This window comes from Pedobacter sp. MC2016-24, from assembly GCF_015223055.1.
Lineage (GTDB): Bacteria > Bacteroidota > Bacteroidia > Sphingobacteriales > Sphingobacteriaceae > Pedobacter.
In genome coordinates this window covers 1-57671 of the sequence record NZ_JADFBX010000010.1, presented here as the reverse complement: position 1 = coordinate 57671, position 57671 = coordinate 1, and the positions used below count along the sequence as shown (strand labels likewise).

32 protein-coding genes and 1 riboswitch (1 of these 33 running past the window's edge) are annotated in these 57671 nt (G+C 41.3%); of the genes, 4 read left to right on the top strand and 28 right to left on the bottom strand.

All coding sequences use genetic code 11. From position 1 onward, the window contains the following. The 17 genes from IM797_RS20140 to IM797_RS20060 all read right to left on the bottom strand — a co-directional run. Window positions 1–1332, bottom strand: partial view of a TonB-dependent receptor gene (locus tag IM797_RS20140; RefSeq protein ID WP_194128982.1) — the start only. 1845 nt of this gene lie to the left of the window's left edge; only the first 1332 of its 3177 coding nucleotides appear in the window; its start codon is at window positions 1330–1332; its stop codon lies off the left edge, out of view. 478 nt (window positions 1333–1810) lie between these two features. Next, window positions 1811–2938, bottom strand: a complete 1128-nt coding sequence (locus IM797_RS20135; RefSeq protein ID WP_194128981.1) for an endo-1,4-beta-xylanase — start codon at window positions 2936–2938, stop codon at window positions 1811–1813. A 23-nt stretch (window positions 2939–2961) separates the two neighbouring features. After that, entirely contained in the window at window positions 2962–4338 is a 1377-nt protein-coding gene (locus IM797_RS20130) for a glycoside hydrolase family 43 protein (RefSeq protein ID WP_194128980.1), read from the bottom strand. A 110-nt stretch (window positions 4339–4448) separates the two neighbouring features. After that, window positions 4449–6902 carry a TIM-barrel domain-containing protein gene (locus tag IM797_RS20125; protein WP_194128979.1) on the bottom strand — a complete coding sequence of 818 codons (2454 nt, stop codon included), beginning with the start codon at window positions 6900–6902 and terminating at the stop codon, window positions 4449–4451. Window positions 6903–6924: 22 nt separating this feature from the next. After that, window positions 6925–8496 carry a glycoside hydrolase 43 family protein gene (locus IM797_RS20120; protein ID WP_194128978.1) on the bottom strand — a complete coding sequence of 524 codons (1572 nt, stop codon included), beginning with the start codon at window positions 8494–8496 and terminating at the stop codon, window positions 6925–6927. 30 nt (window positions 8497–8526) lie between these two features. Further along, window positions 8527–11022: a glycoside hydrolase N-terminal domain-containing protein gene (locus tag IM797_RS20115; protein ID WP_228098986.1), complete on the bottom strand. Its 2496-nt coding sequence runs from the start codon at window positions 11020–11022 to the stop codon at window positions 8527–8529. Between the two features lie 24 nt (window positions 11023–11046). Then, window positions 11047–13479, bottom strand: coding sequence for a glycoside hydrolase family 127 protein (locus IM797_RS20110; protein ID WP_194128977.1), 2433 nt, complete (start codon window positions 13477–13479; stop codon window positions 11047–11049). 21 nt (window positions 13480–13500) lie between these two features. Beyond that, window positions 13501–15444: an alpha/beta hydrolase-fold protein gene (locus IM797_RS20105; protein WP_194128976.1), complete on the bottom strand. Its 1944-nt coding sequence runs from the start codon at window positions 15442–15444 to the stop codon at window positions 13501–13503. A gap of 49 nt (window positions 15445–15493) precedes the next feature. Continuing rightward, entirely contained in the window at window positions 15494–16465 is a 972-nt protein-coding gene (locus IM797_RS20100) for a glycoside hydrolase family 43 protein (RefSeq protein ID WP_194128975.1), read from the bottom strand. Between the two features lie 29 nt (window positions 16466–16494). Beyond that, window positions 16495–18543 (bottom strand): NPCBM/NEW2 domain-containing protein, encoded by a 2049-nt coding sequence (locus IM797_RS20095; protein ID WP_228098985.1) that lies wholly within the window; start codon window positions 18541–18543, stop codon window positions 16495–16497. A gap of 6 nt (window positions 18544–18549) precedes the next feature. Beyond that, window positions 18550–19869: a glycoside hydrolase family 43 protein gene (locus IM797_RS20090; protein ID WP_228098984.1), complete on the bottom strand. Its 1320-nt coding sequence runs from the start codon at window positions 19867–19869 to the stop codon at window positions 18550–18552. 78 nt (window positions 19870–19947) lie between these two features. Continuing rightward, the gene (locus IM797_RS20085; protein ID WP_228098983.1) at window positions 19948–20817 is read right to left on the bottom strand and encodes a sialate O-acetylesterase; all 870 of its coding nucleotides are present in this window, start codon (window positions 20815–20817) and stop codon (window positions 19948–19950) included. 41 nt (window positions 20818–20858) lie between these two features. After that, window positions 20859–22799: a sialate O-acetylesterase gene (locus tag IM797_RS20080; RefSeq protein ID WP_194128973.1), complete on the bottom strand. Its 1941-nt coding sequence runs from the start codon at window positions 22797–22799 to the stop codon at window positions 20859–20861. Between the two features lie 102 nt (window positions 22800–22901). Beyond that, window positions 22902–27056 (bottom strand): hybrid sensor histidine kinase/response regulator transcription factor, encoded by a 4155-nt coding sequence (locus IM797_RS20075; protein WP_194128972.1) that lies wholly within the window; start codon window positions 27054–27056, stop codon window positions 22902–22904. A 197-nt stretch (window positions 27057–27253) separates the two neighbouring features. Next, complete coding sequence (locus tag IM797_RS20070) at window positions 27254–28333, bottom strand: endo-1,4-beta-xylanase (protein ID WP_194128971.1); 1080 nt, start codon at window positions 28331–28333, stop codon at window positions 27254–27256. After that, window positions 28330–29013: a fructose-6-phosphate aldolase gene (gene fsa / locus IM797_RS20065; protein ID WP_194128970.1), complete on the bottom strand. Its 684-nt coding sequence runs from the start codon at window positions 29011–29013 to the stop codon at window positions 28330–28332. Before fsa ends, IM797_RS20070 begins: the two co-directional genes overlap by 4 nt. A 42-nt stretch (window positions 29014–29055) precedes the next feature. Further along, a complete protein-coding gene (locus IM797_RS20060; protein ID WP_194128969.1) occupies window positions 29056–30735 on the bottom strand; it encodes a glycoside hydrolase family 43 protein in 1680 nt (559 codons plus the stop codon). Window positions 30736–30970: 235 nt separating this feature from the next. Here IM797_RS20060 and IM797_RS20055 point away from each other — a divergent pair, with 235 nt between their 5' ends. From IM797_RS20055 to IM797_RS20045, 3 genes are read left to right on the top strand one after another with little or no spacing between them, the layout of a single operon-like run. Then, window positions 30971–33592 carry a glycoside hydrolase family 3 C-terminal domain-containing protein gene (locus IM797_RS20055; protein ID WP_194128968.1) on the top strand — a complete coding sequence of 874 codons (2622 nt, stop codon included), beginning with the start codon at window positions 30971–30973 and terminating at the stop codon, window positions 33590–33592. A 29-nt stretch (window positions 33593–33621) separates the two neighbouring features. Beyond that, entirely contained in the window at window positions 33622–36492 is a 2871-nt protein-coding gene (locus tag IM797_RS20050; protein ID WP_194128967.1) for a glycosyl hydrolase 115 family protein, read from the top strand. Further along, window positions 36489–37538 carry a glycoside hydrolase family 43 protein gene (locus IM797_RS20045; protein WP_194128966.1) on the top strand — a complete coding sequence of 350 codons (1050 nt, stop codon included), beginning with the start codon at window positions 36489–36491 and terminating at the stop codon, window positions 37536–37538. Before IM797_RS20050 ends, IM797_RS20045 begins: the two co-directional genes overlap by 4 nt. A 97-nt stretch (window positions 37539–37635) precedes the next feature. Here the strand turns inward: IM797_RS20045 and IM797_RS20040 are convergent, their stop codons facing one another. Next, window positions 37636–40110 carry a glycoside hydrolase N-terminal domain-containing protein gene (locus tag IM797_RS20040; RefSeq protein ID WP_194128965.1) on the bottom strand — a complete coding sequence of 825 codons (2475 nt, stop codon included), beginning with the start codon at window positions 40108–40110 and terminating at the stop codon, window positions 37636–37638. 608 nt (window positions 40111–40718) lie between these two features. Beyond that, window positions 40719–43025 (bottom strand): 5-methyltetrahydropteroyltriglutamate--homocysteine S-methyltransferase, encoded by a 2307-nt coding sequence (gene metE, locus IM797_RS20035; RefSeq protein WP_194128964.1) that lies wholly within the window; start codon window positions 43023–43025, stop codon window positions 40719–40721. Between the two features lie 180 nt (window positions 43026–43205). Continuing rightward, window positions 43206–43388, bottom strand: a riboswitch (cobalamin riboswitch). 174 nt (window positions 43389–43562) lie between these two features. On the opposite strand from metE, the gene IM797_RS20030 reads away from it, so the two are divergent. Then, window positions 43563–44024: an Lrp/AsnC family transcriptional regulator gene (locus IM797_RS20030; protein ID WP_194128963.1), complete on the top strand. Its 462-nt coding sequence runs from the start codon at window positions 43563–43565 to the stop codon at window positions 44022–44024. Window positions 44025–44122: 98 nt separating this feature from the next. Here the strand turns inward: IM797_RS20030 and IM797_RS20025 are convergent, their stop codons facing one another. From IM797_RS20025 to IM797_RS19985, 9 genes are all read right to left on the bottom strand, one after another. Next, window positions 44123–46663 carry a zinc-dependent metalloprotease gene (locus tag IM797_RS20025; protein WP_194128962.1) on the bottom strand — a complete coding sequence of 847 codons (2541 nt, stop codon included), beginning with the start codon at window positions 46661–46663 and terminating at the stop codon, window positions 44123–44125. A gap of 50 nt (window positions 46664–46713) precedes the next feature. Further along, window positions 46714–47604, bottom strand: coding sequence for a peroxiredoxin (locus IM797_RS20020; RefSeq protein WP_194128961.1), 891 nt, complete (start codon window positions 47602–47604; stop codon window positions 46714–46716). A 37-nt stretch (window positions 47605–47641) separates the two neighbouring features. Continuing rightward, window positions 47642–49123, bottom strand: coding sequence for a PKD-like family lipoprotein (locus IM797_RS20015; protein ID WP_194128960.1), 1482 nt, complete (start codon window positions 49121–49123; stop codon window positions 47642–47644). Window positions 49124–49153: 30 nt separating this feature from the next. After that, window positions 49154–49924 carry a DUF4843 domain-containing protein gene (locus IM797_RS20010; protein ID WP_194128959.1) on the bottom strand — a complete coding sequence of 257 codons (771 nt, stop codon included), beginning with the start codon at window positions 49922–49924 and terminating at the stop codon, window positions 49154–49156. A gap of 8 nt (window positions 49925–49932) precedes the next feature. Next, window positions 49933–51444 (bottom strand): RagB/SusD family nutrient uptake outer membrane protein, encoded by a 1512-nt coding sequence (locus IM797_RS20005; RefSeq protein ID WP_228098982.1) that lies wholly within the window; start codon window positions 51442–51444, stop codon window positions 49933–49935. 3 nt (window positions 51445–51447) lie between these two features. Beyond that, on the bottom strand, window positions 51448–54798 hold the full coding sequence (locus IM797_RS20000) for a SusC/RagA family TonB-linked outer membrane protein (RefSeq protein WP_228098981.1): 3351 nt from the start codon (window positions 54796–54798) through the stop codon (window positions 51448–51450). Between the two features lie 274 nt (window positions 54799–55072). After that, complete coding sequence (locus IM797_RS19995) at window positions 55073–56254, bottom strand: FecR family protein (protein ID WP_194128957.1); 1182 nt, start codon at window positions 56252–56254, stop codon at window positions 55073–55075. A 48-nt stretch (window positions 56255–56302) separates the two neighbouring features. Next, window positions 56303–56926: an RNA polymerase sigma factor gene (locus IM797_RS28780; RefSeq protein ID WP_194128956.1), complete on the bottom strand. Its 624-nt coding sequence runs from the start codon at window positions 56924–56926 to the stop codon at window positions 56303–56305. Window positions 56927–57382: 456 nt separating this feature from the next. Then, window positions 57383–57671 (bottom strand): type IX secretion system membrane protein PorP/SprF (locus IM797_RS19985; protein WP_194128955.1); only part of this gene is annotated, 289 nt, incomplete at its 5' end.

Genomic DNA, 57671 nt, shown 5'->3' with positions numbered 1-57671 from the left:
GTCTGAATACTTTGGCCGGAAGATATCTGGCGAGGTTCTGTAGGCAGAAGACCAAAAGCTCTGATCACCATCAGGCATATCATATGGCAATTGGCGAACGCCATTTGACCCGAACAAATTGGTGGAGAATTTAGTTGTTTTGGTGAGGTTGAAATCCAGGTTACTCCTCACGTTTGTGCGGTTATATCCAAAACCAGCATCGTAGCCTCTTCCATTTTGAACAGTTTTGAACAAATCACCCTCACGTGTGAAATCAACTCCTGCAAAATATTTCACAAATTTAGTCCCTCCTGATACATTGGCAGCCGTATTGTACGACATCGCATGGTCTTTAAACAATTCGTCAACCCAATCCACATTGGGATACCTATCCCAGTCTGCTATGTTAGCCGGGTTCCGGTATTTGTTAATCCGTTCCATCGGTGCATATGCGGACCAGGCATTGAGGTCGGCCATCCCCTCCTTTTCAAGAACCCTGTTTTTATACATTAAGGCATCATAAGAATCAAACTTTTCCGGAAGTTTCGAAGCTACTTTTGCAGTCATGTTCGACCGTACCTGAATTTGCGCTTTTCCTTCAACACCTCGTTTGGTCGTCACCAGGATAACACCGTTTGCACCCCTCACCCCATAAATTGCTGTGGCAGAGGCATCCTTTAAGACCGAAACACTTTCTACCGAAGATATATCGATTGCACTGATGGAACGTTCTATCCCATCCACAAGGATAAGCGGAGCACTGTTGTTCCATGAACTTTGTCCACGGATCAGAATCTGAGGATCCTCTGCTCCCGGCATACCCGAAGAGCTTGCAGTAATTACACCAGGTAAGTTCCCGGTCAATGCCATACCGAGATTGGTAATGCCGCCGGTGCGCTCCAGTTCTTTACTTGTCGTCTGTACAATAGAACCTATAATACTCGATTTCTTCTGCTGACCATATCCTACAACAACAATCTCGTTCAGGGCTTTATTGTCGTCTTGCATAGATACCTGTATATTACTTGTACCATTGACAGATACCTCTTTATTCATCATGCCGATGTAGGCAATTATTAACGTTTCTTTGTCTTCCGGAACTACGATGGAGAATTCTCCATTTACATTGGTCAGCGTTTTCACACTTGTACCTTTCACTGTGATTGAGGCACCAATTAGTGGTAACTTTTTGTCATCAATTACAGTACCTTTTACCGTTCGTTTTTGCTGTGCGTAGACAGAATTTGTCAGCATAATAAAAGCAAATAATAAAAAGCAAACTCTTTGTAACGCTTCCTTTCTAAAAAATTTCAGAAAATAATGTGCGTTACTCGCATTTGTATATTTTTCCATTATTTAAAATCATTTAAGAGGATATAATTGTGATAAATACTTTGTCCATAGGGAATGGAACTTTCCTGGTAGAATTTTTTCTCATCATATATTTGGTTTATTTATTTGGTTTTTGAAAGCTTGTTCGAATTCGTATTTCTAATACTAAGAATTTAATTTAAGTTGCTGGTCTCATTTGGTTTGGTTCGTTTGGTTAGGTATTACATTCACGATTAGAGATGGCGAATGATCTATATTCAGTTAACCTAAATTAGGACTGAACCATTTTTTTAGCGGGTACAATTGTTTAAATTTATATGCTTGATGTTCAAACTGACAAAAAACGCCCCTTAATCGCTTGCAGAGCACTATTCTAAGCGGAATTCGACAATTATCTTTAGGAGATGCTGACAAACTGTTAAAAAAACAAGCATCATTTGAAGATGCTGCATGTCGCCTGTCAATACTGAGTTTGGCAGCTGATAGACCGCTTCTATAATTATTCCATCAGTGACATTTCCGAGATGATTTGCACAACAGGTTTTGCTTTATATTGGCGGTCAAACAACAGCGGATAATCTTTACGCCCAAAAACCGGCCAGTTATTGCGCCAGGAATCTCCATCAGTAACACCCCATAAAGTCACCCTGCTGATTTTATTCTGATGTTTCAGAAACAATTTAAAAAATGCAACATAACGTTGCTCCAATATCTTGGCTACAGAATCTGGTAAGCCAGCTGCATAAGGATTCATTTCTTTTTTATAAGTGTAATTCTGACTAATATCAGCCCCCATACTTCGCCCCGGATTCTGCAAAACAGTAATATCAAGCTCGGTAATCATCACATGAACCGCAGCAGCCGAAAAAGCGAGGATGCTTTTCTCAAAATCCGCTACTTTTGGGTAATCCAGCCCCAAATGTCCCTGCATACCAACGCCGGTAATTTTCAGCCCTAAACCTTTAAGTTTATGCACCATACGGACTACGGCATTACGTTTACCTTCCTGGGCCATAGAAAAATCATTGTAATAAAGTTCAGCCTTTGGATCGGCAGCATGCGCAAATTCAAAAGCGAGGCGTATAAAATCTTCGCCAATAATATTGTAAAACTTACTTTTGCGCCAGGATCCATCATCCAATATTGCTTCGTTTACCACATCCCAACCATTTACCCGTCCTTTGTATCGGGAAACCACAGTGGTGATGTGTCTTCTCATCCGCTCAATAAGCACTTCCCTGGATACATCATTCCCATCAGCATCAACAAAAAACCAATCCGGTGTTTGAGAATGCCAGATTAAAGTATGTCCAATAATAAACAGTTTGTTTTTCTCTCCAAAATTTACAAACTGATCGGCATCTCTAAATCGGAATTGTCCTTCCCGAGGTTGAAGAGACACGATCTTCATGCAGTTTTCTGCGACTACGGAGTTAAAATGTGTTTTTATTATTTTTAGGGCAGCCGTATCCCGACCCCATATCTGCCCGTTATTTAACGAAACACCAATGAGAAACTTGTGTTTAAAAGCGGCTTTAAGTGAACTGCTTTTAAACTGATCATTTGTATAGGAAACGGCAAGCATCATTAGAACACAAGAGAATGAAAATAAAACAACTTTTTTCATGATTGGTTACAATAAAATATGGACTAATAAACGGCCTTTTTAAACTGCCACCAATCGAAATTGAACAGGTTGTCATTTCCCCCCTTAAACACCAGATATACATCGTGTTTCCCTTTTACTGATTTAATGTGGCAAGACAATATTTTCCAATTCTTATCAGATCCTGTCCCCTTTACCTGTAGTGTTCCTAATAAACTTCCCGCTTTGTCGTCGATTCTGATCTCGATGCTTCCCCCAGCAAGAGGAGCAACATTAGCTTCAAATTTTTTAGCACCTTTAGCGAAATCTACCCCCTTTACCTTGATGAAGTCACCATTGCTTACATTTGTTACATACATTTGGCTTGAAAGGTCGGCTTTTTTTGTGCTCAGCCCCTCAGCCCAATTGATGGTTTCGGCCTCAACAAGCTTGAATGGATTTAGTGAGCCAACTTGTTTCGCACCCGTTTCAGACCACCATGGCAATTCAGGAATAGTCCCATCAGGGTTGTATTTAAACTCCTCAATACAAACCGAACGCCTTTCATGATGTGCGGCTGTCTGCATAAAATTTAGCCGGAAATTGAAACCAAAAACATAGGATTTACCTTTGTAATCGATAATGCCAGGATGATTTCCACTCGATCTTTTGTCTGGCTTCATGATGTATCCCTGATATTCCCAGGGACCGGTCGGACTGTTGCTCATGGCATAACCGATACCTTCCGGACAGCAGGTAGAAGCGTAAGCCATATAATAATGTCCGTTCCGTTTATAAGCCCAGGGGCCTTCCTGATAATGGTATAAATCAGCGGTGGCTTGTCCTTTCACTTTGCCTACCTCTGGAACTTTTACAATTTCACCTGAATAGGAGATCATATCTTTATTCAACTTCACATACCATAAACCAGGATTGCCCCAATAGAGGTAAGCCTCCCCATCATCGTCAATAAATACACTGGGATCAATGGTACTCCAAATATCTTCTCCTCCGACTAACTTTTTTCCTATGGGATCTTTAAACGGCCCATACGGGCTGTCTGCAACCAACACCCCAATTCCACTTCCCTGCACAGTACAATACATATAAAACTTACCGTTACGTTCTATGCACTGATGTGCCCATGCACCATTTTCCTGCCTCCCCCAGCTAAAACTTTTTAAGGAAGCAACCACACCTCGATCGGTCCAGTTCACCATATCTGTTGAAGTGTATAAAAGCCAATCTTTCATCAGGAATTTCCCCATACCCGGTCCCGCATCGTCTTCATCATGAGTTGTGTAGAGGTACACTGTGTCTTTGTATACCATTGGGGCTGGGTCGGCGGTAAATTTAGTTTGGATAACTGGGTTTTGAGCACCCGCCAAAAGTGAGAACGTAACCATCAGTAACGTACAAAAGTTCCTTAATCTATTTTTCATTGGAATATAGCTTGTCTTTTATTGGTAATGAAGCCATCATAAGCGAACTCAATTTTCGTTCTTAAACAGTTTCCTTATGATGGCTTTGCTTATATTTGTTGTTTTGTAAATTACAGTTTTAACGAAACTGGCTCTCCTACATATAAAATCTCTTTCCCAGCAGTTACTGCCATAGTCCCATTTGCTTTTACCTTTTTGATGTTGAATTTACGTTTTGACAACATTCCTGGAAAACTGCCACTGCGCGCGCTTATAGTTAACATTTCACGCCTATCATTCCAGCTAAAAGTAATCGTAGCATGGATGCCTTTCTCATAATTATAGTTGTCGTTTTCGTCTTCATATAAGGTGAATGTTCCATTGGCACCTTCGTACACCCGAATTTCTAAATTATCCCATTTTTGTTCATTGGCATACTGTACATCCGGTCCGAGAGGAAGTATACTACCCGCTTTGATATACAAAGGAATCGTGTTTATGGTTGTAGTTGCTTCAATCTCCTGTCCTCCATTGTATTTTTGGCTGGTCCAGAAATCGTACCAGACCGTGCCTGAGGGGAGATATACTTTCTTTGATTTTGGCAGCCTGAAGTTCACTGTATCGACGGCATTTCCTTTGATAAGATTTCTGTTCCATCCAGTTTCTTCATTAGCTTTTACTATTGTTTCCGGCGTATATTGCGCATTAATCACTGGCGCTACTAAAATCGAAGATCCAAAAAGGTATTCATTGTTCATATCCAGCACTTTTTTGTCCTGGCTAAAATCCATCACCAGTGCACGCATAAAAGTCGATTGTTTATCAGTAACCGATCTTGCTGTAGAATAGAGATATGGCAAAAGGCTGTAACGTAATTTAATTGCATTTTCGATGGCATCATAAATGGGTTCACCTTTTTTTCCGAATTGATAAATTTCCCTCGGAACATCTGTGCCATGCGAACGCATCATTGGTGTGAAGGCTCCAAACTGTAACCACCTTACATAAAGTTCCTGAAAAAGCGGATTTTTGGCACCTGAACCATCATTCCAGTTTTTGTTATACGATCCTGCAAAAAAACCACCAATATCACTATTCCAATAAGGTATTCCGCACAATGAAAAGTTGAGACCCGCAGGGATTTGATTTCTGAGAGATTCCCATGAAGAAGTAATATCGCCCGACCAGGTATTTGCACCATACCGCTGTTGTCCGGCAAAGGCTGAACGGGTTAAAATAAACACGCGTTTATCGGCACTAACTGCGCGCTGATGATCAGATACACCACCCACAGTCATTAAGGGATAAGCGTTACGTACTTTACGGAAAGAACCCAAATAGGTTTTGGTATCCATGTCCGACGGCTTAAAACTAAGGTGGTCAGGTTCGGTAGAGTCCATCCACCATCCATCAATATTTCTGGAAAAAAGTCCTTTATTCAAGAAATCCCAGTATATATCCCGTGCTTTAGGGTTATAGGCATCGTATACGCGAACACCAGAAGGATAATCCATATTAGGTGGCCAGGTTTCTGATCCTGATTCTGGCCAGGTCCCGATGTTAAAAAGCGCTCCTATACTGTCGAGTTTACGATACTGCTTAGTAGCAGGTCCAAATGACGACCAAATTGAAATGAGTAGATGGGCATTCAACTGATGCACGTCATCCACCATTTTTTGCGGATTGGAAAACTCAGGATTGAGAAAATCCATCGCGTTCCAAAGGTAATTGTTGCCCCAATATTGCCAGTCCTGTATAATCCCATCAAGTGGAACGCCAAGTTCCCGATACTTTTTAACTACGCCTACAAGCTCCGCCTGGCTTTTATACCTTTCCTTACTTTGCCAGAATCCATAAGTCCATAATGGAAACATTGGCACCTGCCCCGTTAAGTTTCGCATACCTGAAACTACGCCATCGGCATTGCCGCCATACATAAAATAGTAATCGATACCATCGGCCACTTCCGATGAGAAGGAAGTTTCATCCACAGTGTCGTTAAATGTAGTTGGCGAATAATTGTCCCAGAATAAACCGTAGCCTTTTACAGATTGGAAAAAAGTAACAAAATCCCAGGTATTATTTTGAACCATCCTGATCTTTTGGTTGCGCTGTGATAGTTTACCATTCTGTAGAATCCCTAATCCGTAAATGGGCTCCTCTTTTTCCAGGACAAATGATTGGGAAATGGTGTAAGTTTTTGTTCCGGCATCATTAAACTCAGTAAATGTAGCGCCCGCCGGTTTTTCATTTAACAGGGAGTGTCCATCGGCCTTTTTAAAAGCTATGTGTCCATTTTTCAGGTTCAATACAGTTTGCAGATCTTTACTGGTTAGTAGCAGTTCTTCACCTTTTTGTGCCACTTTAAGTGAAACTTTTTCAGGAATTTTAACTGCAGACAAACTTTGCTTGATGAATGTTTTTCCTGAAGGCCATTTTAACACCCTTACAATATTGGAACTGTAAAACTGAATTTCAATTTCTGTTTGATTAACAGTTGCCCTTACACCAGTGTGCGTTTTTTGATATTGTGCCTTCGTACTTAACACACCTGTAAGTAGTAAGAAAAATAAAAATTGTTTCATGTTATTGTCAAGTATTAATCAGCTATTTATTATCAAGGTTGTCACTGATATGGAAGTAATCAAAGTCCGCATATCCTCCAACATGTTTACTGGCGTAATTAAATAAGCCAAAACGATATCCCATAAAATGTGGCAAAGTATAACTCATCTTTAACGGGGTACCCAATGCCTTCCATATCACACCATCCAGACTGTAAATGAAATTCGCAGTATCTTTAAGATTTCCAAATTCACACTCAATTTTAAAATATATTTTATCCTGATGTAGTGCGTCTCCCTTAGTCTCGATCGGACGCCCGGCTCCGGCATCAATCATAACCAGTACTTTAGTATTCCCTGACACCTGAACCCCAATCTGACCGTAATTTTTCTGCAACATGCTTAATCCGGCAAAATCACCATCCTTCATCTTTGAAATATCAAGCATCGTACTTCCCACACAGACCGGGCCTATGGTACGCTGAGTTAGTGTATTTTTGGCCTGTAAAAAATGAGTATCCAACCGACCGGTGGTTAACCGCAGATAGCCTTTTCTTTGAGTAACTGACCAAAGTTTGGGGTCTGGGTTATGGTTCCATTGCCAAACCAAGGGTAAAGCTGGTGCTTTCTTTGTACGTAAAAATTCATCTGATGCCACAATGCCTGGCATCAAACCAGTACCAGCAGGCAAACCTGTTAAGGGTACAAGTTTTCCAGCATCACCAAGTACAGGCCAGCCATCCTGCCAACTTACCGGCACCAAATAAGGAACACGTCCAACGGCACCATAATCTCTAAATAAATAGGCATAATAACGACCATCGGGCATATCAATCAAGCCCCCTTGTGCTACCCCAAAATCCTGAAATGCAATCCGGCCTTCATATGGCCCCCTGAGGTGATCTGCCCTGTGTACAACTACAGTTCGCATACCGCCTTTAGGCCAGGTGATGTTGAAAAGATAATATTTGCCGTTCAGTTTAAACAACTGCGAACCTTCTGCTGGTAAGCCCCCATTTCCGGAGGGTTCATTGGCATTTTCAATCAGTACCTGCTCTTTTGTGCCAGGCTTGATACCCGAAACATCTGAATTTAATTCTGCCAGCCGTATTTTACCAGCACCAAAAACCATATATACCCGCCCGTCATCGTCAAAAAATAGCGAGTGGTCGTGTAAAACTGGACGGAATGACAGTACCTTCCAACTGCCTTTTTCAATGTCCCTGGTCGTATACACGTGAGTTTTTCCCGAGGTAGCCGAAAATGTACTGACATAAAATGCACCTTTGTGGTAACGCAGGCTGCTGGCCCAGGATCCCTTTCCATAGGTGTTTTTCCCATCCTCCAGATTCATCGTGTTTGTATTGGCTAAGGTATCATATGCATAGCTAACTAACTTCCAGTTCACCAAATCTGTAGACTTCATGATGGGTACACCTGGACTCATGTGCATTGTAGTACTGCTCATGTAATAAGTATTTCCTACCCGGATCATAGACATATCCGGTACATCTGCGTAAATGATGGGATTGACCGCAGTTTGTTGTTGCGCAAATACCCCATTACTCATAAAAAAGACAATAACTAATGCCACAAAGGCCATGATTCTTTTCATCTGGTGAGAATAAATTATATAATAAAACTGTTAATCTAAAAGCAATGTATAAAGTTTACCAGGGTATGTCTGGATGTCATAAACAAAGGTTTCCTTCAAAACAGGCGGTAACAGGTTAGCCTTCTCCGAAATGATGGCATCTGGGATTTCTTCTACAGCATAAAATGAGTTTTGGTTAGCTCCTTTTGCTTTCTTCAAAACAGAAACATCCATATTCATCGGATTTGGAACTCTTAAACGCAGATTCCCACCTATTGTTGATTTAACAATGACTTTAACTACTTTTCCATCCGCCCATTCCATAGATACAACTTCAAATCCCCCCCTTGCTCTCAAGCCACTTACACTTCCTTTCTTTTCCCATACATCAGGAAGCGCTGGAAGTAAGTGTACTGCGCCATCCGCACTTTGCATCAACATTTCAGTGATACCAGATGTACAGCCAAAATTTCCATCAATCTGAAACGGAGGATGTGCATCAAACAAATTATTATATGTTCCTCCTCCACCAGGATTATCTCCCAGAGGAGTCAGCTGATTCTGGATTAATTTATAGGCATGGTTACCATCCTGCATCCTTGCCCACCAGTTAATTTTCCAGGCCATGCTCCAGCCAGTGGATACATCACCCCGCTGCAATAAGGTATTTTTAGCTGCTGAAAACAATAGTGGTGTATGGTATGGTGATATCTGGTTAGATGGGAACAGACCATACAAATGAGAAATGTGACGGTGTTTATCGTTAGGGCTATCCACATCATCCAACCACTCCTGCAACTGCCCGTATTTACCAATGTGCATAGGGGGCAAAAGTTTACGCATTTGCACCAAACTATCTATAAATTCCGGATCCCTGTTTAGAATCCTTGCTGCGCTTATGGTAGAAGTAAATACGTCAAAAACAATCTGATTGTCCATCGTGGTACCAGCATCCAGTGAGGAGCCCCCATGTGCCTGTGGCGCATTTTCAGGTGAAGTTCCCGGATTTACCACCAACCATTTATAAGTTGGATGTGCTACTAAAAAATCTTTGTAAAAAGTGGCTGCACCTTTCAATATGGGATAAGCAGTGTTTAAATAATTTTTATTCCCATTGTACAAATAATGCGTCCATAAATGCTGGCTTGTCCATCCCCCGCCGCCGTTCCATATGCCCCAAAAGGCACCGTCTACCGGTCCTGTAATTCGCCATATATCTGTGTTATGGTGCGTTACCCATCCTCTTGTCCCATATATCGACTTAGCCGTTTCTGCACCAGTTTCCGATAACTCTTTCACCATTTTTAAAAACGGTTCGTGTAGCTCTGCCAGATTTGTAGACTCAGCGGGCCAGTAATTCATTTGTGCATTGATGTTGATGGTATACTTGCTATCCCAGGCTGGATAGAGTTTATCATTCCAGATGCCTTGTAAATTGGCAGGCTGACCACCCGGCTGTGATGAACTGATCAACAAGTAACGACCAAACTGATAATACAACACGACAAATTGTGGATCTGACACCTTTCTAAAATTCATTAATCTCTGGTCAGTAGGAAATTGTATCGATTCAGATGAGCCTAAATCCAACTTCACACGATTAAAATATTTCTGGTAAGCGCGAATATGTGCATTTAAAATCGTCCCAAATGATTTTGAATAAGCTTTATCGAGATGTTGCAGGGCTTTTTCATGGGCATCACCACTAATATCTTTATAGTTTTTAAAATTGGTAGCCACAGAGATATAAATGGTTACAGCATTGGCTCCTTTTATACTGAAGGTGCTATCAGTTGAAGTAACTATTCCGCCGTCGTTTTTGAATCTGCTAATGACTTCATATTTCAGCATTCCTTTAACCCCCTCGTGATCGCTGGTCAAACCAGTCATTGTAAAATCTTTGCCAGCAACCACTTTAATGGCAGCGCGCTGATGTGGTGTTGTATAAGAAGCGGTAAAAGAAATCTGCGATTGTTTATTGGCAGTTAGGTGCATCACCACCACACTATCGCCAAAAGCTGCTATGACCGATCTGGTGTAAGTAACATCCCCAATGGTATAAGAAGTTTCAGCAATTGCTTTCTCAATATCTAAAGCTCTATAGTATTTTTTATAACTGCCGTGTCCGGGAAAATTTAAATTTAGCGTACCAGCTGGCTGGAATATCTGCCCGGAAGATTTCTTTCCAAACATCACTTTATCGGACAAGCGTTCTGCTTCTTTTTGCTTGCCAGCAAAAATTAACTGGCGTATTTGATCCAGGGAGCCCAGGGTCTCCGGAACGTCATTTCGATTCGGACCTCCACTCCACAACGTATGTTCATTCAATTTAATCATTTCCTGATCTACATTTCCATATACCATAGCGCCGAGTACGCCATTTCCTATCGGCAATGCATTCTCCCATATTTTACCTGCTGGCTGCTCATACCATAATTTTAGATTGGCCTCCTTCTTTTTTTGTGCTTTTAAATCGGCAATTGAGCTGAGCGACAAAAAAAAGACGAAGCTGATCAAACAAGATATTTTAGTTTTAAGGTTCATCATTTAATCTGATACCGGATATAAGTTCTATTTATCAATTATTTTGCTTTTCACGAGTCTGACACGGTAAACTGGCGCTGTAGATTTTCCGGATAATGCCAGGAATTTAACGCTAACCTGCTGTTTTCCTTTTAACATTTCAGCTGGAATAGGATATTCTTGATGATAGAAGCCCGGTTTACGTACCTCTTCGGCACGATCTACAACCTGAAGTCTTTGGTCATCAATATAAATTTCAAACTTTTCTCCCGGCCTTGCAGAAAAGTGGTATCTGACATTCAACGACAGATCTGTAAGCCCCTGTGTAGACATGTGATAACTAAAATATCCGCCATTGGAAGCACTGCGCCAGAATTCATCGGTGAAAGAACCCGTACGGGAATTTTCCTGTCGCATGGCATGGTCAACCTCTGGTTGCTGCTCGCCAGGTGCTACAAAATCTATGGTTCGTTTATCCAGATTAAGTTTGTCGGTCTCTATTTTTGCTACCGAATCCAGGTAATTGACATACTGCAAAGGCGTTAATCTCATCCAGTAAGCCATATACCTTGAATCGTGAACACGATAAAAAGGTTGCAGCACCAATTTTTCAGGATTGATGATCTTTTCATTGACAAAAGAGAAAGTCATGGGTTGTCCGGCTACAGGTACGACCTTTCCCGGGATTGCGGCACTATTGTCTTCAATAATGATGGGTGCCTGATCAACTGGAAGCTTTGGTCCGCCGGCAATATGCCCCCAACGGCTATCGTCTGCAACCATTCCTTTCAATGCTTCTGTTTTTGTCTTCGCAGCCAGCATGATCGGGCCACGCATAATAGCGATATACTCAGGCACGTTTGGCATTTGCTCGATAGTGGTTTGCATAGGCATGATGACTTTGACCACATCACCTTTTTTCCATGTCCTTTCCACACCAATATAAGACGACGGAAGCCTTTCATATTTTGTAACCTTACCATTTACAAATATTTGCATGCCACCCTGCTTCAGCCATGACGGGTACCTTAGCATCAATGTAAATTTTGCGGATCCTTTGGTAATGGTCAACGTAGACTGCTCCTCGTCAGGGAAAGAAGTATCCTGTTTTAAGGTGATGTTTTTTTCTTTCCAATTTAATGTCGAAGCGATAAACAAGTTTAAATACAAGGAATCTTTTTTATGAGCGTAAATAAACTCGTTATACTTACCATGATTTTCCATTCCGCTTCCCACACAACACCACATGGCTTCATTTGGTGCAGAATAAACCCTGTAATGCCTGGGTCTGACCGGCGTAAAATACACATATCCACCATGCTCCGGATGTTGGGTAGATAAAATGTGATTGTACAATGCCCGCTCATAAAAATCTACATATTTTGCATCGGGTTGCTCCCTGAATAATCCCTCAGTAAGTTTCAACATGTTGTAGGTATTGCAGGATTCAGGTCCTTCAACATCATTTATAAAGTCGCTACTCGCGGCTGCACTCGGAAAAAATTCACGTCTGCTATTTCCTCCAAATGCAAGTGTACGGTTACGGGTTACTGTTTCCCAGAAAAAATTACTGGATTTCATGTATTGATTATCATGACTCAGTTCAGCTATACGCTGAAAACCGATTGCCTTTGGCACCTGTGTATTGGCATGCTGATTATCCAACTGATCTACACCCGCTGCAAGTGGTGTCAACAGTCGCTGATGAGAAAATCTTTTTGCCGCAACGAGATACTTCTTGTCACCGGTCATTTGATAGGCATCGGCCAGCTCTTCATTCATCCCGCCATGCTCGGTATCAAGCATAGCTTGCATTTGGGTTTCAGAAAGCGCAGATGTGATGTCAATTGCCCAATCACAAAATTTCAAAAAAATCTCTTCTGCATCTTGATTCCCGCCATACAGCCAGGCATCCCTTAAGCCGGCGTACATTTTATGCACGTTATACCAAGGTACCCAGGCGGCGCGGTAAGCTTTAAAATCTCCCTTCTTCAATGTAGACCATATTTCAGCACTGTTCGGCACACCGCCGGCATAACCGATACCCCATTCCGGATGACTGATTCCATTTTTATCCTGGCAGGCCTTCAGTTCTTGAACCATTTCATCCATCCGACGTTTACATTCCGGGTTTTTAGTAGAGGCGTAATTAAGTGCCATTGCAGTTAAATAGTGTCCGCCAATATGCCCATCTAAACCTTCCCAGTTCTTATAACTGTCTTTCTTTGGTTTTAAACCGGCCTCTTTAAGGTATGGAGCCAACATACGGTCTACATCATATGCCAACAGCGTTTTAATGTTAAGATCTCTCGCCTTTCTAAAAGAACCGTCCAACAAGGTCACATCTCCAAGCGGAAACGTATTGGCATAAAGTTTTTCCTGCGCTTTTGCTTCTCCGCAAAAAAATAGCGCAGCACAAACAATTTTACAGATTACACTTCTAAAAAAACAGCTATTTATTTTTTTTCCAAAAATCACCATTACAATCTAATTAACAACAAACTACATAAACAACAAGGAAGCAAACTTATAGAGATTATTTCTCCATACCGGCCAACTATGACCACCTGGATACTCCTGGTACGCATAATTGACTTTTACTTCCCTAAGCCGATCAAGCATGAGCTGACAATTGTTGTAAGCAATATCCGCTTTACCACCCATAGCAATCCAAAATTGTTTAAGGTTATTGTTTATTTTATCCTTGTTAAGCTTCATAAATGCATATTGTTCATCTGCGATAGTGTTCTGACGGGGAACTACCCAGCCAGAACTAAAAACACCCAAATAAGCAAACATATCCGTATTTTTCAATCCAGTATACAGCGTATGCATCCCACCCATAGACAAACCAGCCAAAGCCCGGTTTGCCGCATCATTTTTTGTCCGGTAACTGTTCTCAATTAAAGGTATAACAACATCTTTCAATTCTGATTCAAAAGCTTTTAGTCCCCACTCGCCAAAAGCGGGGCCGCCAATATTTGCATCCGGCATCACTATAATCATAGGCTTTGCTTTTTGCACGGCGATGAGGTTATCCAAAATCAGATCCGCTTTTCCCTGACTTGCCCAGCCGGTTTCATCTTCACCACCACCATGCAGAATATACAATACCGGATATTTTTCATTAATCTGGGCATCATAACCAGGCGGGGTATAAACATTTAGCTGGCGCCAGGAATTGGTGATCTTTGAAAAATATTTTTTAATTCGAATTTCTCCATGCGGCACATCTTTCAAAGCATAATAAGTTCCGGCAGCAAATGGAATCTCTATACCACTGGCCATCCTCCCCATTCCATAGTAAGTTTTACTCGAAGGATCGGCCACAGCGACACCATCAATAATCAGTGAATAATAATGAAATCCTTCGCCAACAGAATCGGTTGTGGCCCTCCAGCTTCCCGATTCATCCTTAATCATATCATATTTTTTACCCAAATCAACCTGAACCTTTGTGGCTTCATGTGCCTGAACCTTAAAAACCACCCGGTGGTCAGACAGAATCTGGGGATACTGATTTGAACCAATGTTGGTTGAGGCAGGCACGCCACTAACCGGATATTTAGAAAATGAGGCAGTATCAACTGGCTTAAATAACAATTGAGAAAACATATACAACCCATTTTTCCAAACCTTAAAATCATGTACTCCTGGTTCAATAAAATAGATGTGTGGCACCTTATTTTTTTTTAGATAATCATGAGTACGCTTACTATTCACAATTAAATTGTCACTGGCTCCGCAGGATATGAACAACACCTTAAGCATACGTATTGCTTTTTCAGGATCCGGAACCAATTCCTGAGGCGTTTTTGTATTTGGAGCTGAGGAGAATCCACCAACCCAGGCAAATTTATCCAGGTTACCCAAACCAAAATTTAGAGATTGTCCACCGCCCATAGATAATCCGGCAATGGCACGCTGATCCCGATCTTGATGTACACTGAACTTCTTTTCAACAAAAGGAATCAGATCGTTCAATAAATCTTGTTCAAAAGTGGAGAATGCGGCTACCTTATCCCTGGACATGATATTACCAATGGGCCGGTCATCTTTCATGGCACGTCCGTTAGGCATCACCACAATCATAGGCGCTAACTTACCCGCAGCATACAGGTTATCCAGGATCACCTGAGGCTTGCCCCCATTTAACCACTCCCTTTCATCTCCACCAATCCCATGCAGTAAATACAAAACAGGGTACTTTATTTTTTTGGAATATCCTGGTGGAGTATAGGTTATTGCCTTTCTGTTATGGCCAACAGTTTTAGAATAATAACTGATGGTGTCTATTTTTCCATGTGGAATAGCCAAATTTTCAACATCAAAACCCGGAGCAGCAGGCGCCACAATCCCCTGGGAAAAAACAGGTATACTGAACAAAATCGCAGTGCCGGCAAGCAATAGCCGCTGTACACTTAAATATCTGGTTATTTTAATCATATCTGGTTTCATTATTGGTTCAATGTATTCGTATATCATACCGATTTTACTATTTATTATTTTTTACCGCAGCCACACCATTAGTCGTTTCAATAACTTTCTGTATCGTCCCATCAGCATTATAATACATATAATCTATACAGATCGACCGCCTGTAACTCCCGCCAGTTGGTAATGCCCCGTTGTGATAAAAAAAGTAAGATTTGCCTTTAAAATCTACAATACCGGGGTGCGTAGTAAAGCTATTCAGAACATTGCCTTGTATAATACCTTTATAAATCCATGGGCCTTCAGGCTTTTCAGCCATACAATATGCTATGATTTCGGGTTTTGTACCTGCGCCAGCGTAAACGAGATAATAATGGCCATTTCTTTTGTAAACCCAGGGACCTTCAATATAATTTTGGGGTTTAAAAGCACTAATGGGACCATCCAGCTCGGTCATGTTATTTTTAAGCTTTACCCATTTGCAACTGCCGTTACCCCAGAATAAGTAGACCTGCCCGTCATCATCCACAAATACAGTAGGGTCAATATCGTCCCAGGCATGCTTCATATCTGTTGTCATCTCGTTCGTAACCAATGCTTTTCCGATAGCATCTGTAAATGGGCCTATCGGACTATCGGAAACAGCTACACCTATAGCGGCTCCACCCCTACTATTTATATCATTTTTATGAAAGGTGGAAACAAACCAGTAGAACTTATCTTTATATTCAATACACTGAGCGGCATAAGCATCGCCTGTTGCCCAGGAGAAGGTTTTAGGTGATAGCAGCGCACCATGATCCTTCCAGTTAACCATATCCTTAGAGGAAAACACATGCCAGTCGGGCATTTTGTAATTCTTGTCACGTACTGACGCTGTATCATGCCCAGCATATAAATACACCGTATTTTTATACACAATGGGTGCAGGATCAGCAGTAAAAATATGTTTTATAATGGGATTTTGTGCATTTAACTGATGCTGCGTTCCCACGATAAGCAACATCAAAATGATGATCATCTTTATTTTCATGTCTGGTTCAATTGGGTTAAAAAAATGTACTACTTCACGGAAGAGAATTTATAAAGCGCTACACCATGTATCGGCACTTCGATATTCAGTACTTCTTTTTCTGTTTTAATTTTTGCAATGTCTTTTTGTCTCCAAAGGTCACGGGCCATGACCTTACCGCTAATCCCAAGCTTTTCAAAATCCTTGTAGGAGATGTTGATTTTTTCGAGCCCAAAATTACAGAAGCCGACCGCATGGCTACCGTCTTCCATTTCTTTGACATAAATGCGTAAATCACCAATCGTATGAACACAAGTAGCCTGTTTGCCCAGCGGGTCCTGATTCAGGGCAATCACTTCATCATTGGTTAGTAGATTTAACGTGAAATCATCCAATTTCTCCATGTCACATCCGATAAGCAATGGTGCCGAAAACAAACTCCACAGACTGATATGCAGATATTGTTCGTCCGGCTTAAGCTTACTGGGATGCGGATTACCCCATCCTACAGTGCCTACTACCAGCATATCGGGATCGTTCCAGTTTCCAGGTTTAGCCCATTGGGCAGATTGATCTTGTGCCAGAATAATGTTTTTGACGCTTGTCCAGGTATCCGTAATGTCATTTGTAGTACGCCAGGCATTTCCACCAGCAGTGCCACCCCACTTCCACACATCAGACATACCGTACTGACATAAACTATATACAATGTCCCGGGGTTGCTGAAGTAAATAATCGCCCATCAGTTTAAACGGTTTAACGGCAGTAGCAAGCTGACTACCTCCATGATAAGACAATGAGCCTATTTTATAGGGATCATTACCGGGCATTCCATCAATCACCCCACCATAACTACACCAATCATATTTAAGATAATCAAATCCCCATTCCGCATATTTTTTGGCATCCTGGAGTTCATAACCGAAACTACCAACACACCCACCACAGGTCCATGGACCCGGACTTGAATACAGGCCTATTTTAAGCCCAAGGCGATGAACATCATCTGCAAGTGCCTTCATGTCACCGAACCTTGAATTTGGCAGAATATTTCCATCTTTATCGCGCAACTCACCTCTTAACGAATTGTCTTTAGCGTCGCGGTGGTTTTGCCAAAAATCATCTATATTGATATAATTCCAACCATGGTTAACCAGTCCGCTTTTTTCCATGGCCATTGCTGCGCGCATTACCTTTTCGGCAGAAACTTCTCCCGCAAAACAGTTCCAGCTGTTCCACCCCATTGGTGGTGTAAGTGAGATCTGATCTCCACAAGTAATCTTAAACTTTTTTTCGGCTTTGCCTTTTGCATTTTTAGCACGCAATAAAACAATAAAAGTCCCTTTTTTTTCGAGCTTTCCGGTGATGATGCCGCTGTTCGCATCAATCTGCAGCCCCTCAGGTAAACCTGATGCAGAAAACAACATCGGTCTATCTCCTGTAGCTGGCACTCTGAAAAGAAATGGCGAGCCTGGTCGTACGCCAAATATACTAGTTCCGTTTATCCTGGGTTTTGCCGGTGCTGGCGGAGTAAGTATATAGGGCTCTTTAGGCACTGGATTTAGGGTAGCCAAGGTATTTAAGCCCAAAGTTTCAAATTTCGCGTCTGCCCAATCTGCATGGTCATAGTAATTGCCATTACCGCCATCTGAAACCACCAGTTCAAGTTTTTGAATGCCATTTAATTTTAAATCGCATAATTTAGCCTCATCACCCGATCTCATTATACCGCTCGACCAAAGTTTTTTTGCATCTCCATAAACCATAAATTCTACGGCTGGTTGCTGGCCCTTAATTTCATCATCAACACCCACCTGGGCGCTAAAGGAACTTACTTTTCCTTGCAGGTTTATCGATAATGAACTTTCTGCATGTGTTCCAAAACCACGCTCAAAAATTTTCCCGGCAATGCTTAGAGGTTTACCATCTACAGTTTTGTTTTTTCCTGCCATTCCATAGCCCTGCGTCGCAGCACTAAGGTCTAACTCATCAAGCCAAATTGTTTGCGCTGTTAAAACGCCGGTTCCAGCAAAGAAGATCAGCACAGTAAGTAAAGAAATGTACAAAAGTTTCATATCGGTCGTTTTTTTCATCATCATTGATCTCTATTTAAATTTCCACCAGTTGAAATGGAATAAATCCCCAGTCCCACCTTTAAACACAAAGTATATATCATGCAGCCCTTCTACTTTAGCCACTTTAGTGGATGCCATTGACCAGTTTTCCATTCCACCTGTACTTTTGATCTCGCACGTGCCAAGTAATTTCCCCGTCAGACTGTCTATCCGGATTTCTATCCGGGCAGCCGAGACAGCGGCGATATTCGCATGGAATTCTTTTGGCGATTTTTTAAAATCGAGGTTTCTCACTTTAATGTAATCGCCATGATTGATGGACGTTACATACATGTCCGCATCAGCTGTAATACCTTTCTCCGTTTCAACACCCTCTCCCCAGGCAATAGTTTCAGCTTCTACACGCTTAAATGGGTCAATACGACCAGCTGCTTTTTGAATACCCTCAGATGGCAGCATTCGAATAATGGCCCCATTTTCATCAAAGAGACATTCTTCAACAGCTACGGACCGTGTAAATCCACCGCCACCTGGCAGGGCACCGTTGTGATAAAACAAATAACTTTTGCCTTTATAATCTACTAAACCGGGATGGTTTGTAAAAGCACCTCCTTTTTGAATGACAGACATGATTGTATCACGATAAAACCAGGGCCCTGTAGGTGTTGGCGCAGTAGAATAAGCCAAATGCTCCGGCACACCACCGGCCGCATACAGCATATAATACAGCGCTTTGCGTTTGTATAACCATGGGCCCTCCTCGTATGCTGACGGTCTTTTATCGGCATCTTTGAAACGGACGTTAAAACCTTCCTTATTTAAGGGAACGGTAATGATGTCTCCAGCATAGGAAATCATGTCTTTATTTAACTTTACATATTTTAGATAAGGATTTCCCCAGTATAAATATGCCTGTCCGTCGTCATCAATAAAAACAGTAGGATCAATATCTCCATTGCCGCTGTGGATTAAAGGTTTTCCAAGCGCATCGGTAAAGGGGCCCGTAGGGCTTGTAGAAACGGCAACACCAAGAGCCATGCCCTTGCCATTAGACTGATTTACTGGCACGTACCAATAGAATTTACCATTTCTAAAAATACACTGTCCCGCCCAGGCATCTTTTCCTGCCCAGGAAAAATTTTTAAGCGAAAGCACAGCGCCGCGATCAGTCCAGTTTAGCATATCTGTAGTCGAAAAACACCTCCAATCTTTCATGGTAAACCAGGTAGATTTGTCTTCATCATGCCCGGTATAGAGATAAAGTGTATCGTTATGCACCAGGGGTGCCGGATCTGCTGTATAGATGGTTTGTACAATCGGATTTTGCGACTTGCCAAATAAGGGCGCCATGCAGCACAGTATAAAGAAAAGCAAGTTAATTTTTGAGCGTGGTTTCATTTGTCCTTGATATCATGTAGGTTAATAATTCTAGTTGATGGAATACAATAAAGCAAGCATTTTATCGGCATACCGCTTTCCAAGTTCCCGATAGCCGGCCGCATCAAAATGTAGCTTGTCAGCCACAATTGTACAGCCTTTGGAAGAGATGACGTGGGCATTCGGAATGGTTTTTGGCAGGGTAGCAATAATCCCGTTCATACTTGCACAAACACCCCCCTGCTCCGCATTTACTACTTCGCCAGCCAATAAGGGGATGGAGTTTGCTTCCAGATTAAGATCCTTGAGCAAATTGTCGTAAACAATTTTCACCTTTTTCACCCATAAACTATCACCTGTATTAGACTCTCCCTGGTGCAACAAAATTCCTTTAATTACGCCATCTTTTTGCGCTTTTTTTGCCAACTCCAATAAACGTAAATAGGGGTTACCATTATACTGCTTGATGGTTCCGATCATCCATTGCGGAGCTGTAGCGATATAAGAGGCATACATGTCTCTATCGAATAACTCTATTTTACAGCCTCCCACAGCTACATTGACTACACCTATTTTTATTTGTTCCGGGAGTTTGGCAAGCAGTGTTCTCCCGAAATAATCGGCTGGGGTTAAACCTGTATTACAACGTACCAGCGGTGGCCTTGCCATATACCAGGTATCCTTTATGCGGTTGAGGTCGGGACAATCCACTGCCTGCAATACTTTGAAACGCGGACTTAGATTTACGGTATCCTGAGCCTCAGCGCGAACATGGCCTTCCATATTGGACTGTCCGAAGCACAAATAGATGTGGAAGTTAGGATCTTGGGCAAAACTTGTTGTAGCAAACAACAGAAAGAAGCCAGTCAACACCTTTATAATTAATCGATAATCTAAAACCTTATCATTCTCCATAGTCATATTATTGTTATTGATGTGCAGTTAAAATTTTTGGTTGCGATTTATTCCGGATCTGTCCGAAATGGTGAAGCAGGTAATTTTGCCAAATTATACAAATTTGGATTTACCGGGTTATCTGCCCAGGCATAACGAACATACTTCGGACTAAGGATCTGATCGGACCATACTACGATTTGATCCCCAGCAATTTTTGCATTTGCCCAAACAAACTTTCGGTCAGCTCCGGCAATTTCAAACTGGGCAGGCGAATCATCGTCTATCGTCATCATCCCCCCTCCAACATGATCAAAACTGACCACAATTTGATTGCCTTCAATTTTCGAAGATTTAAAAATTGGCCCGGAATACGTCAAATTCTTTTCCGCATAAACCAAGTGTCTAGCAATCAAAGCCAGGCGTTCCCCGATATCTTTTTTATTGTCCGGATGAATGTCATTCCATTCACCAAGATCAATGGTCACAGCCATGCCGGTGAAAGGCACCTTAAGGCTCTGCAGCATCGCTTCTCTTAACAACGCCAGGTTACTTGCAGCAGGTTGATAACGCATATCACCAAGATTGGGCAATTGAACGTATAGAAAAGGCAAATCTGGCATCGAAAACTGATTTCTCCAATCGGTAATTAACGCAGGCAGTAATTTTTTATAAGAATTGGCATTACCCACATTGTTTTCACCTTGGTACCACAGCACTCCTTTCAGACTGTAATTTCTTAGTGGAGCAATCATCGCATTGTAAAGCGAGGTAGGCTGCGCCTGTGCAGAAATAGCTGCAGGGCCTTTTCTAACAGGTGTTGCATACACTTCAGCAACCTTATATTGCCATTCACCCTTTAAATCCACAGACAATTTACCAGCTTCCAGATGGTAAGGTTTATCAGGTACAAAACCTCCTTTTCCATGCTGATTTTCTACCCTGATCACAAAAATGTTCTTTCCCGGCTTTAACACATCCGGTGTTAAAATATACCGCCTCTGCGGATATTGATACCCGGTAGCACCAACCTGCTTGCCATTGATATAAAAGCGATCTGCATCTACAATTCGTCCCATGTGAACAATTGCCGGAATTCCGGTCATACTTTCTGGTATATCAACCTCCTTCCGGTACCAGACCACCCCATCCAGCTCGCTTACTCCCTGATCCTCCCAATATCCCGGTATATTTATGTTCCGCCAACCCTTGGGTTTGTAGGCAGGATCATACCATTTGACTGCTTCCGATAAGCCTTTATCGATCCCTTCCCGCTTAACCTGATTGGATAGGGCTTTCCGATTAGTTGTATTTACATACGCCGTATCCTTATTGGTGGTTATCACTTCAGTGAGTCTGTCAAAACCTTTGAGGCCCTCCTCACTTGTCCAGGACTCAATGGAAGTACCACCCACACTTGAATTGATGATACCTATTGGAATTCCATATTCTGTAAAAATTCGTTTTGCAAAAAAAAAGGCCACTACAGAGAACTCGTTAATATCTTTCAGATTGGCCGACTTCCATTCACTCTTAGCCAGATTTTCTGACGGCCCGTTCAAATTGGCACCGGTAGGTACCCAGAATTGCCTGATTTGAGGGTAATTTGCATTGGCAATATCACTGGCATAGGTAATGTTATGCAACTTCATCTGATGAACCATATTAGACTGCCCTGAACATAGCCATACATCACCAATTAAAACACCATTCAAAAGAATGGTGTTCCTTCCTTTAAGTTTCATCGTGTAGGGTCCCCCGGCTTTCATAGCCGGAAATTTCAGCAGCCATTTTCCATCTTCCCCTGCAACTGTACTTTGATGCTTGCTGTTGAAACTAACTGTTACTTTTTCGCCCGGCGATGCCCAGCCCCATAGCTTAAATTTGGTATCACGCTGCAACACCATACTGTCGCAAATTAAACCTGGCAACTTAATCTGTGCATATCCATGTAACACCATACCCAATACAAAGTATAGAAAAAGTGTGGCTCGCTTATACTGGTTCATACATCTAAATTTAATCTGGTTGGTTAGCAGTTCAAACCTACGCCAAACCGGAAAATCCATAGAGCAGTTTTGTATAAATAGCTGTCAAAAATGTTTAATTTGTCAAATTACCTGATCTTCTGCTTTACGCTTTAAGTTCATGAATTCAGAAGGCTGCATATTGAATTTTGCTTTAAAGGATTTTGCAAAATAATTAGGCGTGGCAAAGCCCACCATGTAAGCGATCTGCGAAACATTCAGGTCACTTTTTTCCAGTAAAATGGTTGCCTTATCCAATTTCACTGACCTGATGTACTCTACGGGCGACTGACCTGTCAGCTCCAGGATTTTATGGTATAAAGAGCCCCTACTCATCCCAACATGTTTGCTTAAATCTTCCACAGAAAGTTTCGGGTTATTCAGATTCTCTTCAATATATAAAACTACTTTGTTTAGCAACCTGTCGCCATGCGATTCTATTAGTATTTCTGGTGCCTGAACCTTAATTTGCTTCGTATAAGTATCTTTAAGTGTTTTATTTAAGGCCAGTAAGTTTTTAATTTTTGCATGCAGGATTTCAAAGTTAAAAGGCTTAGTGAGGTAGTCATTTGCGCCGGTTTCAAGTCCCCTGATCTGTTCTTCTTCGCCAGTTAAGGCAGTTAGCAATATAATCGGAATGTGATTGGTCCGCTTATCTGACTTCACTTTACAACACAATTCTATTCCATTCATGTAAGGCATGGTGATGTCAGTTACGATAATCTGTGGATGATGTGCTAAAGCCTTTTGCCAGCCTTCTTGTCCGTTAGAAGCCTCATATACTTTATAAATTGACTTTAAACTATCCTTCAGGTAAAACCTGAAATCTTCATTGTCTTCTACCAATAAAACGGAAGGCATATCCATTCCATTTGCAAGTTCTTCTGTAGTTACACTTTCCAAATTGAACGAGCTATGGCCTGAAAAATCTATCGTCATTTCTTCAACAGCTTCAGTGGTTGAGAAAGGCAGTTCAATGATAAAACTACTTCCCAACCCAGGTTCGCTTTTTACCGATATCGTACCACCATGCATTTTAACAAACTCCTTTGCAATAGATAAGCCGATGCCGCTTCCCTGATTTAAAATGGGGGCCGAAGTTTCAGCCTGAAAAAAGCGATCGAATATCCTATTTTTATCTGCCTCAGTCATGCCAATACCTGTGTCAGAAACCTTAATAATTAATGAGGCATCCTGGCCATTATTTAAAAGCATGCCTTTTTCCAGTTCCAAAGAGATGGTACCACCCAGGGGTGTAAATTTAAAGGCATTAGACAATAAATTGAACAAAATACGTTCTATTTTATCCTGGTCAAACCGGGTGTAAAAGTATTTCAACTGGCTTTTAAACACCAATTGAATTTGCTTACGATCACTCAGATCATTGAAAGATTCAAGGACTTCTTTAATGAATGCAACAATATCTACCTCGGTGATATTTAACCTCAATTCCTGATCTTCCATTTTTCTAAAGTCAAGAATTTGGTTCACAAGGTTCAGCAACCTGCGGGCATTCCTTTTGATCATCCCCAAGGGTAGCGCAATCTCGTCTTGCCGCTTTTCAGTCAGCAACTTATCAACAGGCCCCATAATGAGGGAAAGCGGCGTGCGAAATTCGTGACTCAGATTAGTCAGGAACTTGATTTTCAGTTGATCCAACTCACGTAAACGTTCGGCCTCTTTACGTTCTTGCTCAATGTGCTGTTCAGCCTTCATTTTTTCCTGAACCATTGCGAATTTTAGCTTCAATTTTTGAATCCCTCTATGCCTGATGTAAAAAAGCAATCCGCTAATGCCCAATACATAAAAAATATAGGCGTATATCGTTCTCCAGAAAGGAGGCCTCACATGTATTTTTATCGCAGTTTCTGCTGTATTCCAAAGCCCGTCATTATTACTGGCCTTCACATGAAATACATAATCGCCGGGATCAAGATTGGTATAGGATACAGATTTGGAATTCCCTGCATCAATCCAATCGTTATCGAAACCCTCTAATTTATATGCATATCTGTTCTGCTCCGGCGCGGTATAGTTTACACTTACATAACTGAGTGTAAAATTTTGTTTATAATCTAAATAAACGTCTTTAGCCACAGAGATATGCTCTTTTATAGGCCCATCAGCAGCGGCAAGTATCGATGTATTGGATATTTTCAAATCTGTAAAAAGCACAGGTGCTACATTCCTGTTTTTCTTAAAATATTGAGGGTTAAAATAGTTGAAACCATCTGCACCACCGAAATAAATTTCCCCGTCTGATGAGCTAAATCCGGCACCCAGCACAAAATTATTGTTTTGCACCCCGTTATAGATTGTATAATTCGTAAACTTCTTTGTTCTGGGTTCAAAGCTGCTGATGCCTTTATTTGTACTGACCCAAATCCTACCTTGCCTGTCTTCCACAATCGCGTAAACCGTTGCATTACTGAGTCCATTTTTTTCAGAGAAAGTGTTAAACTGACCGGTCTTAGGGTCAAACAGACTTAAGCCCCCGCTAAATGTTCCAACCCAGATATTTCCAGCCCGGTCTTTCAAAACTGACATAGTCAGGTCGTTAGGCAGTTTACTATTGGCTTTATTATGAACGGTAAATTTCTTCCCGACAGGATCAAATATGGCTATACCTGAGCCATAAGAACCGATCCAGATGTTACCATTGTTGTCTTCTTCAATAAACCGGATAAAGTTATTGCCCGGATAATCATATTCATTATCGCTTTTCGGGTTTTTACAATACTTAACTAAGACTTTATTATCTGAATTCAAAACATTTACCCCGCCACCATTTGTACCGATCCAGAGCTTGCCCGACCGATCTTCTTTGATACAAAATATATCATTGGAACTTAGCGCATCTGAATGACCATTGTGCATGAACTGGCTGATTTTTTCCGAATGCAGATCCATAACAACCAAACCATTGGCATAGGTACCCATATATAGTTTTTGTGACCTCGTCATTTCCATATTCATGATGGAAATATTGCTCATCTTGCTGCCATTTGCTAAAGGCAGATGGAAACGCTTAAACAATTCGGTTTTACGATTGAACAAATTAAGGCCACCACCATCTGTACCCACAAAAATCTGATCATCCTGATATTGCGCAAATGAAGTCACAACCGGAGCATTCAGACCACTCTGGTCGAATGCATTACTTTGCTTCAATTGAAAAAGATTTAAATTGGTATCGTACTTGTCAATACTACCATGGTAAGGACCTAACCAATAAATACCCTGATTATCGATGTAAATGCAACTGATCGACTTACCTGTAAGACTGTAGATGTCTCTCGGATCTGGCTTGTACACCGTAATTTTACCCGTTTTGATATCCAGAATATTCAGCCCATCTTCTGTACCTACCCACAGTTCATTGTCCGTACTGGCTGCAATACTCATGACCATATTGTTGCTTAAAGTACCAGGATTTTTACTGTTGTGCCTAAAAATCTGAAACCCTTTTGCATCTGGCAGCAGCTTCGAAAGTCCATCTTTTGTACCGATCCATAAACTACCAGAATGGTCTTCAACAATTGATGACACATAATTATCACTCAGACTCGAAAGATCGGAAACATTATTTTTATAATGTTTAAATGAATTGGTCTGTCTTTCGTACAAGTAGAGCCCATTATTCGACCCGATCCACATCCTGTGTTTACGATCCTCATAAAGACAGTTAATCGCAATGGCGGGGAATGCTCCTTTAGGACCAACCTGTATATTAAATTTTTTGATTTTTCTGGTTTTTGGGTCGAGTACATCAAGCCCGCTAAATGACGCCACCCATATTTTTCCCGTATAATCGCTATAAACTGCACGTACGACGTCACTACTAAGGCTCTCGGCAGTATTGGCAGGGAAGCTAATAAAGGAATTGTTTTTTCGATCGTATAAACTTAAAGAGCCACCCGAGCTTCCCACCCACAAATTCCCAGCCTTATCTTCATGCAATGCCCGGATGTCATTGGCCTGTATGCCGGATGGATCATCAGATTTATGCTTGTAAACAGTAAAATTGGTGCCATCAAATTTATTCAACCCATCTTCGGTAGCAAACCACATTAATCCGAACCTGTCCTTTAATATCGCATTAACGGTATTTGAGGAAAGTCCGTCTTTTGTTTTCAGCGAAGTAAAGTTTACTTTTTGTTGTTGCGCAAATGCTGGACAGGATAGCACAGCAATGTACCATAAACAACAACACATTTTTTTCACGGCCAGGTTCAGCATATCTATTTGGTTACCAGAGTTACTTCAATTCAGTACACCTGGCAGCCATCTAAACTGCACACCTCAGTTTTGATGACCGCTTTTGATACAGGTGCTATAATTGGTTTCAGCAACTAAAGTACCTACAAAATAAATACGCGACAGCAACAAATGTATTTTTTTCCGCTACAAAAGTTTAAAACGACATCATAAACACATCATCTAAAATTAATAACTGCCTGGTAAGCCTTTTTACGTTGCAGTTGCTGATCAAATAATAGTGGATAGTTTTTTCTGCCTGGTACTGGATAATAGTCCAGCCAAGTATAACGGTCAGAGACATTCCAAAAAGTTACACTGGTTATATTTTTTTTATACTCCCTGAATATGCTAAAGATTTTCCCATACTGATCAATCTGTTTCTGCTCAAGATCTGGAGTTAGCACCTCGCTTTCACCAACTTTTTTTGGTCTCTTATTTTTTTCCCATGGATAGATTGACATGTCGAGTTCGGTGAAATGTATTTGCAGGCCTAATGAGGAATACAATTCAATAGCCTCACGCAATTCCTTTTCGGATGGTTCAAATACTGACCAATGTGCCTGCAAACCTATTCCATGAATGGGCACATGCTTTGCAATCAGTTTTTTAAGTAATCGATAAATTTTATCTCGTTTCACCGGCCGTTCCGAATTGTAGTCATTGTAAAAAAGCAAAGCCTGCGGATCAGCTGCATGAGCATACTCAAATGCTTTGGCGATGTATTCCTCACCACAGATCTGGTACCACAATGAGTTTCTTATAAATTCATCATCAGCATCCCCGATTACCTCGTTCAGCACATCCCAGGCATAAATTTTTCCCTGATATCTGCTGACCACCGTTGTAATGTGGTCTTTAAGACGTTTCAGCAGTACTTCTTTAGTAACCAGGTTACCCGTTTCGTCTTTAAACATCCAGTCGGGAACTTGCTCATGCCAGCATAAATTATGACCCCGGATTTTTAAATGATGATTTTGCGCAAAGTTGACCATTGAATCCGCATCCCGCCAGAAATAAACGTCTTCCCGGGGGTGCAATGCGTCCATTTTCATGGCATTTTCTGGTGTGATGCTGTTAAATTCCCTCAACAGTAGCCGCGATTCATCGCCGCTTAATGTACGGTTGTTTACAGCAACACCAATCGGGAAATAATCTTTATAATAATCCTTTAGTCCTAAAATCCCCTCTGTACTTTGACACCATGCAGTACAACTGATCAGAATTCCCAAAAAGAATATACCTAGTGAAGCTTTCATGATGTTACCGCAATAATATCCCTCCTTGTTCCCGCTTTTTCATAATCTGCAAGGAATGTTGCCAAACCACTTTCTGTTATTGGATGTTTCAACAGTGCTGTGATTGCATGTAGAGGAGCGGTAATGGCGTCTGCACCAGCCATTGCACAAGCAACAATGTGCAATGGCCCCCGAATTGAAGCAGCCAGAATTTCTGTAGGATAGTTGTAATTGTCAAAAATTAACCTGATCTCTTTAATGAGCGCAATACCATCTGTTGATATATCGTCTAAACGTCCTAAAAAAGGGGAAACGTAACTGGCTCCCGCTTTGGCAGCTAAAAGTGCCTGGCCGGCTGAGAAAATCAAAGTACAATTTGTTTTGATGCCCTTGGATGAAAAATGTTTGATTGCCTTGATGCCGTCTTTGATCATTGGTACTTTAACTACGATTTTAGGGTTGAGTGCCGCCAACAACTCCCCCTCCCTGATGATTTCATTAAAGCTTGTCCCAATTACTTCAGCACTGACATTATTGTCAACAATGCCACAAATTGTCTTATAATGGACATTTACGGCATCATCTCCCGTAATGCCCTCTTTAGCCATTAAACTCGGATTGGTGGTTACCCCATCTAATATACCCAGGTCCTGCGCTTCAGTGATCTGATCAAGATTGGCTGTATCAATAAAAAATTTCATATGTATGTTTGGTTAAAGTTTATATGCTGGTTTAGTATGAAACTATTTTTGATAGGTAGGGTCATTTCCCTTATAGTCAAACCATTTATAAATGGCCTTATTCTCACTTTCTGCTCCCTCAGCGGTCGCGTAAATACCATACAATGCGCCAACAAAGCCTCCGGCAACAGCAGTACTCAGGTATTTACCATCCAGCTTATTTTCCAGGAGCTGCCATTCATTTTCTTTTAATCCATACCAGAACGAATAGGTATCCTTTTCGGCACTGATCCTAAGATATAAATTCTTTTGAGCTACAGGAAGTTGCGCTTGCTTTATTAAATCCATCTTATGGGTGCCAGAATTACCTTTAAATAACTGGACAACCTCCTTTTGATCAGCAACTGATTTGCACAAATAATAGAAATGTGTTTCATTTTGGAATATAATCAAACCAGCCTTCTCGTTACCTTTACGTGCCGAAAAATCCATCGCTACAGATGCCGAACTCAACAAGTGTTGTTGTCTTCTGCCGATAAATGCGGGGTTTCCTTTTTCCAAAATGGTTTCGGGAAGCAGCTTGACTGTGAGCGCATTTTTATTTTCCTTAAAACTATACCAGGTTGGATTATGGGTACGTAAAAACAGAAACTGGTTATTCAGGCTATCTTTAAACAGTACCCTGGAGGCAAAATTGCCCGTAATTGGCAATTGATCTTTTTGTTTTTGTGCTTTCCAGTTTGCCTGATATGCATACTGTACTTCCTTATGGTCCGGATTAATTACCGGCCAGTCGTCAATCCACCTTACAGGTGCGATAAAGGTTTCCCTGCCAGTATTGTAAAAATCACCTTGATAAGGTCTAACCCCCAAAAAAACAGCATAGGTGTTGCCGTCCGGTCCTTCAACCAAATCAGCGTGACCAACAGACGATATGGGATTGCTCCGTTTCGGATCCAGATGCCGATGTGTCAGAATGGGATTTTTATCATAAGGAATATAGGGGCCCCAGACATCTTTGCTCCGAAAAACAACTTCAGAATGGTTGACACTTGTTCCCCCTTCAGCTGCCATCAGATAATAATAATTTTTTCTTTTGTAAATATGAGGTGCTTCTATCCAAACAGGTTTTTTACTGATGTCCACTCCGCCGTTTACCAAAATCTGCTCTTTTCCAATCACCTTTAACGTGGTCAGGTCCAGCTCATACATCCGCACAGTCCGATGACCACCATATAGGGGTTTATTTTCCGGCGGATCACTATTGTATAAAATAAAAGCCCTTTCGTCATCAAAAAATAGAGAAGGGTCTATCCCTCTGGCTGCTTTGATATACACGGGATCACTCCAGGGGCCTGCCGGATTGCTGGCTGTAATGATAAAATTACCACCATGGTCAATATCCGTACAGGTGATGTAAAAAACCCCTTTATGATAATTGATCGCTGGGGCAAATAATCCCCGAGATACTTGCTCGCCCATAAAATCCATTTGCGAGGGCCGGTTTATGGCACTCGCAATTTGCTTCCAGTTTTTAAGATCCTTACTATGAAATATAGGTATCCCGGGGAAATACACAAAAGTAGAGGTTACCATATAATAATCTACGCCCACTTTACATATTGCCGGATCGGGATAAAATCCAGGAAGAATTGGGTTTTGCAGGGTCAACTGCGCCCTGGCGTTTGAAAATAGCATGAGCAGCGCCATGACACAAGGAATCAGGATATTTTTTTTTTGCATGTAGGAAATATTAATTTCTCAAAATTAGCAGGCAAAAAAAAGGAACACGACCTCATTTGTTGAATTTCATGCTATAAATGTTCGGGCAGGAAATAAAATATTCAACGGCCTGACAATTCAGCAGATTGAACATTTGTTCCATCATTGATCACAAACGTACACCCGATCATCCGGTAAGCTCTATACTTTTATTAAAAAACACACTAACCAACTAAACAGCAGAAAATCGCCTTATATGAGCAGAATCAGATTAAAAATCTACTGTCTTTTGATACTATCCGTAAGTTGTATTAAAATTCAAGCCCAAACCTATCCATTTCAAGATTATAAATTATCGTTTGAGAAACGCGTTGATGACCTCGTGTCGCGATTGACACTGGAAGAAAAGGTATCGCAGATGCTGAATGCGGCACCTGCCATTGAAAGACTTGGGATTCCTGCCTACGACTGGTGGAACGAAACCCTTCATGGCGTTGCCAGAACACCTTTTAAAGTGACGGTTTTTCCACAGGCCATTGCCATGGCTGCAACCTTTGATCAAAACTCACTATTAAAGATGGCAGATTTTTCTGCAACAGAAGGAAGGGCAATCTACCATAAAGCTGTACTTGAAGGAAGAACCAGTGAACGCTACCTGGGTTTAACCTACTGGACTCCAAATGTTAATATTTTCAGAGATCCCCGCTGGGGCAGAGGTCAGGAAACCTATGGAGAAGATCCATATCTTACTGCAATGCTGGGTGATGCCTTCGTAAAAGGTTTACAGGGAAATGATCCAAAATACTTAAAGGCAGCTGCCTGCGCAAAACATTATGCTGTTCATAGTGGCCCGGAACCACTTCGCCACGTATTTGACGTGGACGTAAGTGCATATGATCTTTGGGATACCTATCTTCCGGCATTCGAGAAATTGGTGGTTGATTCAAAAGTTGCCGGCGTCATGTGTGCCTACAATGCCTTCCGGACACAGCCTTGCTGTGCCAGCGATATACTAATGACAGACATTTTACGTAAAAAATGGGGCTTTAAAGGCTATGTCTCCTCCGACTGCTGGGCGATTGATGATTTTTACAAAAATCACAAGACACATACCGATGCCGCATCCGCCTCTGCCGATGCTGTTTTTCATGGAACAGATATCGACTGTGGCACCGAAGCCTACAAAGCACTGGTTAGCGCGGTTAAAAATGGTCAGATCAGTGAAAAACAAATAGACATTTCGGTTAAACGCCTGTTCATGATCCGGTTTAGATTGGGCATGTTTGATCCGATCTCTATAGTAAAATATGCACAAACACCATTCTCCGTTCTGGAAAGTGAGCCACATAAAGCACATGCCTTAAAAATGGCGCAACAATCTATGGTATTGCTTAAAAATTCAAACCAGGTCTTACCCCTAAGTAAATCTTTAAAAAAAATAGTTGTACTTGGGCCGAATGCAGATAATGCAATTGCTGTTCTGGGCAATTACAATGGCAATCCGAGTAGCATCACGACTGTATTACAAGGCATAAAAGATAAAGTTGGTCTGCAGACTAAAATCGTATATGAGCAGGCCATTAATTTTACCAATGACACCTTGCTCACTTATCCGGATATCAACAATCAGTACAGTTATGAAGGCCAGAAAGGATTTAAAGCCCTGTATTTCAACAACAAAGATCTACAGGGTAAACCAGCATTAGTCAGAACAGAGCAGCAACTGGATCAGGCATGGCAGGAAGGAGAAATCATTAGCGCTGCTGTTAGGGCTAATCATTTCTCTGCACGATACATCACCCAATATACTGCAGCAGCCACTGGTACGATTACTTTTGAACTGGAAGCAGATGATGGGTATCGGTTTTTCGTTAACGGAAAAACAGCAATCAATGCCTGGTCCCGGAACAGATGGGGCGCAAAAACCTATACGCTTGAGACCATCAAAGATTCTGTGTATAACCTGGTTGTAGAATACTGGCAGGGAGATGGAAAGGGTAATGTGAGACTCCGTGCCGGCCGCCATCAGCAAACGGACTTTAATGCGCTCGTGCACCAGCACCAGGATGCAGATGTCTTCATTTTTGCGGGCGGTATTTCGCCGCAATTGGAAGGCGAGGAAATGAAAGTCGACTATCCCGGATTTAATGGAGGTGACCGTACTTCTATTATGCTGCCCGCAGTACAAACAAAACTGATGGCTGCGCTAAAATCATCAGGTAAACCAGTGGTCTTTGTCATGATGACAGGAAGCGCCATTGCTACGCCATGGGAGTCGGAAAACATACCAGCAATTCTCAATGCCTGGTATGGCGGTCAGGAGGCAGGTAAAGCAGTCGCCGATGTCATTTTTGGAGATTATAATCCCGCAGGTCGTTTACCCGTCACCTTTTACAAAAGTGATGAGGATCTGGCTGCATTTAACGATTACAACATGGACAATCGTACGTATCGATATTTCAAAGGTAAACCTTTGTATGGCTTCGGATATGGATTAAGTTATACCTCGTTTCATTATGAGCAGGTTCGCCTGCCAAAAGCTGTTGTAAAAGGAAAGCCGGTATCTGTCAGTGTAAGCATCACCAATACAGGTAAAATGAGTGGTGATGAGGTTGCCCAACTCTACATTCATCATCAAAATCCATCGGTAAAGACAGCCCTGAAATCTTTAAAAGGATTTCAACGGATCAGTTTAAAAGCCGGGGAGCGGAAAATTGTCAAATTCACCTTAAGCCCTACCGATCTTTCATTTGTCGATTCCAATGGAAATATCAAACAAATTAAAGGCAAAATTGAGCTGAGTATTGGCGGCAGTCAACCAGACGAATCCAATAAAACGAGCGGCAATACAATTAAAAGAATCTTATCCATCATTTAACTGACAGAGTTCACGAAAACCACTAATACATGATAAAAAGTATATTTTCTGCCATACTAGTTAACGGGCTAAACATTTCCTTTGTTTTTGCCGGCATCAATCCTTTTATTTCCAAGCAATATGTCCCTGGAAGTTTTTGTATTGCCGGGGCGCAAAAAACGGCAACAATTGTGGTCAGTAAAAATGAATGGCCGGGTGTTCTGCGTGCTGCAAAAAACCTTCAGGATGACATCAAAAAGGTTACGGGCAAAGTCCCGGCTTTCAACACCGATCAGAACGCATCTATGGCAATCATTGTCGGAACCATTGGGCACAGCAACATTATCGATCAATTGATCAAAACCAATAAAATCAATGTCTCAGGAATATCCGGAAATTGGGAAACGACCTTAATACAAGTGGTACGGCATCCGCTGCCTGGCGTAGACAGTGCACTTGTTATCGCTGGAAGTGATAAACGCGGAACCATCTATGGAATCTATGAACTGTCATACCAAATCGGCGTTTCTCCCTGGTATTACTGGGCCGACGTCCCGGCACAAAAAAGTAGCGCATTGTATGCCATAGCCGGCCGCCACGTCAATGCTGCTCCTGCTGTAAAATACAGGGGTATATTCCTAAATGATGAAGCCCCAGCACTATCTGGCTGGTCTAAAAAAGAATTCGGCGGTTTTAACCATAAATTTTATGAAAAGGTATTTGAATTGATTCTAAGATTAAAAGGTAATTATTTATGGCCCGCCATGTGGGGAAGTGCATTTAACGATGATGACCAGCTAAATCCTATTTTAGCCGATGAATATGGTGTAGTGATCGGCACCTCCCATCACGAGCCTTTAACCCGTGCGCATGATGAATGGCGAAGATATCAGGGCGGGAAATGGAACTATGAACAGAATCCTACGCAGCTAAAGACATTTTGGGAAAGCGGATTTGCACGCGTTGCCGATAAAGAGCAAATCATCACAATAGGTATGCGTGGTGATGGCGATGAGCCTATGACCGCAGGAACAGCAACGACCTTACTTGAAAAGATTGTAAAAGAACAGCGTGAAATCATATCCAAAGTCACAAAAAAACCGGCCAGTCAAACCCCGCAGCTATGGGCATTGTATAAGGAAGTACAAGATTATTATGATAAAGGGATGCGTGTACCGGATGATGTAACGCTTTTACTCTGTGACGACAACTGGGGAAACATCAGAAAACTTCCTGCTTTAAATGAAACACCTAGAACAGGTGGCTACGGCATTTACTACCATTTCGATTACGTTGGCGGACCAAGGAATTATAAATGGGTCAATACCAATCCCATTCAAAAAATATGGGAGCAGATGAATTTAGCCTATCAATACAATGCCAATCAAATCTGGATCGTCAATGTAGGGGATCTAAAACCTATGGAGTTTCCGATAGAATTTTTCCTGGACTATGCCTGGAATCCCACTGCCATTCCAGCTGAAAAGTTGAGGCAATACACGATGGACTGGTGTGCTAAGCAATTCGGTCCGGCTTATGCCATTGAGACAGCCGACCTTTTAGATAAGTATACAAAATACAACGGCCGGATCAAGCCGGAGTTACTCAACGAAAACACCTATAGCCTGGTTAATTATAAAGAATTTGAAACTGTACGAAATGACTATAAAAACCTGGAAACACGGGCCAGATTTATTTATAACGAAATCTCCCTACAACAAAAGGATGCATATTACCAACTGATCATGCACCCTATTGAAGCCTGTGCCAATCTATATGATTTGTATTACACAGTGGCGAAAAACAAACTTTATGCGAAACAGGGTCGAATAAGCACCAACAGCCTCGCAAAACAAGCAGATTCATTATATAACCGTGATGCAGCAATCACCAGGTTTTACAATAAAGTAATGGCAGGTGGCAAATGGGACCATATGATGGATCAAACCCACATCGGATATACCGGCTGGCAACAACCAGAACAAAACATAAAGCCTAAAACCGACCAGATAGCGGTCTCAAAATCACAACTGGGTTTGTCAGTTGAGGGTTCAGACAGCAGCTGGTTAAACAAAGGTCAGGTCTATAGCTTCCCTTTGATGGACAATTTAAGCCGTCAAAGCCATTACATCGACCTTTTCAATACCGGATCTGGCCAATTGAACTACGAAATCAAAGCCCCGGCTTATGTGTTATTGGATCATCCGAAAGGCGCATTTGAATTTGAAAAACAAATTCATATTGATATCGACTGGAGCAAAGCCCCTTTGGGAAATAAAATGTGCTTACTCACGATAAAAGGAAGTGATGGCTCGGCTATAAAACTCAATTTAAACACAAAAAATAACCCAATACCGGCCCAAATTGAAGGAAATGTATTTGTTCCTCAAAATGGATACATTGCTATCGAAGCGGAGAATTACTCCAGAGCAATCAGCAGTCGGCTGATTACCTGGAAAACCATACCCAATTACGGAAAAACACAGAGTGGGATAACTTCTGTTCCGGTAACAGCTACACCGGAGGAGCCAGGTAAAAGCACGCCACATTTGGAATACGATATTTACCTTGATGTTGCCGGTACTTATACCTTAAATGCTTTGATATCTCCGACCATCGACTTCAGCAATACAGATGGTTTGAAATTCGGGCTTTCAGTTGATGATCAGCCCATAACCATTGTCAATACCAGTACAGATTATCAAACGGAAAAGGCATGGGGACAGTCGGTTGCAAATGCAATTAAAATCTTTAAGACACCTTTAAATTTTGATAAAGCGGGGAAACATACCATAAAATATTGGATGGTAAAACCCGGCCTTGTACTTCAAAAAATCGTACTTGACCTTGGCGGCTTAAAACCAAGTTTTCTGGGTCCTCCACAATCATCCAAACTCAATAATCATAAAATTAAACTATGAATCAATTAAAATTACACGCTGCTGTTGCAATTACAATAGGTATGTTGGCAGCAAGTGCTTGTCAGCAGAAATTTCTGTCCCAACCACTCATTTCTGACATTTACACCGCAGACCCATCTGCGCATGTATTTGAAGGAAAGATCTACATTTACCCTTCTCATGATATAGAGGCTGGTACACCAGAAAATGACAATGGCGACCATTTTGACATGCGCGACTATCATATTCTGAGTATGGACAGTATCAATGGCAAAGTTACAGATCATGGCGTAGCGCTCAGCATTAAAGATATCCCCTGGGCTGGCAGGCAATTGTGGGCACCTGATGCTGCATGTAAGAATGGCATTTACTACCTGTACTTTCCCGTTAAAGATAAACAAGATATCTTTAGAATCGGCGTCGCTACCGCTAAAAATCCGGCAGGGCCATTTAAGGCACAACCGCAACCCATTGCAGGAAGTTATAGTATAGATCCTGCAGTTTTCACCGATACAGACGGCAGTTCGTATATGTACTTTGGTGGCATCTGGGGAGGGCAGCTGCAGCGCTGGCAAAATGGACAATACGATGCCAAAGGCTCTAAAACCGATTCAGGTAAAGAAAACGAAGCTGCCCTAACCGCTAAAGTTGCAAAAATGAGTGCAGATATGTTGGGCTTTGAGACTGAGGTCAAAGATGTCGTGATTTTGGATGAAACAGGCAAGCCATTACTTACTAAAGACCACAACCGCAGATTTTTTGAAGGTGCCTGGATGCACAAATATCAAAACAAATACTATTTCACGTATTCAACCGGTGATACGCATTTCCTGGCCTATGCCATCGGAGATAGCCCGTATGGCCCGTTTAAATACCAGGGCACATTTATGGATCCGGTACAGGGATGGACAACACACCATTCCATCATTGAACATCTGGGCAAATGGTACATTTATTACCATGATACCCAATTGTCAAACAAAACACATTTGAGAAACATCAAGGTAACCGAACTGAAACACAATTCGGATGGAGGAATCGATTTAATCAAACCGATGCTAAAATAAATTACCAATAAAGGCCGTATCAAGAAGTTCAGAATGACGACTGTATTCAGAATTCAGGCGTCATTCTGAATTCCAGAATAACAATCGCATCAATAAATCAGTTTACATTAAAAACATAGGTCCTTCCAGCTTTAGTTTCAAAATCATACAATGCTGTTTTGGGAACTGAAATTCCTTTTAAATTTGCCAACTCGGAAATTAACGGGTCTTTAATCACATTCACCTGATAAAATGGATTACGGTTCTCATCCTTTGCAGCCGCCAAAACCACATTCCCTTTTAAGACAGTATTTTGCGCAATCCTTAATCTACAATTCCCCCCTAATCCGGATTTCACAGTTAATTTCTTCAGTTTTCCGGATTTCCATTCTATCGCAAATTCGAAACCACCCCTTGCTTTTAATCCACTAACTTTACCATCTTGTAATGCATCAGGTAATGCAGGCAGCACAAAGATATTCCCGTCGTAGCTTTGCAAAAGCATCTCCGCGATTCCTGCCGTACAACCAAAATTACCATCAATCTGAAATGGAGGATGTGCATCCAGAAGGTTTGGATAAGTTCCTCCAGACTGTCCTTTTGTTTCCATTGGGGCTGGATTAAGCTGATCTGAGATTAGTTTATAAGCTTGATTTCCATCAAGCAGCCTGGCCCACCAGTTCACTTTCCATCCCATAGACCAACCAGTAGACTTGTCTCCCCTATAGATCAGTGAGTTTTTAGCGGCTTCCACCAATTCAGGGTTTCTGAAAGGTGATATCTGTCCGGAAGGATACAAACCGTACAAATGAGAGATGTGACGGTGTTTGTCATTTGTTCTGTCCATATCCCTAATCCATTCCTGTAACTGGTTATGTTTACCTATTTGCATAGGCGGAATTTTTTTGAGTGCAATTGAAACAGAATCAGCAAATGAATGGTCTACATTCAGGATTTTTGCGGCGTTGACCAGATTATTGAAAACATCAAATATCAGCTGGTTATCCATCGTCGTTCCTGCTGAAATACCAACGCCACTTTCATAAGTGTTTTCGGGCGACATAGAGGGCGCCATCACCAACCATTTATGACCAGGCTCTTCCCTTAATGCATCAAAATAAAATAAGGCTGCTCCTTTTAAAACAGGATAATATTCCGCTAAGAATTTCCGGTCGCCTGTAAACATAAAATGTTGCCACAAATGTTGTGTAAGCCATGCGCCTCCCATAGGCCAGGTACCATAAAACCCACCATCAACAATCCCGGTTATCCGCCACAGGTCGGTATTGTGGTGCATATTCCAGCCCCGCGCTTTGTACATTTCTCTTGCACTCTCCTTTCCGGTTTCTGAAAGATCTTTAAGCATCGCAAACAGGGGCTGATGCATTTCACTAAGGTTGGTAATCTCTGCTGGCCAGTAGTTCATTTCTGTATTGATATTGACAGTATACTTGCTATCCCAGGGTGGTGAGTTCTTATCGTTCCATATCCCCTGCAGATTTGCAGGCTGACCACCCGGCTGGGAACAGGAAATGAGCAAATAGCGCCCAAACTGAAAATAAAGGCTCAACAGTTGAGGATCACTTTTGGTAGCAAATTCTTTGACACGTACGTCTGTATTTTTAATAGACTGCGGTGAGTCTCCCAATTCCAGTGACACACGGTTAAAGTACTGCTGATACTTTTTGATATGTGCAGCTATGGCATCATTGTAATTCACACGCTTCGCCTGCTCCAGAATCGTAGCAGATTTTTGCAACTCATCAGCCGACAGGTCTTGATAATTTTTAAAATTCGTACCTATCGACAGGTATAAAATTACTTCGTCCGCATTTTCAATTTGAAGTTGCTGACCATAAACTTTTAAAGTCCCGCCTTTTAATATGGGGGCTACTCTTGTGGCAAACTTTACTTTACCAATTTTATTGTCGGCATTTCCACCTGTACCCAATAGCATCAATTGCTTGTCTTTAAGCATCACCTGATGATCTTTATGTAGACTAGACACGGTAATATTTGCATTAATGCTATGCCTTTTATTTGCAGTGATCTTCATAATGACAACATCATCTGTAAAAGAAGAAAAAATCGTACGCGTATAAGTAACCTCGTTTACACGATAAGTTACCGTAGAAGTTGCCTTTTCTATGTCCAATTCCCTCCTGTAATCTTTATAATTGCTGTGTCCGGGAAAGTCAATCCACACATCTCCGACTGTTTGATATGGCATTCCATAATTAAGATCCTTTGGCGCCTGGCGTGGAAAAGTTAAATTAGAAAGATCCTGGGCTGCTTTATTTTTACCTTCAAACAGAAGCTGCCTGATTTCATCAATTTTCTGGCTTACGTTCTTAGGCACATTGTTGCCTGGCTCTCCTGCCCATACCGTTTCTTCATTGAGCTGGAGTTGCTCTTTTCCAGGCCCGCCAAAAGTCATTAAACCTAAGCGCCCGTTGCCAAGTGGTAATGCCTCGTTCCAGTTGGCTGCAGGTTGATCATATTGAAGTTTTAATTTCTGCTGTGAAAATGTAATCAAGGAGCAAAAAACCAACATTGTCCCGATAAATGGTATACTAAATTTCTTAGATGGCATCTTAAACATTATAAATCTATTTGGTTAGAAAGCTATATCTGATGCAAAGCTGCTGTTTTAACACTTGGGGAAGTTCTAATAAATGACCAAAAACTTCCAAAATTTGTTAAAAATTAAGTTTACCGGCTAGCTTTAGTTAGATGAAAATGGCATGAGCCATAAGTTTATTATTTTCAGTCATCATCATAAAAGCTGGTTGTTATCCATAACAATTTTGCCTTCGAGTAGTTTTAATTTAACGAGGTAGACAACAAGGACAATAGAAACCGGAATCGTCATCATCATCTTCATAGTTCGAAAGCGAGAAATTTTCAGACCAGGGCAAGGCCCCGGCATCCGATACAAGAGATATTTCTTCGGGGATTATATTTTCATGCTTTGATGTTCTGTTATTTATTTTCCCGGTATCACCATTGTTGGTCATTATTGCTATTTTATTTGACATTTGGTGTAGTTGTTAATTGGGTATTGTTTGAAAGGTTCTGAACTAAATTCAGAATGACATTTCGTTAATACGGTAGTCACTCTGAATTTATTATTAAAGTTGTTATGCTGAATTCAGTTCAGAATATTGAATCAATTATTCAGTTTAGGATCTCCATACAGAATTAAACAATCCCTTCAACACTGATGAGTTCACGTGCCTGTCTGGCGGCAGCTACCATATTTTTTAAAGCAGCTTTAGTTTCCGGCCATTTACGGGTTTTTAAACCGCAATCCGGATTTACCCAAAGGTTACGTGCGGGAAGAAGGTCTACTGCTTTTGCCAGCAATGAGGTCATTTCTTCGGTAGTCGGCACCCTTGGTGAATGGATGTCGTAAACTCCGGGACCGATTTCATTCGGATACTCAAAATGAGCAAATGCACCCAATAGCTCCATCTGTGAACGTGAGGTTTCGATGGTAATCACATCGGCATCCATCGCAGCAATATGTTCAATGATATTATTGAACTCGCTATAACACATGTGCGTATGGATTTGTGTTTGATCCTGTACGCCACTTGCAGTAATGCGAAAAGCTTTCACGGCCCAATCCAGGTAGTGCGGATGTTTAGCTTTACGTAATGGTAAACCCTCACGGATGGCTGCCTCATCGATCTGAACAATACCGATACCTGCCTGCTCCAATGCCAATACCTCATCACGGATGGCAAAAGCAATCTGGTTGGTGGTGAGGCCCCTTGGCTGATCATCACGGACAAATGACCATTGTAAGATCGTTACCGGACCAGTCAGCATACCTTTCATGGGCTTATCGGTCTGAGCAGCAGCAAATTTACTCCAGCGTACCGTCATGTCTTTCGGTCTACTTACATCCCCGTAAATTACAGGAGGCTTCACGCAGCGGCTACCATAACTTTGTACCCATCCATTTTTGGTGAACAAGAAGCCCTCAAGCTGCTCACCGAAATATTCTACCATGTCATTACGCTCAAACTCGCCGTGTACCAGTACGTCTAAACCAATTTCTTCCTGCCAGCGGATCGCTTCAACCGTTGCCTGCTCTATAGACTGTTCGTATTGCTCCAGGCTCAAATCGCCTCTTTTGAATTTCGCACGCAACTGGCGGATATCATCTGTTTGCGGGAACGAACCGATAGTGGTTGTCGGGAATGCTGGAAAATTAAAACGTCCATGGTGCAATTTCTGACGTATCGGGAATGCACTTAAACGGGTAGCATCGGCTTCGCTGATTGCAGCGATACGATTCTTTACCTCTTGTTTGTGTACTTTCTTTGATGACCTTCTACTTTCAATAGCTACTTTGTTGGCTTCCAGCAAAACTGTATTGCCTTCGGCGATCTGGCGGATTTCGCTCAGTTCAGTCAACTTTTGTTTGGCAAATGCCATCCAGTTCTTGATTTCCGGATCAATGGCAGTTTCCAGATCTAAATCAATTGGGCTATGCAGCAATGAGCAGGATGGCGCAATAATCACCCTATCTGCTCCCAGTTTTTCAATAGCCTTATTGATCAGGCCTAAAGACTTTTCGTAGTCATTTTTCCAAACATTACGCCCGTCTATTACACCTATAGAAAGCTGCAGGTTATCCGGGATCAATGCAAGCACTTCTTCCAGTTGATCAGGAGCACGAACGAGGTCAACATGTAATGCAGCCACTGGAAGGTTTACTGCCAGTCCAGCATTGTCCAGTAAAGCTTCAAAATAAGTAGCTATCAATAACTTAACACCACTTACGCGGTTAGAAATAGCCCGGTAGGCATAATCAAATGCTTCTTTCTCTTTTTTAGAAAGATCAAGTGCCAGGCAAGGCTCGTCAAGCTGGATCCAGTTAGCACCTTGCTGCCTCAAGCGGTTAATGATTTCAACATATACAGGAACTAATTTTTTGATCAGATCAACCCGCTCAAATCCTTCCGCTTTCTCTTTACCCAGTAACAAATAACTTACTGGCCCAAGAAGAACGGGTTTTGCTTTTTCTCCAAGCTGCTGTTTGGCCATGTTGTATTCACTGAAAATATTTTCATTGAAAATCCTGAATTCCTGATTGGCAGTAAATTCAGGTACAATATAATGGTAGTTGGTATCCAGCCATTTGGTCATTTCCATCGCAGTAATGTCCAGACCATCTTTCTGATAACCACGAGCCATTGCGAAATAAAGATCGATTTCATGATTGACTTTTACTTGGGAAAGCACCGGAGAATAACGTTGCGGAATCACGCCCAGAAGCAAACTGGTATCCAGTACCTGGTCGTAATAGCTAAAATCGTTGCAAGGGATCAAATCGATACCTGCATCAAGCTGGGTCTGCCAGTTTTGTTCCTTAATGATACGGGCAACCTTATTCAATTCTGCCAGGTCAATTTTTCCTGCCCAATATTGTTCGCAGGATTTTTTCAGTTGTCTTTGGCTTCCGATTCTAGGATAGCCGAGGTTTTGTGTTAACATTTCTTTCAACTTTTTAAATGGTTAATAATCATTGTAAAAAATCCTTCATGATTCAAAATATGCTATAGCGAAAAGTTCAGGAAAGAAAAATACGGACACAAAGGTTCCAGGCATAACAAACCTAAATGGTCTTGCCTGTATGATACGTACCAATCTGACATGTAGCTTCAATCGCGAAAGCATTGTCAATACGGAACAGGCAGGTATCCTGACTTGTAACAGCTTTTATCGTCCTTCCCGCTACGCAGTGGAACTCGTGGATAAAAACCTTTGATGTTACTTACAGTTGCGCGACAGTTCGTGATTTACACACGATTCCCTATTAATCCACAGCTAAGTAAAACCTTTTCCGATTGTTGAAATATGTAAAGAACTCTAATTATTACAACTCAGCTTTAAACTTCAACAAAGATACATTTGAAGATTATAAAACTTCATTAAAGATAATAATCAGATATTTTACCCTATTTATTCAAAAATAAAAGAATATTAAACTTTTAACGCATTACTTTTACGATCTGTAAAGGAAATTATTCTATGAACGAATTAGATGAAACCGATTTGTTGCTGCTAAAGATATTGGCCGACAATTCAAAACACACCAATAAAGAACTTGCTGCACTTGTTAACCTTTCTCCCTCGCCGGTGTTTGAACGGATAAAAAGACTGGAGCTTAGCGGGTATATCAAGAAATATATCGCCATTCTGGATGCAGAAAAATTCAATCAGGGCTTTATTGTTTTTTGCAATATAAAACTCAAACAGCACGACAAAAAAATAGGAAACCGATTTGTAGCGGATATTCTGAATATTGATGAAGTTGTGGAATGCTATAACATTTCCGGGGATTACGATTTTATTCTAAAAGTATATGCAAAAGACATGAAACACTATCAGGATTTTGTGTTCAACAAACTGGGCTCAGTGGAAAGTATAGGAAGTACACACAGTACTTTTGTAATGGCTGAAATAAAAAATACACATAACATTAGCTTTTAATGCACACAACTGGAAATGGATCAATTTTCAGAAATCCACATGAGTGGAGTAATCGATATACGATTACTCCACTTGTTTTAAAATGCTGAGAATAGAATTTAGGGTGTTGGCGTTACCAACGTTTTTGGCACCAATCCTACGTCAATTTTACGAACCATTTCTTGCAAATGAAGCCTGGTTAAACCAGAAGCAGCAGGTATCGCCTTTTTGATGTCCGCTTTAAGCCCGATCAGATGCGCCCGCATAATACTCGAACCATCTGATTTGGTTACATCTGGGTTCATGTAAATGTTAATGCCCCCCAATTGATTCGTCATTACAATTTCTGTCGTGGCAACAAATGTTTTTATCGCATTGGCAATATAAATCTGTTGAAGATTTCTTCTATAAATATCAATTGGCTGATGTTTATAAATTTCTCCCCAAACTCCCATTTTCAGGTCTTTAAGATATTCCATTACGGTATAATTTTTAACTGGGTCTGTTGCTTCCCTGTTGATCATTTTAACGAAAATGTCTGAACCCATCATACGCATAAGTACTACATATTGCAGACCACCTATGGTATTTACAGGATTTATACCCGTTACATCCGACAGCTGTTTATTAACCAACCAGGTTGGTGTATTGAAGAACTGAGCATCGATAAATTTCATGGCTTCTTTTTGTGTAGCATAAGATACCGGAGCCAACATCCCACCAGGTTGTTCTACACTTTTGAAGGTGATGTAATTACCGGCAAAATTACGGATCACATGGCCCAGATATAAGGTGTATTGTTTGATGACTTCCTTATACATTTCACCTGCCTTGTCATAACCTTCATTAGGCTCACGATTCCAGCTGATCAGGTTGGGTACTACCCTTTTCAGATTTTTGATGCCATAAGTACTTGCTTTCATGGCATTATCTCCCATATCTTCACTTTGTGAACGGGGATCTGTATACAGATTTTCTCCACCAAAGAACAAACGCTTATTTTTGCTCAGGCTGTCGATCACCAATTTATTCAGATAAGGTGTTTCTTCTTCTGCGTTTTTAAATTCAGGCAGCCAGCGATAGCCAAACTGAATGGCCCATTTGTCATAGTCCCCAATCCTCGGAAAAATTCCTTTTTCAGATATGCCATCTTCCGGCTGAGCTACGTAGTTGAAACGGGCGTAGTCCATGATTGATGGCGTATGTCCATGTGCCTCTACAAAAGCTTTGTTTCTTAATTTTTCTACGGGAACGGTAGAACTGGAACCAAAATTATGCAATAAACCGAGCGTATGTCCCACTTCATGAGATGAGACAAAACGAATCAGTTGTCCCATCAGTTCGTCGTCAAATTTAGGTTTACGTGCTCTTGCATCTAAAGGTCCCGCCTGGATCATGTACCAGTTTCTTAGCAACTGCATGATGTTGTGATACCAGTTAATGTGACTTTCTATAATCTCGCCACTGCGCGGATCATGAACATTTGGTCCACTGGCATTGGCTACAGAAGATGGCTTATAAACGATCGCACTGTGCGTGGCATCGTCTATGCTCCAGCTGGGATCATTTGTTGGTGCCGGCAAAGCCATAATTGCGTTTTTAAAGCCTGCTTGCTCAAAAGCCTTTTGCCAGTCGTTAACCCCCGCTATAAGATAAGGCACCCATTTTTTTGGTGTTGCAGGGTCTACGTAATAGATGATTGGCTTTTTAGGCGCTACCAATTCTCCGCGTTTATATTTTTCGATGTCCTCCTCTTTAGGCTCAAGGCGCCAGCGTACAATTACTGCCGATTGCTTTACTCCCTGCGGATCGCCATCAAAATCGGTATACCCTCTTGCAAAATAACCTACCCGGGCATCTGCAAAACGAGCCTTCATTGGAATTTTTGGTAACAGTACCATGGAACTGTTTAGTTCGTAGGTTACCGGAATGGTAGATAAATTAGCCTGGCCGCCTATTGGGCCTCTGGAATACGTACGTACTGAGCGGATCTCTACATTTTTTGTATAGGCGTTGACAGAACTAATGTATGACTTGTCTGCCTGCATACCACCAACACCTAACAGGGATTTGGTTGCTGCACTAAAGAAAAAGATCTCATTTTCTGTATTCAGAAAATCTGTAATGTCGATGACAGCGCTTCTAACACGACTCGAATCCCCACCATAGGCTTTAATAGCAAAGGAGGCCACTATAGGCTGGATATTAGAATTACGTACAGATTTGTAAAGCCCATTTACGGTGCTGTCTGCAGAACGCTCGTTAAAGGAATTTAATCTTAGCAGGATACGGTCGTCAGGTCCTTTTTCAAAACTAACCACATTCTCTGCAATCCCGTCCCCGGCATAGCCCATCATTTGCGGACGAGGCCCGGATGCAGATTTGGAGATCCGGTTTACCACCAGCATCTCCCTACCCAACAACGTGTCCGGTATTTCGAAATAGTACTTTAGGCCAATCTGGTGGACGCTGAACATGCCAACTGCAGTTTTTGCTTTTGCGGTGATGACATCTTTGTAAGCTTTCGGCGCACCAGGCACGCTGTCGATCTTTTTAACCGCTGCCACAGGTGGCGGAGTGGATTTAGATTTCTTTTTTTGTGCGGTTGAGGCAATAGCAAAGCTACCCAACGCCAGTGTGAGTAAAATAGGTTTAAACATTTGTGTGTTTTTAAATGCCCGGATTTTTACCGGGCGTCAAGAAGTAAATATTATTTTCCAGATCCCGATTCAGGAAATACTGCTGCCAGTTTTTTAAGGAGTTCCTCCCCCCGTAGGTTAACTGCAACGATCTTTCCTTTTGGATCAATCAAAAAATTCTGTGGAATAGAACGGATCATATACAATCTGGCCACATCGTCGTCCCAAAATTTAAGGTTTGATACATGCTGCCATGTCAATTGATCTTCGTGGATGGCTTTTAGCCAGGCATCGCGCTTGCCAACCTGGTCCAAAGAAACAGAAAGGACATCGAAACCGCGATTCTTGTATTTGCTCCAAGCTTTGACCACTGTTGGATTTTCTTCTCTACATGGCCCGCACCAGCTTGCCCAGAAATCAAGCAGCACATATTTACCTTTATAATCGGCAAGACTAATACTTTTCCCAGACGTATCAGGTGCAGAAAACGTCGGGGCTAATCTACCTATACTCACCGCATCAAATTTATCCAGTGTTGTTTTGGTTTTCACTCCACCAGGAGTTTGCTGTATCTGCTTATCCAATTTATTATATAATTTTTTTAAGGTTGGAACATCAGATGGCAGTGGACCGATCACATCATTAAGGGCCACTAAACTGATGTAATAATCTGGATGTTTACTAATAAAAGCAGCCTGTTCTTTTTTCTTTTCAACTTTGAGCACGGCCATTTCAGCACGCCATGCACCTAAACCAATGGTGTCGTACTTTACTTTTTTAAGCTGGGCATCTCTATAGGCTTTTTCACTTAAAACCAGTTTTTGCTGCACGTTAGTAAGTGCAGCCTCGAGTTCTTTTTTCTGCTTTTGAATTGCAGGAGACTCCATATCGGGATCCTGCTGCGCAAAAACAGCCCCCGTTAGCATACATGCCAACAGGGTGATGTTTAATTTTAATTTCATTGATTTAGTTGTGTGTTATATGTGTACTTAAATAGGTTTAATAAAAACGGTTTCCAATTCCATTTTCAATATAATTTACAGAGGTAACTTTCCCTACGCCCTCAAAAGTGGGTTGTGTAAGGGCTTGTATTGCTCCGATAGAATTGATTTTATGCAACCATACTTTATACTTTCCTGTTGCACTTGAATAAGCAGCAATAACCAAATAATCCGTTGTTACGACAATATTTCCTGCATTCGGCACAGGATACTTAACGTGCTGGATGCAAGTAACCTGATCACCAGCATCAAGTGTAACCTGCAGATTCTCAGAAAGTGATGTAAAATCCGTCAGGTAAATTTTATTGGCTTTGGCGTAGTAAATGTAATCAGAATCGTAATTGCCACCAATCACATCGGCAGACATGATGCCGTGGGTTTGAGTTACGGTTTTCCCCTCAATAAAAGGATTCGAATAACCGGCTAAAGGACCATAAGTACCAAACATCTTTGCGAGATAACCTTCTCCGGTAGTTCTTCGGAACAGTTCAAGGACAATGGCCCTTACACCAGGATATCCGCCAACCCATATTGGCTCAGCGTTCATATTTTTAAGTGTAGTAGCCAGACTGTGTACCGGGACGAAATTTACACCATCTACTGTAACCATAGATTTAGAATTTAGGTCGAACATGACATCAGTACCTGCACAGCCCACCAATGGCGACATGTTGTAGTTAGATACCGGTGGGTTTGTAAACAGTGCTCCTTTGTTCATGGAATAAACTTTTCCATCATTGATCAATCGGATAAACTGGTCGTTTTGGGGTTGCAAAATATTCTGAGGCTTAAAAACGGCAGGTTTGGTGAAAAACATGTTGTCTGCATTCAGTATCATCTTTCCATTGTCTATTCTGAATATTGCTGCATCCTGATCTGAAATTACTGCCAGTGCGCCAAAAAGATCCGTTGATACCGGGCTGGTTTTAAAGGACCCTGCAAATACAGATCTGATAGACTGTCCCTTCATGCTCTTTCCATCATTGTGAAATGCCATCCAGTTGTCAATCCTTCCTGTTGAATGGATAAAGTCAAAATCTGTTTTCAGCCCATCATTTTTCAGTAGGTACCAACCGTTCATCGTCAAGGTAGATACATTTAATTTACTTGTAAAAATCTGGGTAATCCCGGTTTGCTTATGGGTTACGTTAAAAGTAAGGATGTAAGGACCGGGGTTAAGCAACACTGTATAATTCAGATCCTTTGTGCTCCCAATCAAATCTCCTGTGGGAATAACACCGCTACTGACCACAAAATTAGTAGAATATACCCGCCACGAAAAATCGTATAAAGACTCATCCTTTACTGTCGGACTGATGCTCAGTACATCCCTGCGGGTAAATGTAGTGTAGGTATTTTCAAATCCACTAATGGTGGGTTTGGCCAATTCTGGTATAAAATCATTACCCCTGTTCTTAATGCAGGAATAATTTAACAACGTAATTATCCCCAGGATATATATATAGATTAATCTCTTCATAACAAGTTTTTTAAATTTACAAATGCATAATTAAGGGAACGTAACCAGCGGACTGCCTGCGACAGTAGTTTCACGCATAGGTGCAGTACCGTTTGCAATATTGACAGGATCGCTGTTAAATGCAGCCAATCCTTCCTTTAATATATTTTTGTAATTGTCCAGGGCGCCCGTTGCAGCAAGGGCCTGATACCAGACTTCATCTATCTTCACCTTTAGGAAATCGTACATAAACTGGTGCTTACGCGTACTGTATTTACCAAATCGGCTGAAAGCCGGAGACACTCCAGAATCCGTCCTCCAGGAAAAAAACCGTTCCAAACGATCAGAAAAGACAACAACACGGCTCCGGCTCTGTTTTTCGCCCAATCCAAACTGATCATTGCCTACCAGTTCAAGACGTAAACGAAAGCTATTTGTTTTCAGACTTGGATCCCTAAGCAAAACGACAGGAATCATAGCATTTACCTCATTTCTCTTTACCACCATCATTGGTTTAAGCGCGGCATCGTCCATGGGCACGTAGTGCACACCTGCAATGGCAGGATTAAGTATACCTGGTTCTGTAACCTGTATCAATTTCACTTCCCTTTCCTTGTTGCTAATGTCTCCAATTGTGTTTACCTGGATATATACTGTATCTCTTAGCACATTGGCAGCTTTATAGAAAAACGTACTGTTGATTGTCGCGGTATCGTTTAACTGAACTCGGGCAGTATCACTATATTCAAGGTATTTTGTTTTGGTACAACCGGTAGCCACCGCCGCCAAAATAATTATAGAAAAATAAATCAATCTTTTCATAGGTATCCTTAATTATTGTTGTAATTAATTTCGCGTAAAGGCTTAGGAACCACGTATCTGGCAGGTGTTCCATTATAATATGACTGGGTCCAGCTTGCTGGCAATGTGTTCACACCGAGACGTTTAAAAGCAAAAAACGACTGCCCCTCGCCATATAATTCGCGCACGTATTCCCTAACCATTTTATTCCTGCGGTCGGTTAACCAGTCGCCAGCACTAAAAGTGGTAAATGGAATTCCTTTCTTATCGCAATAAAAAGCATACGCCGTCTCGGCTGCCATTTTGGTTTCCGCACATTCTGTAAGAATCAGGTACATTTCACTCAGACGCAACAATGGGACTTGTAGTACCTGGAATTCAGGCAGGACTGATGCTTTCTGAAAGAATTTTTTATACATGACATCCGTTGAAAGTGCAGTTCCGATAGGCGCTTTATACACCCACATATCTTTGTAGCGGATATCGGACGTTCTTTCTGCTGCTGGAAACAACTGGTTTAGGTAAAAACTCGGCGTAAAATCATATTTCATGATGCTTCCGGTTTGACCGAAGGTATTATTGGCAATAGCTTCCAGATTGTACACACTCAAGGCCATGATGTGCTCTGATGACATCGTGAAATCTTCATTTGCACGGTCACTTTCCACGCCTAATCTAAATGTTTTGGCACCATTCGGACTGACAGCATCGACCACCATTTGTGCATATTTTGTTGCATTTGCCCTGTTTGAAATGTCTGAGGCAGCCAACCAAAGGTAAACACGAGCCTTAAGTGCAAGTACCGCATAGTAATTCATACGCACCTGCCTGTACATCAAATAATTATCAGCGAACGGAACTGCGTCGTTACGCCCCGGATTCAACTGTGCAACAGTGTACTTACGAATCGGATCAACATCCTTCAGTAAAGCTTCTGCTTCATCCAGATCAGCCAATAAAGATTGTGTAAATTCATGGTAAGCGAGCGGCGGATGGATATCTTTAGTTACGGATTTAACATAGGGCAAAATTGTAGCAGCTCCCGGAGTTGCAGGCATCGGCCCATAAAAACGCAAAGCATCAAAATGGCAAAATGCGCGCAGCGCAAGCGATTCTCCTTTGATGATTCCGTAATTCCCCTCTGTAAAAACAGACTTTTTACTGTCTATCTTATCCAGGATGCCGTTCACATCGGCAATTACCTTAAATAGATTCTGATAGGTATTGTCAAGATCGTTTCTGACAAAGGAATCATTGTAATCTCCGGATTTTAACTTAGCTATGTAAGGCGTTGTTGAATCCCAGTTGTAAGCCATATACTCAATGGTTCCCCACATTAGCGAGCTGCCATAAATACTGCCATCTTTCATCCGGATATAAGCTCCTGTAAGGGCATCCTTAAATCCTTTCTCTGTTTTAAATAACTCTTCCTGGGTAGCCTGGCCCTGTGGTTTTACATCAAGCCATTTTTTGCATCCCACTGTAAACACCAGAGTGCCCAGCATCAGGATAACGGTAAATATTTTTTTCAAGGTTTTCATATTTTAAAATGCTGCATATAAAGACATAGAGAACTGACGGGTAAAAGGATAGGCGGTACCACGTTCCTGAGGCACCGAAGAAATGTAAAAAAGTTCCCCGGTATTACCCGTTATAGATAGAGAACGCATACCCAAACGCTTGAGGATTTTTTTATTCAACACATCATAGGATAAATTCACGTTCTGACAGGTAATAGTCGTTTCATTCTGCACAAAGCGTGTAGACGCATTCACCTTACTGGTCTCGTTTATCCCTCTAAAGAAGGTTTTGTCTCCCGGCTGTTTCCAGCGGTTATAATAAACGCGTGCGTCCACATTCACCAGCCTGTCGGCATTCTCTATTTTATCAATCAGCGTCTGGTTATACAGTTGACCGCCAAAACGGAAACCAAATGAAGCATTCATAGAGAAGCTGCCATAACGTACCAAGGTACTAAAGTTACCTCTGAATTTAGGTTGATCAAGCCCTACAGCTACCCGGTTTTCGGCTCTCCAGGAGTAAGTTACTTCTCCATCTTTGTCCAGAAAAAGCTCTTTTCCGGTACTTGGGTCAATACCCAATGAACGCACAGCATAAATTGTATTTTGAGATGCGCCTTCCTGAATGATTCTATTCGGACTTGTAGACACGCCGTCTTTCAACGCAAGCAATAGTTTTGCATTGGCAGCCTTCATGGCCTCTGATAATCTGATAATCTTATCCTGGTTATGTGTGATATTTCCGGTGACAGACCAGGCTAATTTTTTTCCGGAAAATGGAATCAGCCAGGCAATGGCCGACACCTCGAAACCTTTCTGTTGCAATTGACCGATGTTTTCATTGTAATTGGCAAAACCATTGGCATAAGGCAATTCTAACGAAGAAAGCAGGTTAGATGTTTTCTCTAAATACAAATTACCTTCTAGTGTTAATCTGCTTTTAAATACTTCCAATTCCATACCCACATTATACTTATCTGTTGTTTGCCATTCCAGATCCGGATTTCCGAGGGCATCCTGGCGTGCACCTAACCAGGTTTTATAGCGATCCTTTACAATATAACTGTAGGTACCCAACGCCTGGTAGGCACTAAACTGAGTAGATCCCGTAGATCCGTAAGAACCGCGTAGTTTTAATCTGTTAATGAAAGGAAGATTATTTTTAATAAAGTCTTCGTAATGCATATTCCAACCTATACCTGCAGACCAAAATGGGGCAAAACGTCTGTTTGCACCAAACTGCGAAGCACCATCTACACGATAGGTAACATCGGCCAGATACCGGTCTTTCAACGCATAACTTGCATTTGCTACGGCACCAAGCCTGCGTGAAGTAGATTCTCCGCCACTAGGCGTACCGTTTTGTTTGTATTGAAGCGCCATAGACAAAAGATCAATGGACTCATCAGGGAAACCTTCGGCGTCAATGGTATAGGCGGTTCTGCTGGCTTGATTAATGTCCAGATTTATTGCTGCTGTAATGCGGTGTTTTTCCGCAAAAACATCAGAATAACCGGTCGTTAAGTTTCCTGTGTAATTTAAAGCTTTCCCCGTACCGTAAGCATAAGTGCCTTTTCTAAATATATCTGCATCTGAATAGCCTGCAAAGGAAGAATGGCTTGCAGGTTTAAAATTGTCTTCTGTACTCAGATTACTGCTTACACTAACTCCGCCACGCACATACATCTTTTCGATCGGTGCCCAGTCTATCATCAGGTTATTGGTAACATTGGTATAATTACGAATGTCGTATGTATTCAATGTCGCGTCGTGCAGCGGATTAGGATAAGGCTTACCACCATAGAAACCCGCCATTGTCCAGTAAGCAGAGTTATAAGGCGAAAAAAACTGTGTTATATTTCCCGCAGCATCGTAAGGCTCCCAGTAAGGATTTAATTTAGCATAATCGGAAAAAGCACCATATGGGGATTCTTTTTCTTTGGTTTGCCCAACGACTAAGTTATTGCGAAAAGTGAGGTTCTTATGTCTATAAGACAGGTTGATAGTACCGTTGAAGGCCTGTCTTCCAGAACCCTTCATTGCACCATTTAAATCGTTATAGCTTAGTGCCAGATCGTATCTAAAGGTTTCATCTCCCCCCTCTATCTTGAGGTTATGGCTTTGGCTGATTTCTGTACGTAATGGAATGGACAGCCAATCTGTATTTACTCCCTTTTTTACCTGCGCCAATACCTCATTATAGTACTGTTGCAAGCCTATATTTACTTCAGGAGTACGCGTAGAGCTTCCATAGTAGCCAGACAAACGTTCTAACTCCAATTTGTCTGCAGAATTCAGCAGGTTATAACTACCCAGATCAGGAACATTCAGATTTAAACCAGCCCTGTAAGTTAACCTTAATTTTCCGGCCACTGGTTCTTTTGTCCTGATTACCACAACACCATTTGCTCCCCTGGAACCATATAAAGCTGTCGCAGATCCGTCTTTTAACAAGGTGATAGACAGCACTTCGTTGTTGTCCAAATCCATCATTCGCTGCAAAGTGGTTTCAAATCCATCAAGAATAATCAATGGTGTATTTAATCTTGCAGATGTCTGGTCCTGAAGCTGGTCTATATTAGGCAAACTTCTTGCTCCACGAAGTTGTATATCCGGAATCTTGTTTGGATCAGCACCTGAAGCATTATTTGGAACGATGTAAAAAGATGGATCGATGTTACCAATTGTTGTAAACAGGTTGCGCCCCTGGAACTGTTGCAATTCCTTTTCGCTTATGGTACGTTCTGCTCCGGTATAAGTCTCCTTTTTCTTATTGAAAATACCGGTTACGACCACATTGTCCATTTTATTTTCGGCCAGCTCCATTTTTATAGTTATGGCAGACTGATCTTTTTTAAGTCTCACCTCCTGAGTTATATAACCCAAATAGGTGATCACCAATGTTGCATTATCGTTAACCCGGCTTAACAGAACCGACCCGCCTGTTCCCGTAAAAACCTTACGGCTACTCCCCTTAACGGTAATGGTCGCGCCAGGTAATGGCATCCCTCCTTCTCCCGTAACAGTTATCCGTACATCTACATCGGCAAAAACCGAAATAACCCGATCCAGAAAGCTGGACTCTTTTTCTTTGAGCATTACAGCTTTATCCTCAACTTTATAAATGAGTGGCTGGTTAAGAAAGCAAATGGCTAAAACTGCTTCTAGAGAAGCGTCTTTGACATGGATGGTTACCGGATTGGCTTTCTTCAGCAATTCATTGCTATAAAAAAAGTCGTATTTGCTTTGATTCCGAATTTCATTAATGATCTGAGCAAGCGGAGTATTGGTTTTGCTGAGTGTAATTTTCTGTGCAAAACCCATTGCGGATACCTGCATGAGCGAGGATATCAATATAACGGTAGTTAATCGCATAATAAGCAATATTTTTCGGAGATACCCTTCGGGCACAACAATTTTCTTAGTATAAATTCTATACATTTGTTTTGGTTTGGCGCTATGCAGCCTGCCTCAGGCTTCGAATCTTTGGGCAGTTGCAATAAACAATTGATAATTCATTAATTAAGGCCTTACTTAACCAGAGGTGCTTCCAGGCACTTCTGGTTTTTGCCTTCCGTGTCGCTATCGAATGGGCTTTTGTAGATTTCTTTTCATGTTTCGTTGGTTTAGTTTAGTAATAGATTGGTTGTTATTGTTTGATCACGTAGACTTTTTTTCCGTCAACTTTAAAGCGGACATCACTGTTGAATCCGATGATTTTTAGTACTGCAGAAATATTTCTGGACCTTGATATCTTTCCGGAATAAGTTAAATCCGGATCTGGCATGGTCTCATAAATCACCTCAACGCCATACCAGCGGGAGATTTTATTCATGATACTCTCCAGACTTTCATTAAATTTAAAATAACCGTTTTTCCATGCAACCACATCCTCCAGGTCAACATCATCTATGACCTTGATCCCAGATCCTGCCAGCTTACTCTGCTGTCCGGGCTGCAATAAAGCATTTGCCTTTCCAGCGCTGACTTTTACTACGCCCTCTAACAGTGTTGTTTTAACCACTGGCTCATCGTTGTATGCCATGATATTAAAATGAGTGCCCAATACCTCTACCGTTTGTCTGGTGTTACTTACTTTAAATGGCATGGCCTTATTCGCAGAAACTTCAAAGTATCCTTCCCCTTTAAGCTCTACATTGCGATAATGGCCAACAAATTTAGTTGGATAACGCAACGATGATCCAGAGTTGAGCCAAACCTTTGTACCATCAGAAAGATTAACCAGATATTGACCACCTACAGGAGTTTCTATCGTATTGTATTGATCAGAGGCAACCTTTCCGATTACATCTGAAATCTCATAAACAATCTGTCCATCGGCCTTCTTAACGATTTTAATTCCAGACTGACTTACGATTCCACCCGTGGTTACCTTTGCCAGATCCACCCTTTGACCATTGGCCAGTATCAGTACAGCATTGTTTCCACCGGGAGAAATATCATTTGAATTTACAATCTCTACAATTTCACCGCTATGCTGACTAACAAATAATCCGCCAGCAATAATGATAAAGATCGCAGCAGCTGCAATGCTCCACTTTTTCCAGAGCGAAAATGTTTTTGATTTGACATCTACCTTAGAATGAGCTATTTTATGCTGTAATTCAGCAAAGTTTGATTGACTGATTTTTTTGCGGGATTCCTGCCCCATTAATATCAGCATTTTTTTAAGTTCCTCAATTTGCTTGACTTGCTCAGGATGCTTTTGCAACCACTCTTCCCAATATTTTACATCCTCACTGTTCCTTTTAAAACAATAATTGAGAAAACTCTCCTGATTTATCAGTTGCAGAATATCTTTACCTGGCATTGAAATTTATTAAACTTTAGACAATAGAGCAGAAATTTGAAATATTACCTATGAATTTTTAAAAAAAAATAAAATTAGCAGTGAAAGTAGGGTAAGAAGAACAGTTAAAGGACCTGCTCCCTCCTCTTTGATTATCGCTTTAAGCTTTTCTACAGCATTATAAATGGTATTATAGGCTGTTTTAACAGTAATCTGATTAGATTCAGAAATTTCCTCATAAGAGAGTCCTAAATAAAATTTCTGATAAATTAATTTGGTCTGCTTTTCTGAAAGCCGATCGATATAAGATTTTAAAAGTGATGATACACTGGCTTGAGTATATTGCTGTATGTATAATGCCTCAACTGAAGGATGTACAAGTGTATCTTCAAGATTGATAAGATCAAGGCTCTCCTCAGCACTAAAATGTTGCTTACGCAATAGTTTTCGAAGAAAACAGGTAACCAAATAATTATGATGATTAAGAATGTGACCTAATTTCTGCCTGTTTTCATAGATATATAAAAAGAGATCATTAACACAGTCCTTTGTTTTATCAGATGTTGCACCTTTTTTTATACCAATATAAGTAAGGTAATCGTGATAATGGGAGTATAAATCATAAAAAGAAGATTGATCTCCATTCTGAATGAATGATTTCCAATCCACTATCAAATCTTTTCCTTTTTTCACGATCTTTTTGTCCCCCAACAATTCTGCTTATAGATTTAAACAGAAAATTGTTCAATATTAAGCATTTATAAATTCATTCAAAGCAGTTTAATCAAAAATAGCAATTTTGGGATTGTTTTAGGAATTTAATCTAACAGCAACTTTTATAGAACCGACCCTTTCAAATAAAAGACCGTCTTTATTCCTGAACATAAACGGATTCAAACTCCCCCTATTTAACAGTTTCCTTTTTGATCAGATCGCCAAAGTATTTAGCTGATAAATTAAGCCGATCAGCGCAGTAAGTTACGGATGGTAAGCCGATCTCTTTAGGTTTATCCGAGTTGAAATAGTTATTCAGCAGTTCCTCAAATTTTGGAGTATGAGTTGGGAACTAAACGATGATCATCCTGTTTTTAAAGCCAGACACTGATAAAACTCCATATCAGTATCTGGCTTTCAATTGAAGAATTTAATTTACCTGCCCAAACTCAATCTCAAATTCAGCTCAAAACTGCCATTTGTATAATTACTCAAAGCAGAAGTCTGCGTGGTGTAAGTGGCACTGATCAGGTACTGGCGTTTGTAATCCATACCCAAACCAAAGGTTGCGTTTTTTGTACTGTGGTACATACCCAGTAAAAAAGCCTGTCTGTCGGCAATGCCGATCTGCGCTCCAGCATCCCAGATGTTGTCAAAACCTTTTACGCCGCGGTAAGCAACTTTTGGTTCTGCATCTACACCTTCTGCACCTTCGCTAAGCAAA

Coding starts and splice junctions, on each gene's coding strand:
- IM797_RS20135 (WP_194128981.1), bottom strand. CDS start 2,938: ATGAAAAAAGTTGTTTTATTTTCATTCTCTTGTGTTCTAATGATGCTT.
- IM797_RS20130 (WP_194128980.1), bottom strand. CDS start 4,338: ATGAAAAATAGATTAAGGAACTTTTGTACGTTACTGATGGTTACGTTC.
- IM797_RS20125 (WP_194128979.1), bottom strand. CDS start 6,902: ATGAAACAATTTTTATTTTTCTTACTACTTACAGGTGTGTTAAGTACG.
- IM797_RS20120 (WP_194128978.1), bottom strand. CDS start 8,496: ATGAAAAGAATCATGGCCTTTGTGGCATTAGTTATTGTCTTTTTTATG.
- IM797_RS20115 (WP_228098986.1), bottom strand. CDS start 11,022: ATGATGAACCTTAAAACTAAAATATCTTGTTTGATCAGCTTCGTCTTT.
- IM797_RS20110 (WP_194128977.1), bottom strand. CDS start 13,479: ATGGTGATTTTTGGAAAAAAAATAAATAGCTGTTTTTTTAGAAGTGTA.
- IM797_RS20105 (WP_194128976.1), bottom strand. CDS start 15,444: ATGATTAAAATAACCAGATATTTAAGTGTACAGCGGCTATTGCTTGCC.
- IM797_RS20100 (WP_194128975.1), bottom strand. CDS start 16,465: ATGAAAATAAAGATGATCATCATTTTGATGTTGCTTATCGTGGGAACG.
- IM797_RS20095 (WP_228098985.1), bottom strand. CDS start 18,543: ATGATGATGAAAAAAACGACCGATATGAAACTTTTGTACATTTCTTTA.
- IM797_RS20090 (WP_228098984.1), bottom strand. CDS start 19,869: ATGGCGCCCTTATTTGGCAAGTCGCAAAATCCGATTGTACAAACCATC.
- IM797_RS20085 (WP_228098983.1), bottom strand. CDS start 20,817: ATGACTATGGAGAATGATAAGGTTTTAGATTATCGATTAATTATAAAG.
- IM797_RS20080 (WP_194128973.1), bottom strand. CDS start 22,799: ATGAACCAGTATAAGCGAGCCACACTTTTTCTATACTTTGTATTGGGT.
- IM797_RS20075 (WP_194128972.1), bottom strand. CDS start 27,056: ATGCTGAACCTGGCCGTGAAAAAAATGTGTTGTTGTTTATGGTACATT.
- IM797_RS20070 (WP_194128971.1), bottom strand. CDS start 28,333: ATGAAAGCTTCACTAGGTATATTCTTTTTGGGAATTCTGATCAGTTGT.
- fsa (WP_194128970.1), bottom strand. CDS start 29,013: ATGAAATTTTTTATTGATACAGCCAATCTTGATCAGATCACTGAAGCG.
- IM797_RS20060 (WP_194128969.1), bottom strand. CDS start 30,735: ATGCAAAAAAAAAATATCCTGATTCCTTGTGTCATGGCGCTGCTCATG.
- IM797_RS20055 (WP_194128968.1), top strand. CDS start 30,971: ATGAGCAGAATCAGATTAAAAATCTACTGTCTTTTGATACTATCCGTA.
- IM797_RS20050 (WP_194128967.1), top strand. CDS start 33,622: ATGATAAAAAGTATATTTTCTGCCATACTAGTTAACGGGCTAAACATT.
- IM797_RS20045 (WP_194128966.1), top strand. CDS start 36,489: ATGAATCAATTAAAATTACACGCTGCTGTTGCAATTACAATAGGTATG.
- IM797_RS20040 (WP_194128965.1), bottom strand. CDS start 40,110: ATGCCATCTAAGAAATTTAGTATACCATTTATCGGGACAATGTTGGTT.
- metE (WP_194128964.1), bottom strand. CDS start 43,025: ATGTTAACACAAAACCTCGGCTATCCTAGAATCGGAAGCCAAAGACAA.
- IM797_RS20030 (WP_194128963.1), top strand. CDS start 43,563: ATGAACGAATTAGATGAAACCGATTTGTTGCTGCTAAAGATATTGGCC.
- IM797_RS20025 (WP_194128962.1), bottom strand. CDS start 46,663: ATGTTTAAACCTATTTTACTCACACTGGCGTTGGGTAGCTTTGCTATT.
- IM797_RS20020 (WP_194128961.1), bottom strand. CDS start 47,604: ATGAAATTAAAATTAAACATCACCCTGTTGGCATGTATGCTAACGGGG.
- IM797_RS20015 (WP_194128960.1), bottom strand. CDS start 49,123: ATGAAGAGATTAATCTATATATATATCCTGGGGATAATTACGTTGTTA.
- IM797_RS20010 (WP_194128959.1), bottom strand. CDS start 49,924: ATGAAAAGATTGATTTATTTTTCTATAATTATTTTGGCGGCGGTGGCT.
- IM797_RS20005 (WP_228098982.1), bottom strand. CDS start 51,444: ATGAAAACCTTGAAAAAAATATTTACCGTTATCCTGATGCTGGGCACT.
- IM797_RS20000 (WP_228098981.1), bottom strand. CDS start 54,798: ATGCGATTAACTACCGTTATATTGATATCCTCGCTCATGCAGGTATCC.
- IM797_RS19995 (WP_194128957.1), bottom strand. CDS start 56,254: ATGCCAGGTAAAGATATTCTGCAACTGATAAATCAGGAGAGTTTTCTC.